Below are 55,850 nucleotides of genomic sequence, written 5' to 3' on the forward strand. Positions count from 1 at the left end.
GCCGCGGCCTCGACCCGCGCTTTATCTTCGCCTGGCCGAACAGCAAGACCGCAGTGATGGGCGGCGCGCAGGCCGGCAAGGTGCTGCGCATCGTCACCGAGGAAAAGCACGCGAAGGAAGGCAAAGAAGCTGACCCGAAGATGCTCGACATGCTCGAGCAAATGACCGCGCAGAAGCTCGACAGCTCGTCCACCGCGCTGTACGGCACCGCCAGCCTGTGGGACGACGGCCTGATCGACCCGCGCGACACGCGCAAGCTGCTCGGCTACCTCCTCGACATCTGTGCCGAGGCCGCAGTGCGGCCTCTGAAGACCAACCGATTCGGCGTGGCACGCCTCTAACCCTCAGCGGAGACCAACAACAATGATCTTCACCCCCGAACACGAAGCGCTGCGCAAGACGGTCCGTGATTTCGTCGCCAAGGAAATCAACCCGCACGTCGACCAATGGGAGAAGGAAGGCCGCTTCCCGATCCACGACATCTTCAAGAAGGCCGGCGACCTCGGTCTGCTGGGCATTTCCAAGCCGGAGAAATTCGGTGGCATGGGCCTCGACTACAGCTACTCGATCGTCGCCGCCGAAGAGTTCGGCACCATCACCTGCGGCGGCATCCCGATGTCGATCGGCGTGCAGACCGACATGTGCACCCCGGCCCTCGCCCGCTTCGGCTCCGATGAGCTGCGCGACGAGTTCCTGCGTCCGGCCATCGCCGGCGACATGGTCGGCTGCATCGGCGTCTCCGAAGTCGGCGCCGGCTCCGACGTCGCCGGGCTGAAGACCACCGCCCGCAAGGACGGCGACGACTACGTGATCAACGGCAGCAAGATGTGGATCACCAACTCGCCGTCGGCCGACTGGATGTGCCTGCTGGCCAACACCTCGGACGACAAGCCGCACGTCAACAAGTCATTGATCATGGTGCCGATGAAGACCCCAGGCATCACCCTCAGCCCGCACCTCGACAAGCTCGGCATGCGCAGCTCGGAGACTGCCCAGGTGTTCTTCGACAACGTCCGTGTGCCGCAGCGCAACCGCATCGGCCACGAAGGCGCCGGCTTCATGATGCAGATGCTGCAGTTCCAGGAAGAGCGCCTGTTCGGCGCGGCCAACATGATCAAGGGCCTGGAGCAGTGCATCGACGTGACCATCGACTACTGCAAGGAGCGCAAGACCTTCGGTAACGCGCTGATCGACAACCAGGTCATCCACTTCCGCCTGGCCGAGCTGCAGACCGAGGTCGAAGCGCTGCGCGCGCTGGTCTACCAGGCCACCGAAATGTACGTGCGCGGCAAGGACGTCACCCGCCTCGCCTCGATGGCCAAGCTCAAGGCCGGCCGCCTTGGCCGCGAAGTCACCGACGCCTGCCTGCAGTACTGGGGCGGCATGGGCTTCATGTGGGACAACCACGTGTCCCGCGCCTACCGCGACACCCGCCTGGTCTCCATCGGCGGCGGCGCGGACGAAATCATGCTCGGCATCATCTGCAAGCTGATGGGCATCCTGCCGGGCAAGAAGAAGGACTGATCAGCCCCGCTGGTTCCCACGCCACGCGTGGGAACGCTCACCACGAACTGTGGGAGCGAATTCATTCGCGATAGAGCCTGACCGCCATCGCGAATGAATTCGCTCCAACAACGAGACACAGGTAGCGACCATGCAACTACCGAATACCGAAAGCCTGCTGCTGAACCTCGAAGGCGGCGTGCTGCACGTCACCCTTAACCGTCCGGACAGCCGCAACGCCATGAGCCTGGCGATGGTCCAGGAACTGCGCGCGGTGCTCGCCGCGGTGACCAGCGAGCAGAGCGTGCGCGCCCTGGTGCTGCGCGGCGCCGCCGGGCACTTCTGCGCCGGTGGCGACATCAAGGACATGGCCGGCGCCCGGACCAAGGGTGTTGACGCCTACCGCGAACTCAACCGCGCCTTCGGCAGTCTGCTGGAAGAGGCGCAGGCCGTGCCGCTGGTGCTGGTCGCCGTGCTGGAAGGCGCGGTGCTCGGCGGCGGCTTCGGCCTGGCCTGTGTCTCCGACATCGCCATCGCCCACAGTGCCGCCAAGTTCGGCATGCCGGAAACCACCCTGGGCATCCTGCCGGCGCAGATCGCCCCGTTCGTGGCCAAGCGCATCGGTCTGACCCAGGCCCGACGCCTGGCCCTGACCGCCGCACGCTTCGACGGCGCGGAAGCCCAGCGCCTCGGCCTGGTGCACTTCTGCGAGGCCGACGACGCTGCTGTCGCGCAGCGCCTGGCGCAGGTACTGGAGCAGGTTCGTCATTGCGCGCCGCAGGCCAACGCGGCGACCAAGGCGCTGTTGCTGGCCACCGAAACCGAACCTCTGGATGCCGTGCTCGACCACGCCGCCGAACTGTTCGCCGTGGCGGTGACCGGCGAGGAAGGCGCCGAGGGCACCATGGCGTTCGTGCAGAAGCGCGCGCCGAAGTGGGCCGAATGAATCAGCCATGCAGCAGTGGATTCCCGCCTACGCGGGAATGACGAGGCACCCGTCATCCCCGCGCAGGCGGGGACCCAGCAGGTAGGTGGATGTCGCCTTGCACATCCACCGTACGCAGAACCCCAGCGGTTTGAACGGCAGGAGTAGAAAAAGCACATGCCCGCATTCAACAAGATCCTCATCGCCAACCGTGGCGAAATTGCCTGCCGGGTGATCCGCACCGCGCACGCGCTGGGCTATCGCAGCGTGGCGGTGTACAGCGCGGCGGACGCCGACGCGCGCCACGTGCAGCTGGCCGACGAGGCGGTGTGCATCGGCCCGGCGCAGGTCAACCAGTCTTACCTGAAGATCGACGCGATCATCGCCGCGGCACAGCAGACCGGCGCCGACGCCATCCACCCCGGCTACGGCTTCCTCTCCGAGAACGCCGAGTTCGCTCGCGCCTGTGAGGCTGCGGGGATCGTGTTCATCGGCCCGACCGTGGAAGCCATTCACCTGATGGGCAGCAAGCGGCTGTCGAAGATCGCCATGCTCGAGGCCGGCGTGCCGTGCATCCCCGGCTACGAAGGCGCCGGCCAGGACGACGAGACGCTGACCCGCGAGGCGCAGCGCATCGGCTACCCACTGATGATCAAAGCCAGCGCCGGCGGCGGCGGACGCGGCATGCGCCTGGTCCACGAAGCCAGCGAACTGGCTGCGCAGCTGCGCACCGCGCGCTCCGAGGCGCAGAACGCCTTCGGCTCCGACGAGCTGATCCTCGAACGCGCGGTGATCCAGCCGCGCCACGTGGAAATCCAGGTGTTCGGCGACCAGCACGGCAACATTGTCTACCTCGGCGAACGCGACTGCTCGGTGCAGCGCCGCCACCAGAAAGTCATCGAAGAAGCGCCCTGCCCGGTGATGACGCCCGAGCTGCGTCAGGCCATGGGTGAAGCGGCGGTGAAAGCCGCGGCGACGGTCAATTACGTTGGCGCCGGCACGGTGGAGTTCCTCCTCGACGCCAGCGGCACCTTCTACTTCCTGGAAATGAACACCCGCCTGCAGGTCGAGCACCCGGTCACCGAGCTGATCACCGGCCAGGACCTGGTGGCCTGGCAGATCCACGTCGCCGAAGGCCAACCGCTGCCGCTCCAGCAGGACGACATTCGCCTGACCGGCCACGCCATCGAAGTGCGCCTGTACGCCGAAGACAGCGCGCGCAACTTCCTGCCGCAGACCGGCGCTGTGCTGCGTTGGGAGCCGGCACTGCTCGACGGCATCCGCATCGACCACGGCCTGGTCGAGGGCCAGGCGGTGACGCCGTTCTACGACCCGATGCTGGCCAAGGTCATCGCCTACGGCGCGACCCGCGACGAGGCGCGGCGCAAGCTGGTACGCGCGGTGGAGGATTGCGTGCTGCTTGGCGTCAACGGCAACCAGCGCTTCCTCGCCAACCTGCTGGCCCATCCGCAGTTCGCCGCCGGCCAGGCGACCACCGCGTTTATCGGCGAACACTTCGCCGACGACCCGAGCCTGAGTCCACAAGCGCCGGCCGCCATCGAACTGGCCGCCGCCGCAGCCCTGCTCTACCAGGCCTCGGCGCTGGCCCGCGCGCACCAGGGTGGGCTGTCCGGCTGGCGCAACGTCGGCAACGCGCCGCTGCACCTGACCCTCCGCCACGGCGAGCAGAAGCACGCCGTCGAGCTGAGCGTGGCGGCCAGCGGCACCCAGCCACGCTTTGCGGCGCAGGTCGGCGAGCAGCGCCTCGACGTGCAGCTGCTGGCCGCCGATGGCCGCTGGGCCACTCTGGTGGTCGACGGCGTGCGTCGCCGCCTCGCCTACCGCCTGGACGGCACCCAGCTGTGGCTGTACGGCCACAACGGCAACCTGGAACTGCATGACGTCACCCACGAGCCGGTCGCCGGCCAGGACGCGGCCAGCTCCGGCACGGTCAAGGCACCGATGGACGGCGCGATCGTCGAGGTGCTGGTCAACGAAGGCGACAAGGTCAGCAAGGGCCAGCTGCTCGTCGTGCTGGAGGCGATGAAGATGGAGCACCCGCTCAAGGCCGGGGTCGACGGCCTGATCCGGCGCATCCAGGTGACCAAGGGCGACCAGGTGAAGAACCGCCAGTTGTTGGTCGAGGTGGAAGCCGAGGTTTGAGGTAGAACCTGGGGTGTAAGGGAGAGTACGCCCCTCACCCCGACCCTCTCCCGTAGGGAGAGGGGGGAAACCTGCCAACTCGCAACACCGTGCTCGCCACCACCACCGAACAGTCCCCTCTCCCTCCGGCAGAGGGCTAGGGTGAGGGAATCCACCCGGAGAACGGATGGCCTTTATCCATCCACTGGACACCGTCACGGTGGATGAAAAGAGCGTCATCCACCCTACGAACAACGCCAAAACACGGAGAACACGCATGTCCCTGCAAGGCAAAACCCTGTTCATCACCGGTGCCAGCCGTGGCATCGGCCGCGAGATCGCCCTGCGCGCCGCGCGCGACGGCGCCAACATCGTCATCGCCGCGAAGAGCGCCGAGCCGCATCCGAAACTGGAAGGCACCATCCACAGCGTGGCGGCGGAGGTCGAGGCCGCCGGCGGCAAGGCGCTGGCCCTACAGGTCGACGTGCGCGACGAGAACGCCGTGCGCGAGGCGATGGCCAAGGCCGCCGAGCACTTCGGCGGGATCGACGCGCTGGTCAACAACGCCGGGGCGATCAAGCTGGTCGGCGTGGAGAAGCTCGAGCCGAAGCGCTTCGACCTGATGTTCCAGATCAACACCCGCGCGGTAATGGTCTGCAGCCAGGCGGCGTTGCCCTACCTCAAGCAGAGCGGCAACGGCCACATTCTCAGCCTGTCGCCACCGCTCAACCTCGCCAGCCGCTGGTTTGCCCAGCATGGCCCGTACACCGTCACCAAGTACGGCATGAGCATGCTCACCCTGGGCATGAGCGACGAGTTCCGGAAGTACGGCATCAGCGTCAACGCGCTGTGGCCGCGCACGGTGATCGCCACCGCGGCGATCGAGTACGAGCTGGGCGGCCGCGACGTGTTCAAGTACGCACGCAAACCGGAAATCATGGCCGACGCGGCCTACGCCATCCTCTCCAGCGAGGGCCGCTCGATCACCGGGCGCCTGCTGATCGACGACGAAATCCTCGCCGAACAGGGTGTGAGTGACTTCGAGCACTACCGCTACGATCCGAATGGCGGCAAGTTGGCCACCGACCTGTTCCTCGACTGAGCTGCAAGCGATCACTCCGTAGCCCGGATGCAATTCGGGGAGCCCGTCTTACTCCCGCCTGGATTGCATCCGGGCTGCGCTCGCCTGTCCCTCTTGAATTCCCGCCTTCGCGGGAATGACGGAGCAAAACAGCAAGCGCCGCAATATCCCGCCATCTCGTCGTCCCTGCGCAGGCGGGGACCCAGTTCGCCGATCTGCCCGATCTAGTACGCGGCAGGGCCATAGGTTCGGAAAGGGGTTATCGTTACATTCGTTACTGGCAAGATCGCCCACAACAACAAGCGCGAGAGCCATGTCCGACGCCGACCTGATCACCACCACCCGTTTCCTCGGCCGCCTGCCGTCCGCCCTCGCCCGCCTGCCGCGGGCCCTGCGTGGGCTGTACTACGCCGGGCTGCGCAATCGCGAAAAGAACCTCTCGCTGGCCTGGGCGCTGGAACGCGCCGCGCAGCGTTACCCGGACAACCCGGCGGTCATCCAGGAGCAGCGGCGCCTCAGCTACGCCGCCTTCAACGCCTGGGCCAACCGCCTGGCGCGTGCCCTGTACGCCAAGGGCGTGCAGCACGGCAGTGTGGTCGCGGTGATGCTCGAGAACCGCCTGGAAATCCTCGCCGTGCTCGCTGCGCTGGCCAAGCTCGGCGCGGCCGGCGCGCTGATTAACACCACCCAGCGCGGCAACGTGCTCACCCACAGCCTGAACCTGGTCAAACCCAGCCATTTCGTGGTCGGCGAAGAACTGCAGGCGGTATTCGACGGCGTCCGCGCCGAGGTCGAGAACGCCCAGCGCCACTGCTACTGGCTGGCCGACGGCGACACCCTGGCCGATGCCGGCACCCCGCCAGCCGGCTGGCAGAACCTTGCCCTGCTCGCGCGCGGGCTGGCCGACGGCAACCTGCCGAGCAGCGCCCAAGTGCGCATGAAGGACGCCTGCTTCCTGATCTACACCTCCGGCACCACCGGGTTGCCCAAGGCGTCGATCCTCAGTCACGGCAAGTGGATCAAGGCCTATGGCGGCTTCGGCCACTCCGGTCTCGGCCTGAACGCCGACGACGTGCTCTACCTGACGCTCCCCTGCTACCACAACAACGCCGTGACCGTGTGCTGGAGCGCCGCGCTGGCCGGTGGCGCGGCCATCGCCCTGCGCCGTAAGTTCTCGGTCAGCGCGTTCTGGAAGGACGTCGCCGAGTACCGCGCCACGTGCTTCGGCTACATCGGCGAACTGTGCCGTTACCTGCTCAATCACCCCGAATGTAGCGAGGAACGCGGCAATACCCTCACCTGCATGATCGGCAATGGCCTGCGCCCGTCGATCTGGAACGACTTCAAGGCGCGCTTCGGCATCGAGCGGGTCATGGAGTTCTACGCCTCCAGCGAGGGCAACATCGGCTTCACCAACGTGTTCAACTTCGACAACACGGTGGGCTTTTCGCCGGCGCCCTACGCCATCGTCCGCTATGACCTGGACGCCGATCGCCCGGTGCGCGATGCGAAGGGTTTCATGGCCAAGGTCAACAAGGGGGAGCCGGGCCTGCTGATCAGCGAGATCACCGACAAGTGGCCGTTCGACGGCTACACCGACCCGAGCAAGAGCGAGGCGGCGATCTTCCGCAACGTGTTCAAGAAGGGTGATGCCTGGTTCAACACCGGCGACCTGATGCGCGACATCGGCTTCAAGCACGCGCAGTTCGTCGACCGCCTCGGCGATACCTTCCGCTGGAAGGGTGAGAACGTCTCTACCACCGAGGTGGAGAACGTCCTGGCCGCCTACCCCGGCGTCGAGGACGCGGTGGTTTACGGGGTGGAGATCGCCGGTACCAACGGCCGCTGCGGAATGGCCGCATTGCGCCTGAGCGAGGGCGCCACGCTCGACTTCAGCGCCCTCGCCGCTCACCTCGATCGCGAGCTGCCGGCCTACGCGGTGCCGCTGTTCGTGCGCCTGCTCGCCCAGGTCGAGACCACCGGGACCTTCAAGTACAAGAAAGCTGATCTGAAGAAGGTTGCCTTCGACCCGCAGGTGGCCGGCGATCCGCTGTTCGTCCGCCTGCCCGGCAGCACGGCGTTCGTCGCCCTCGACGAATCGCTGTACTGGACCATCCAGCGCGGCGACTACGCGTTCTGACCACGACTTCCCTCATGCCGGCCTTGGCCGGCTTTTTTTTGCCTGAGGGAAATGCGAGTCGATGGCGAAGCAGGCTACTGCTTGATCTCGATCTGCAGCTGCGCGCCTTCGACCGTGTCCCAGTAGTCCTGGCCCTGCTGGGCGCGGTCATTGGTGATCAGCTTGCCGCTGAGCTGATAGGGGCTCGGGCCGCTCGGCTTGGGTGCGAACAGCTGCGGCAGCAGCGGTTTGTCGGCATCCGGCAGTGGCTCTTCCGGCTTGAGGTCCTCGACCAGGTCCTTGGGCAGGCGCAGGTCGAGCTTGGCCTTCGGCACCTTGGCCTCCTCGACCTTGGCCGGCGCGGTCTTGATCACCAGCTCGGGCTTCTTCTCGGCAGCCGGCGCCTGGCTCGAAGACGTTACGGCTGGCAGCGCCGGGGCGACGGACACCTCCAGCTTGGGCGGGGTCGGCTTGGCCTTGACCACCGGCGGCGGGGTCTTGCTCTCGGCCGGCTGCACGGCCGGCGGCTTGGGCACCGGCGCACTGGGGGGTGCCTTGGGAATGGGAGGCTCGCTGTCGCCGCACGCGCCCAACAGCGCGAGCGCCAACCCAAGACTCAAACAGCCAATCCGGTTCATGTCGATCATCACCAAAAACAGGTACCGCCTATGCTCGCGCGCCGAGCCAAAGCTGACAAGCCGGTCAAGGCGCGGCGTTCAGCCGCTGCAGCTCAGCGTCGATGTCCAGTTGCGGGAAATCGCGCCGCAGTTGTTCACGCAGCCGCTGTGCCGCATCCGCCTGGCCGCTGCGTTGCAGCTCCTGCAAGCGACGCAGGCTGGCCTGCGGTTCGCTCGCCGCAGCGGCCTTGGCTTTCGCCACACGCTCCGCCGGCAGCGCATCGGCCAATGGTGCCGACTCGGCCTGCTCGCGGGCGAAGGTCGCGGACGCCGACGCGCTGCGCTTGGCCTCCTCGGCGAGCGGCGCGGGCGCTGCCGCCATCTTGGCCGGTGGCGTCGGGGCGCTCATTACCGCCGGTGCAGGAGCATCGTAAGCCACCGGCGCCTGTTCGATGCTGCGCCAGGTCAAGCTCAGGCCAATGCCGAGGCAGGCGAAGCCGGCCAGCGCCAGCGACCAGCGCGGCTGCGCACCGCCGGCAGCCAGCCAGCGTTTCAGGCGTTGCAGGCGCGACAGCGGAGCCGGCGGACAGGCGGCACGTGCCGCGGCGAGGATGCGCGCATCGAGGGCGGCCGAGGGCACGTCCAGGCTGTGGCGACGGTAGTGCTGCTCGAGTTCGGGATCGAGACCCGGCTGGCGGGGCGTGGTCATGCGGATACCTCCTCGGCGGCGGTCGGATCGGCGAGCAGCCGACGCAATTTCTGCACGGCGTAGCGCAACCGGCTCTTCACGGTTTCCGCCGGGGTCTGGGTCAGTTCGGCGATTTCCCCCAGTTCGAGATCGCCATGGGCGCGCAGCAGGAACACTTCGCGCTGCTCGCTGGGCAGGTCGTCCAGCGCCGCTTGCAGGCGCTCGCGATCCTGGCTGAGGCCCAGCGCCTGCTCCGGGGTCGGCGCGCCATCGGCAGCGCCGTGCTGCTGCTCGTCGTACTCGTCGTGCAGCGCCTGATGGCGGCCGGACTTGCGCCAGTGGTCGATCAGCCGATTGCGTGCGATCTGGTACAGCCAGGTCTTGAACTGCACCGCTTCGCGCTGCTCGCTCTGGCTGCGAATCAGGCTCAGCCAGGTGTCCTGGAACACCTCTTCGGCCAGCGCAGGATCGCCGCACAGGCCGCAGAGAAAACGGAACAGGCCGAGGCGATGGCGCGCGTACAGCGCGGCAAAGGCCTCGGCGTCGCCGCGCCGGTAGCGACGCAGTAGCTCGGCGTCGCCCGGCAAGTGGTCGGTGGCGGTGACAGTCACGCTCAATCGGCCCTGGCAGTGGTGGGTGGGGATGGCTGCGCAGTGTGCAGGCTGCTCGCCAGTTCGGCTAGCTGGACGAACTCGCCGCGCAGGCCGAAGCGGTCCTCGCCGCGCGCGCCTCGGGCCAGCGCGACGCTGTCGCGGATCGTGAAGTCGCCGGTGTACTGGCCGCCCTTGAGCTGCTGGGCGAACGCCGCCACCGCGGCGGCGAAGCGCAGGTCCTCGCTGGCTGCGGCGATCGGCGGCACGCTGGCGGCCTCGATCGGCACCTCGAGCAGCCGGCTGCTGCCGCCCTGCGCGCCCTTGTAGCGAATGCGCAGCCAGGCCAGTTCCTCAGGGCGATCGGCGCTGGTCGCCTGTCTCTGGTAGCGCAATGGCTCCAGCCAGCCCTTGGCGCCCACCGGCACGATCTCGTAGAGCGCGGTGACCGTGTGCCCGGCGCCGATCTCGCCGGCATCGACCTTGTCGTTGCTGAAATCCTCACGCTTGAGCTGGCGGTTCTCGTAGCCGAGCAGGCGGTACTCGCTGACCTGGGCCGGGTTGAACTCGACCTGCAGCTTGACGTCCTTGGCCACGGTGGCCAGCGTCGAACTGAGCTGCTCGACCAGCACCTTGCGCGCCTCGCGCAGGTTGTCGATGTAGGCGTAGTTGCCATCGCCGGCGTCAGCCAACTGTTCCATCAGGCGCTCGTTGTAGTTGTCGGTGCCGAACCCCAGGGTGGTCAGCGACACGCCGCTCTGGCGCTTGTCCGCCGCCAGCTGGCGCAGGCTGTCGAAGTCACTGATGCCGACGTTGAAGTCGCCGTCGGTGGCCAGCAGGATGCGGTTGATGCCACCGGCGATGAAGCCCTGCTGCGCCTGCTGGTAGGCCAGCTGGATGCCCGATTCGCCGGCCGTGGAGCCACCGGCCTGGAGCTGTTCGATGGCGGCGCGGATCTTCGCCTTGTCGCGCCCGGAGGTCGGTTCGAGCACCACCCGCGACTCGCCGGCGTAGACCACCAGCGACACCTTGTCCTCGGCGCGCAGCTGGTCGACCAGCAGCTTCAGGGTGCCCTGCACCAGCGGCAGGCCGTCGGGGCGCTCCATCGAGCCGGAGACGTCGACCAGGAACACCAGGTTGGCCGGTGGCAGCTGCGCCAGCGCGCGCTCGGAGGCCTTGATCGCCACGCGCAACAGGCGGGTCTGCGGGTTCCAGGGCGTCACCGCCAGCTCGGTGCCGATACCGAACGGCACGTCGCCCTGCGGCTGCGGGTAGGCATAGGGGAAGTAATTGACCAGTTCCTCCAGACGCACCGCCTCCGCCGGCGGCAGGCGACCGCTGTCGAGGAAGCGCCGCACATTGGCGTAGCCGCCGGTGTCGACGTCGATGCTGAAGGTCGAGACCGGTGCCTCGGCGACTGCGTGCACCGGGTTGTCGGCGAGCTGCTGGTACTGCTCGCGACCGGCGTCGCGATAGTACGGCTGAGTGGCGTCGGCCAGCGGTGCCGGCAGGCCTTGCAGCGCCGGGGCCATGGCGCGCTCGACGCTGTATACGGCACTGGCCTTGGCCGCGACGCGCGGCTCGACGCGCTCCTCCTCCAGCGGCGGCGCCGTCTGGCTCTGCGGCGCTTCGGGCGCCGCGGCGTTGCAGGCGACCAGGCTCAGCAACAGGCTGCCGAGCAACGGGGTACGGACAGGGACGGACAGTGGGCGCATGGCGTCTCTCCTGGGACGAATGATCCATTCGCTCCAGTGGACGCAGGCCGGCATCGAGACGGGTTAAACGCGGCGAAAAAACGCCGGCGGCACGTTACAGCGCCACCGCGTCCTGGCACAGCTGGCCGGCGAGCATGCCGAGGGTCATCAACGCGCGCTCGGCCTCGCGGTTCCACGGCATGCCGCAGTTCAGGCGGATGCAGTGGTTGAACTGCTCGGTGTTACTGAAGATCAGCCCCGGCGCGATGCTGATGCCCTGCTCCAGCGCGCGCATGTGTAGCTCCTTGGTGTTGACCCGCGCCGGCAGGCTGACCCAGAAGATGAAACCACCCTTCGGCCGGGTGATCTGCGTGCCCTCGGGGAAGTACTTCTGCACCGCCAGCTGGAAGGCGGTGAGGTTCTTCCGGTACTCCTGGCGGATGTAGCGCAGGTGGCGGTCGTAGCCGCCGTTCTCCAGGTAGGCCGCCACCGCCATCTGCGTGACGCTGCACGCCGAGTGGGTGCTGAAAGTCTGCAGGCGCTGAATTTCCGCCTGGTACTTGCCGGCGATCACCCAGCCGATGCGCACGCCCGGCGACAGGGTCTTGGAGAAGCTCGAGCAGTACACCACCCGCCCCTCGCGGTCCTGCGACTTGAGCGCCTTGGCCGGGCCTTGCTCGAACATCAGCTCGCCGTAGATATCGTCCTCGATGATCTGGATGTCAAAGTCCTTTGCCAGGCGCAGCAGCTGCTTCTGACGGTCCTCGGGAATGGTGCCGCCGAGCGGGTTGGAGGCGCGCGCGGTGAGTACCAGGGTCTTGATCGGCCACTGGCTGGCGGCCAGCTGGAAGGCCTCCAGGCTGATCCCGGTGGTTGGGTCGCTGGGAATCTCGATGACCTTGAGACCGAGCAGATCGGCAAGCTGCAGCAGGCCGTAATAGGTCGGCGACTCGGCAGCAATTAGGTCACCAGGCTTGGTCAGCACGCGCAGCGACATCTGCAGCGCGTCGACGCAGCCGTGGGTGATCACCACTTCATTGGGATCGACCACCACGCCGGCATCACGCATGCGGATCGCCACTTGGCGGCGCAGCGGCTCGAAGCCGGGGCTGAACATGTAGCTGAACGCCCGCGGGCTGTGAAAGCGGGTGACCTTGGCCAACTGCTGGTGCAGCGCGCGCACCGGCAGGTAATCCACATGCGGTACCGCGGCGCCGAGCGGGAACACCCCTTCGCGACGCGACTCGGTGAGCACCTGGTTGATGATGCTGCTGCGGGTGACCAGGCCGGGACGCTCGACGCGGGCGATGTCCGGCGTCGGCGCGGTCAGCGCGGGGGTCTGGTGCACATAGAAGCCGGACTGCGGCCGCGCGCGGATCAGGCCCTGGTCTTCCAGGTTGGCGTAGGCCTGCAGCACGGTGGCGTGGCTGACGTTGAGCTGCTGGCTCATCTTGCGCACCGACGGCACCCGCTCGCCCGGCTGGTAGACGCCGCGCCGAATGTCTTCCGCGAGTTGCTGGGAAATGCGCTGATAGAGCAACAGATTGGTCATGCCGGACGCTCCCTGATCTTTGGACCGTAACAGTACATAAATTGATGCAAATTGCACCGGTACAGTCATGAGAATAGTCAGCGATACAGCATCCGGCTCGCCAATATCGATTGGCTCTAAATCGGCTGTTTCAGAGAATCCAGCGGCGTAAAGTCGCGGTCCGCGACCGCGACAGTTCAGCGCACGGTGAAGCGCTGCTCGGCCAGCTTGCGGTCGCCCTGGAACACCAGGAAGTGCCACTCGCCCGGCACCATCTCGTAGGGCTCGGTGAACTCGAAGGCCATGATGTCCTGCGGCGCGCCGACCACCAGCTTCTGCAGCACCTCGAACTTGTCCTGGCGCTTGCCGTCCGGGCCGGTCACGCCAGGGGTCAGGTACAGCAGGGTCAGCGGCGTGTCGTCGAGGCGCTTACCGCTCAGGCTGAAGCGCAGGCCGAACTTGGTACCCAGGCGGGCGGGAATTTCGGTGGTGGTGTCGATCTGCTGATGGCTGTTGGTCAGCACCCGCTCGCCGGGCTTGAGGTCTTTCGCTTCGCTGACGAACACGCCGTGCTCCACCGGCCCGTCGACACGGACTTCGGCCTGGGCCAGGTGAGTCAGCAACAGCAGGCTGGCCAACGCAGTGATACGGATGTACGGCATTTCGCGCTCCTTGTTTGGGGATGGCGCGAGGCTATGACCGCTGCGTGACAGTCTGATGACAGGCTTAATTTTTGCCCAACTGTTCCTGCACCTTGCGTGGCAGCACCCCGAGGAAGTTGTCGCGCGCCACCTTTCGCGCGACCTCGGCCGGCAGTGCATCGAGAAACGGGTCGAAGCTGTGCAACTGCTCGCCGACCCCGTCAAAACGGCCGACCACGTCCGAGCCGACCATGAAGCGCTCGGGGAAGCGCTCCACCAGCTTCAGCCACTGCGGCTCAGGCTTGCCCTGCGCGTCGAGCAGGTAGGGATGTACCAGCGTCCAGGACAGGTCGATGTACAGGTTCGGGTACGCCGCGAGCATGCGCTCCAGGGTCGGCAGCAGGAACTCCAGGCGCTGCTGGTGGCGATGGATCTCCATGCTGGTGCCGGCGTGGGCCCAGATGAAGCGCACATGCGGATGGTTGCGCAGCGGCTCCTCGATCTCCTGCAGGTAGAGCGGATTGCGCTCGCGCTTGGAGGTGATGTTGGCGTGCAGCATCACCGGCAGGTCGTACTCGGCGGCCAGGTGGTAGATGCGCGTCATCGCCTCGTTGTTGGCGCGCGGCGTGCTGCCTTCGATCAGCGAGGTGAGATCGTCGTGGCGGGTGAACACTTCGCCGATCCCCTGCCAAAGGCCCGGATCGAGGTCGAGCATGCGGCGGATGTGCGCATCGGAGTTCTTGTCGTTGGGATTGAAGCCGGACAGGAACGGGTGAAGGTAGCGGCGCTGCGCAGCCGGCAGCTGCTTGACCGCCGCGGCGACGAACACGTCCGTGGCGCTGTACCAGTAGGCCGCCGCGTCGTCGCCGGCGTAGTAGCGCGGACGCTTGGGCTCGTCCTCGTGCCACTTCTTGGCCACCGGTATGCCGGAGATCATCACATGATCGACGCGGTTGTCCGCCATCGCCGCCAGCAGCGCCGGCATGCCGGCGCTTTCCTGGAAGAAGTCGACGTAATGCAGGTGCGCGTCGCTGTAGTGGTAGTCGCGGGCGCCGGCATCAGCGGCGAGACAAAGTGCGCCGAGCGCGGTGATCAAGCGGGAAACGGTCACGGGCATCCTCCCTGAAATCGTTGCGGTAGACCGTCGGCCGACGCGCGGGGTTCAGATGCAGCGGTCGATGCAGGTATGCTGGCACTTTAGTCATGGATCGACTGATTTCCATGTTGCGCCTCCTTGCCTACTTCCTTTTGCTGCTGGCCTCGGCCAGCGGCGTCGCCCGTGAGCAGCTGACCTATCCGCTTCATCACGACGGCGTCAATCCGGAAAGCTACGCGGTCGACCTGCTGCGTCTGGCACTGAGCAAGGCCGGGGGCGACTTCGAGCTGCAGCCCTCGCCGCAGCCGATGTCGCCGGGTCGCTCGGTGTACTCGCTGGAGCGCAACGACGGTGATGTGCAGGTGATCTGGACGATGACCACCCGCGAGCGCGAAGCGCAGCTGCTGCCGGTGCGCATCCCCATCTACAAGGGCATGATCGGCTGGCGCATCGCCCTGGTGCGTGCCGACGAGCAGCAGCTGCTCGAGCAGCTGCGCAGCGTCGACGACCTGGCCAAGCTGCGCATCGGCCAGCGCAGCGACTGGCCCGATACGCCGATCCTGCGCGCCAACCACCTCACCGTGGAAACCAGTACCGGCTACCCCGGGCTGTTCCGCATGCTGGTCGCCAAGCGCTTCGATCTGCTGCCGCTGGAAGCCGTGGTGGTTGAGCACGAGCAGCAACGGATGGCCCAGGAGGGACTGGGCATCGCCATCGATGAGCACGTCATCCTCCACTACCCCAGCGCCTTCTACTACTTCACCTCGAAGCAACGCCCCGAGCTGGCCGAGGCGATCCGCCGCGGCCTGGATGCGACCATCGCCGACGGCAGCTTCGAGCGGCTATTCCAGCAGCATTTCGGCGCCACCCTGCGTGCCCTGCACCTCAAGCAGCGGCGCATCATCGAGCTGCAGAATCCATTGCTGCCGCCGCTGCCGCTGGCGCGCAAGGAGCTCTGGTACCAACCCTGAGCGCAGCCGGCGATTGCGGTTATGCTCAGAGCAGCGCCAGTACCGGAGCCCTTCATGTCCAACCTGATCCAGATCCAAGCGCGCCTGGAAGACGTCCAGGGTCAACCCATCCTGCGGCCACTGCCCTCGGCGCGCTGCCGCAGCGTCGGGCCGTTCGTATTCTTCGATCACATGCTCGCCACCGACTATGCCCCCGGGCATGGGGTGAACATTCGCCAGCACCCGCACATCGGCCTGTCCACCCTCACCTACCTGTTCGAAGGCGAGCTGCAGCACAAGGACAGCCTCGGCTCCGACCAGCTGGTTCAGCCCGGCGACGTGAGCTGGATGACCGCCGGACAAGGCGTCGCCCATGTCGAGCGCACCCCGGCCGCGCTGCGCGAACGGGGCTCGCGCCTGCACGGCCTGCAGGTCTGGCTGGGCCTGCCGACCACCGATGAACAGGGCCCGCCCAGCTACAGCCATCACGCCGCGAGCAGCCTGCCGCTCAGCGACGCGCTGGGGGTGCGCATCCGCCTGATCGCCGGCGCGGGTTTCTGCCTGCAGTCGCCGGTACCGGTGCGCTCCGCCACCCTGTACGCCGAGCTGCAGCTGGAAAGCGGTGCAACCCTGGCGATCCCCGCCGAGCATCCCGAGCGTGCGCTGTACGTGCTCGACGGCGATGTGCTGCTCGATGACGACGCGCTGCCTGTGCACAGCCTGACCGTGCTGCCGGTCGGCGAAAGCTACACGCTGACGGCCTCCAGCAGCTGCTGGCTGGTGATGATCGGCGGCGAACCACTCGGCCCACGGCGGATCAACTGGAACTTCGTGGCCAGCGATCCGGCGCTGATCGACCGCGCCCGCGAACGCTGGGCGGCGGGCGACTGGCCGACGGTGCCAGGGGAAAGCGAACGGATCGAGCTGCCGCGCTGATCCGCGCGCCGGTCAGGCGAACACTTCGTCGAACAACGCATACATCGCGGTGAAGGCGCGTTTGGCCACCACCGCGTTGTACTGCATCTTGCCCGGCACGTTGGCATGCGGATCGGTGAACGAATGCACCGCCCCACCGTAGCTGGTGAGCTGCCAGTCGACGCCGGCGGCGCTCATTTCCGCGGCGAAGTCGCTCAACTGTTGACGCGGCACCAGCGGGTCGGCGGCGCCGTCGAGCACCAGCAGCGAACCCTGGATGTTCTGCGCATCGGCCGGATTGGCGGTGTCCAGTGTGCCGTGGAACGACACCGCCGCCTTCAGCGGCGCCCCGTCGCGCGCCAGCTCCAGCGCGCAGTAGCCGCCGAAGCAGAAGCCGAACACGGCGAGGCGCGCGGCATCGAGGCCGACTGGCGCCCCTTCGCTTTGCAGGGTCTGCAGCGCAACCTGCAGGCGCTGACGCAAGCGCGCGTGGTGCGGCTTGATCGCCATCATCGCCGCACCGGCCTGCTCGGCGTTCTGCGGGCGCACCTGCGCGCCGTAAACGTCGGCGATCAGCACGACATAGCCGCGCGCCGCGACCTGGCGCGCCATCTCGATGGCACCGGGGCCGATGCCCATCCAGTTCGGCGCCATCAGCAGCCCCGGCCGTGCGCTCTGCACGCTGCTGTCGTAGACCAGTTGCCCTTCGAAAGCCTCGCCGTCGATGAGGTAGCTCACCCCGCGGTTGACGATCTGAGTCATGCATCCTCCTGAACACCACGTTGTTGATGCGTCTGCGATTTACTGCGCAAACAAAAAAGCCGCCCCCGAGATCGGAAGGCGGCTTTGGGAGAGCTGCAAGCTTAGGCGGAAAGCTCCACCAGCAGCTTGTTCAGCCGCCGGACATAGGCGGCCGGGTCCTTGAGGCTGTTGCCGGCGGCCAGCGCAGCCTGGTCGAAGAGGATGTGCGACAGCTCGCCGAAACGATCCTCGTCGGCCTCGGCATCCAGTTTCTCAATCAGCGGATGCTGCGGGTTGAACTCGAAGATCGGCTTGGCGTCCGGCACCTTCTGGCCGCTGGCCTCGAGGATCTGGCGCATCTGCAGGCCGAGGTCCTGCTCACCGATGGCGAGAATCGCCGGCGAATCGGTCAGGCGGTGCGACACGCGCACTTCGGCGACTTCTTCACCCAGCGCACCTTTCAGGCGCTCGACCAGCCCTTCCTTGGCCTTGGCCACTTCTTCCTGGGCCTTCTTGTCCTCGTCCGAGTCCAGCTTACCGAGGTCGAGGTCGCCGCGCGCCACGTCGACGAACTGCTTGCCGTCGAAGTCGGTCAGGTAGCTCATCAGCCACTCGTCGATGCGGTCGGTAAGCAGCAGCACTTCGATGCCTTTCTTGCGGAAGACTTCCAGGTGCGGGCTGTTCTTGATCTGCGCGAAGGTTTCGCCGGTGAGGTAGTAGATCTTGTCCTGGCTGTCCTTCACGCGGCTCAGGTAGTCGGCCAGCGACACGCTCTGCTCGCCCGACTCGTCGTGGGTCGAAGCGAAGCGCAGCAGGCTGGCGATCTTTTCCTTGTTGGCGAAGTCTTCCGCCGGGCCTTCCTTGAGCACCTGGCCGAAGCTCTTCCAGAAGCCGACGTATTTCTCCGGCTCGTTCTTCGCCAGCTTCTCGAGCATGTCCAGCACGCGCTTGGTCAGCGCGGTCTTCATCGAGTCGATCACCGGGTCCTTCTGCAGGATTTCCCGGGAGACGTTCAGCGACAGGTCATTGGAGTCGACCACGCCCTTGATGAAGCGCAGGTACAGCGGCAGAAACTCGTCGGCCTGGTCCATGATGAACACGCGCTGCACGTAGAGCTTGAGGCCCTTCGGCGCTTCGCGATGGTACAGGTCGAACGGCGCGCGGCCCGGCACGTAGAGCAGCGAGGTGTACTCCAGCTTGCCCTCGACCTTGTTGTGGCTCCAGGCCAGCGGGTTCTCGAAATCGTGGCCGACGTGCTTGTAGAACTCCTGGTACTCCTCGTCCTTCACTTCGGTACGCGGACGGGTCCACAGCGCGCTGGCGCGGTTGACGGTTTCCCACTCGGCTTCGGCCGGCTTGTCGGCCTCTTCGCCGTGCTGCTCCTTCGGCAGTTCGATGGGCAGGGCGATGTGGTCGGAGTACTTCTTGACGATGTTGCGCAGGCGCCAGCCGTCGGCGAACTCTTCTTCACCGCTCTTCAGGTGCAGGACGATGCGCGTGCCGCGCTCGGCCTTGTCGATGGTGGCGACTTCGAAATCGCCCTCGCCTTTCGACGACCAGTGCACGCCTTCGCTGGCCGGGGTACCGGCGCGGCGGCTGTACACGTCGACCTTGTCGGCGACGATGAACGCCGAGTAGAAGCCCACGCCAAACTGGCCGATCAGGTGCGAGTCCTTCTTCTGGTCGCCGGTCAAGTTCTTCATGAAGTCGGCGGTGCCGGATTTGGCGATGGTGCCGAGGTGCGCGATCACGTCCTCGCGGCTCATGCCGATGCCGTTGTCTTCGAGGGTGACGGTCTTGGCGTCCTTGTCGAATGACAGGCGAATCCTCAGCTCGGCGCCGCCTTCCAGCAGCTCAGGGCGCGCCAGCGCTTCGAAACGCAGCTTGTCGGCGGCGTCCGAGGCGTTGGAGATCAGCTCGCGGAGGAAGATTTCCTTGTTCGAGTACAGCGAATGGATCATCAGGTGAAGCAGTTGCTTCACTTCGGTCTGGAAGCCCAGGGTTTCTTTTTGAGTTTCCACACTCATGGTCATCTAACTCCACTTTGATGGCAGGAGCCGCGAATGCGGCGGATGACAAGCAAATGGGGAGCAATGATCAGGATTTCAAGGGCTTGCCTTTACCCAGCGAACCGCCCGTGGCTCAGGGCTCGAGCAGCTCGATGCGACTGATCTCTTCCGGCGCCAGGGCGAAGCTGGCCTCGCCGGCACCACTCATGTTGCGGCGGATGACGATCTGGCCGTCGGTATCGATGCCGTTGAAGCGCCCTTCGGCCTGCGCACCGCGCACGGTTTGCACGCGCATGGTGAGGTTCTGGTAGCGGCTCGGGTTGCTCTGCAGGCGGTCGAGACTGAAGCGCTGGCGGCGATCCAGCGGACGGGCGGCGGTCACCGCGCCACGCGGCGCCTCCGGCGCTACTGCGGACTTGCTCGCGGCGGCAGTGGCCTGACCCAGTGCGGGGAAACTGTCGCCGCTCACGCGCCAGCCGCGCTTGCCCTTCTGCAATAGCACCGGCAGTTGCTGGTCCTTGCCGTTGATCCGCGCGCTGACCTGCAGGTCCACCCGCTCGGCCGGCAGACTCACCGGTGGCAGGCTGTGCAGCTCAACGGCACGGGTGGCGAAGCGGCGCTGCAGGTAGTCGCCAATCACGTATTCGAGGGTATCGCGCGAGTCGAACGTGGTGTCCACCGCGCCGTTTTGATAGCGCAGGCGGTTGCTGAACAGTTCGACCTTGCCACTCAGGGCGGTCTTGTACTGCGGTGGCAGCACCAGATGGAAGTCGCCGACCAGCTTGTTCGGCGCGGCCGGTTCGAGCTTCAGGTGCAGGGTGTAGCCGCGGTTGAGGCGGCGCGCTTCCGGCAGGTCATGGTCCGGCAGCAGCCAGCTGACCAGCACCTCCGGCTGCGGCCCGGCGTCCTGCGGCAGCACATCGACCGTCAGCGCGCCGTTGAGCGACTGCGGCAGGCGGATGCTGATCTCGCGACGGGCGAAGAAATCCTGGCCTTCGCGCAGGCTCAACACCCCGTCGATCAGCTCGCCTTGCTGCGGCGCAAACGGCTGCCCGTTGAGCTCGCCATGCAGGGCGATCTGCAGTTCCGCCGGCTTCTGCACTTCCGGCTTGAGCCAGGCGAGGCTGACAATCGCCTCCAGGCGCTGGCTGTCGTGGCTGGCCAACAGGGTCAGGCCGACCACCAGCGGAATGAAGCCGAACGCGCTGAGCACCACGGCCTTGCGTGCCACGCGCCAATGGCGCAGCGCGTAGACCAGCGTGACCGGCGGCAGCAGGCTACCCATGCCCCACAACAGGCTGGTACCAAAGGCCAACATGACTAGCCAGACCAGGCCGGTCAGAATCAACAGCAGGCCGCCGAGAATCAGCAACGCATCCATGGGGAATCCTTGTACTGGGAAGGCCCGCCAGCGTTGGCGTTCAGCTCAAGGCTCGTCGACCTTGAAGTGCACGCGGGCCGTGGCAATCGGCTCGGTCTGGGTGGTTTGCCAGGCGGTGATCGCCACGTTGGCCACTCGCCGCCCTTGGCGCCACACCTGGCAGTGGGCATAGGTGTCACGATAATGACCGGCGCGCAGGTAATCTATCGAGAAGTCGATGATTTTCGGCAAATGCGGCGTGCCCATGAACATCAACAGGTGCAGCATCGCCGCATGTTCCATGAACCCGGCAATCACCCCGCCGTGGATCGCCGGCAGCATCGGGTTGCCGATGCAATCCTTGTTGGCCGGCAGGCGGAACACCATGTCGTCGCCCAGGCGCAGGCACTCGATGCCGAGCAGCTTGGCGTACGGCACCAGGCTCAGCAGCGAGTCGTAGTCGTTCTTCTCGTGCGCTTCGACCACCAGCTTGGACAGGTTCAGGCTCATTGCGCGCCCGCCTTGCCCGCGCCAGGCTTGCCCATGCGCATGAAGCTGCCGACCACGTGGGCGATCGGTTCGTTGGGATCGTCCTGGTAGGCGTAACCGCGGGTGAAGATCACGTGCGGAGTAACCCGGTAGCACTCGGCGAAACCGTAGACGTCCTTGTTCGGCTGCGCCGGATGCATGTAGTCGATGCGCAGGTCGAGGGTCGGGCACACCTCGAAGTTCGGCAGTACACAGACCGTGGAGATGCCACAGGTGGTGTCCATCAGGGTAGTGATTGCCCCGCCGTGGATCACCCCGGTCTCCGGGTTGCCGATGATCTGCGTGCTGTACGGCAGGCGCAGCGTCAGGCCGCGGCTGTCGGCGTCATGCACGGTCATGCCCAGCAACTGGCAGTGGCGCAGGACGTCGAGAAAGCGCCGGGCGCGTTCGATGATCGCGTTATCGCTCATGAAAAATTCCGGGTAATAGCTCGAAAACGGGGCGAATCATACCGAGAGTCGCCGCATTCGGCATGACTGACCAGCGAGTCGGCGATTTAGCGGGAACTTCCACGGGGTTTAGCCGTTCAAACCTACGACATTTGGAAAGTCACCCATTGGAGAGTGAACCATGCGTAAGCCCCTAACCCTTGCTCTGATCCTGGCCGCCAGCTTGGGTCTCGCAGCCTGCGACAAGGCCTCCGAGGACAAAGCGGAGGATGCCCGTGAACATGCCGAAAACGCGCAGGAACAAATGAACGACGCGGCCAAGGAAAACCAGAAGGCCATCGAGGATGCCAACGAGGCAGCCCAGGAACGCGCCAAGGAAGCCCAGGAAGCTGCTCCGCCGGCCACGCCGTCCCCGGCACCGCAGCAGTAACTTCTGCCGCTGTCAGCAAAAGGCCCGCAATTGCGGGCCTTTTGCATGGTCAGGCGATGATCGTGCGCCACACCGGGCTGAGCATCAGCAGCAGGCAGCACACCAGCCCGACCACCCAGATCAGGCTGCGCTGCCAGGCCCAGTCGGCCCAGTACAGCACCAGGTACAGCACCCGCGACACCACAAACAGCACGGCCAGAACGTCCACCCAGTAACCAAACACCTGGGTGGTATGCGCCATCAGCACACCGGCGGCGAACAGCGGAAAAATCTCGATGCTGTTCATGTGCGCGGCATAGGCCCGCGCGCCGAGGCCTGTGAGCCGCGCCTGTTGCGCACGCGGATGGTGGTTGTCGTAGCCGCGTCCCTCGCGGTTCATGGCGCGCGCCACCGGCACCTTGGCGACGTAAATCAGCAGTGCCGCGATGAAAACACACCAGAATGGAATACTCATTCGCTCATCTCCTTGGGCATTTCCGCTAATGCGGTGGGTGTTTGAACCATGACGTCGAGCACGTCGGAATGGAATTCGCGGCGATATAGCACCAACACGACCCCGGCGGTGACCAGCATGAACAGCCAGGGATTGATGAACCAGGCCAGCACCGCCATTCCGAAGTAGTAGGAACGCAGCCCGAGGTTGAACTGGTTGGCGGCCATCGAGATGACCCGCGCCGCACGCGCCGCAAACGCCTTGCGCTCCGCCTCGCTGACATGCCGCTCACCGATCATCGGCGCCGAACCGATAAGCACCGCGGCGAAGTTGTACTGGCGCATGCACCAGCTGAAGGTGAAGAAGGCGTAGACGAACACCACCGCCAGGCACAGCAGCTTGATTTCGGACATGCCGCGCGTTGCCGCCTGTACCAGCGGCAGGTCGGCGAGCAGCGACACCGCGCGCTCCGAGGCACCGAGCAAGGTGAGGATTCCGGCGAGGATGATCAGCGTGCTGGAGGCGAAGAACGAGGCGTTGCGTTCGAGATTGCCGATCACGCTGGCGTCGGCGATGCGGTTGTCGCGCAGCAGCAGCCGGCGCATCCAGTCTTCACGGTACAGATGCAGAACGCTGGCGAGGCACGCCGTGTCCCTGCCCTTCCACGTCGCGTAACGGGTGTAACCGAGCCAGCAGGCGAGGAACCACAGCACCGCCAGCAGATCGGGCAGGTTGTCGTCGAGCAGCGACATAACATCTCCTTGTATATGCCCAGCGATTATAGCCAGCGGTGCTTTACAGCCGTCCATGAAAAAGCCGCCCGAAGGCGGCTTGTTCTTGCATGTGGCGATCAGGCCAAGGCTTCGCGCCGCGCACCCAGCAGCCGGTCGCACAGCGTCGCTCCAGCGAGGGTCAGCACCGCCGGCAGCAGCCAGGCCAGGCCTTGCTCGGCCAGCGGCAGATGGGCCAGCCAGTACGGCATCCAGTGCGCCAATTCGGCGACCTTGAGCCCGTCGACGATGCCAAACAGCAGCGACACCAGCATCACCGGCGCGATGACGCGGCGCGGTGAATACCACAGGCTCCAGCAGAAGCTCAGCGCGACCAGCACGATGCACGGCGGGTAGATGGCCGTCAGCACCGGCACCGAGACTTGAATCAGCTTGGTCAGGCCGAGGTTGGAGACCAGCAGCGAGAAGCCGGCGAGGATCACCACCAGGCTGCGATACGAGAGCGGCAGCAGGCGGCTGAAGTACTCGGCACAGGCGCAGGTCAGCCCCACCGCGGTGACCAGGCAGGCCAGGGAAATCAGGACCGCGAGGAAGCCGCTGCCCAGCGCGCCGAAGGTGTGCTGCACATAGGCATGCAGCACCGCCGCGCCGTTGCTGGCTTCGCCGGCAATGGCATGGCTGCCGGCACCGAGGCGGAACAGGCTGAGGTAGACCAGCGCCAGACCGACGCCGGCGATCAGCCCGGCGATGATCGCGTAACGGGTGATCAGGCGCGGCGACTCGACGCCACGCGAGCGGATCGCGTTAACGATGACGATGCCGAACACCAGCGCGCCAAGGGTATCCATGGTCAGGTAGCCGTTGACGAAGCCCTGGGAGAACGGCGCTGCCTGGTACACCGGCGTGGCGTCGCCGATTTCGCCCAGCGGCAGCATGAACGCGGCGATGCCCAGCACCAGCAGCGCGACGATCTTCATCGGCGCCAGCACGCGGCCGACGCTGTCCAGCAGGCGCCCGGGGTACAGCGAGACCAGCAGCACGACGAGGAAATACACCAGGCTGTAGAGGAACAGTGCCAGCGGCGTATCACCGACCAGCGGCGCCAGGCCGACCTCGAAGGACACTGTGGCGGTGCGCGGAGTGGCGAACAGCGGACCGACCGACAGGTAGCAGACCACCGCGAGGACCACGCCCGCGGCCTTGCCGATGGGACTGCTCAGTGCATCCATCGCCCCGCCGACCTTGGCCAGCGCGACAATGGTGATGACCGGCAGGCCGACCGCCGTGATCAGGAAGCCCAGCGCCGCGATCCACACGTGCGGGCCAGCCTGCAGACCGACGATCGGCGGGAAGATGATGTTGCCCGCCCCGACGAACAGGGCAAAGGTCATAAAACCAAGCGCCAGGATGTCCCGGCCTTTCAAAACATTCATTTGGGAAAATACCGCATCGTCAAAAGCTGATTACCGGAGGAATTTCCCTAGGGGTCAGGGGAAACGTCGCTCGCCCGTGTGGAGCGAACCGTTGCAGCGCGCCTCGGCCCTTGTGGGGCTTATTCGCGAGATAGTTGCAAGCCTAACGAAATTGGCGCATCGACGGCATTGACGCAGGTCAGGCTGTCGACTCGCGGCAACATTGTGTCGCCTGGATACAAGCTTTCTGACCGTTCGGCCAGAAATGAAAAAGGCCACCCGAGGGTGGCCTCCTTCCCGTCAGCAACGCCTTAGGCGTTCTTGACTTCCCAGCCAGTCAGCTCGGCCAGGGCCTTGCCGATGTCGGCCAGCGAACGCACGGTTTTCACACCAGCGTCCTGCAGGGCGGCGAACTTCTCGTCCGCAGTGCCTTTACCACCAGAGATGATGGCGCCGGCGTGGCCCATGCGCTTACCGGGCGGCGCGGTGACACCAGCGATGTAGGACACCACCGGCTTGGTCACGTTGGCCTTGATGTAGGCAGCTGCTTCTTCCTCAGCGGAACCGCCGATTTCGCCGATCATGACGATCGCTTCGGTCTGCGGGTCTTCCTGGAACAGCTTGAGGATGTCGATGAAGTTGGAGCCCGGGATCGGGTCACCACCAATGCCCACGCAAGTGGACTGGCCGAAGCCGGCGTCGGTGGTCTGCTTCACGGCTTCGTAGGTCAGGGTGCCGGAACGCGACACGATACCTACCTTGCCTGGCAGGTGAATGTGACCCGGCATGATGCCGATCTTGCACTCGCCGGGAGTGATCACGCCCGGGCAGTTCGGGCCGATCAGGCGTACGCCCAGCTCGTCGCACTTGACCTTGGCGTCCAGCATGTCGAGGGTCGGGATACCTTCAGTGATGCAGACGATCAGCTTGATGCCGCCGAAAGCCGCTTCCAGGATCGAGTCCTTGCAGAACGGAGCCGGAACGTAGATCACCGATGCGGTGGCGCCAGTGGCGTCAACGGCTTCCTTGACGGTGTTGAACACCGGCAGGCCGAGGTGAGTAGTGCCGCCCTTGCCCGGGGTCACGCCGCCAACCATCTTGGTGCCGTAGGCCAGGGCCTGTTCGCTGTGGAAAGTACCCTGCGAGCCGGTGAAGCCCTGGCAGATGACTTTGGTGTCTTTATTAATCAGGACGCTCATTACTTACCCTCCGCGGCCTTGACGACCTGCACGGCAGCGTCAGTCAGGCTGGTTGCCGCGATGATGTTCAGACCACTTTCGGCCAGTACCTTGGCGCCCAGTTCGGCATTGTTGCCTTCCAGACGAACTACGACCGGAATCTTCACGCCCACTTCCTTCACGGCACCGATGATGCCTTCGGCGATCATGTCGCAGCGGACGATACCGCCGAAGATGTTCACCAGAACGGCCGCGACGTTGCTGTCGGACAGAATGATCTTGAAGGCTTCGGTCACGCGCTCTTTGGTCGCGCCGCCGCCCACGTCGAGGAAGTTGGCCGGCTTGCCGCCGTGCAGGTTGACGATGTCCATGGTGCCCATGGCCAGGCCAGCACCGTTGACCATGCAACCGATGTTGCCTTCCAGCGCGACGTAGTTCAGTTCCCACTTCTGCGCATGGGCTTCACGAGCGTCGTCCTGCGACGGGTCGTGCATGGCGCGCAGCTTGGGCTGACGGTACATGGCGTTGGCGTCGATGTTGATCTTGGCGTCCAAGCAGTGCAGGTTGCCGTCCTTCTTGATCACCAGCGGGTTCACTTCCAGCAGAGCCAGGTCGTAGTCCTGGAACAGCTTGGCCAGGCCAACGAAGATGTGGGTGAACTGCTTGATCTGGTCGCCCTTCAGGCCCAGCTGGAACGCCAGGTCACGGCCCTGGTACGGCTGAGCGCCGACCAGCGGGTCGATGGTCGCCTTGAGGATCTTCTCAGGGGTTTCGTGCGCAACTTTCTCGATGTCCACGCCACCTTCGGTAGAGGCCATGAACACGATGCGACGGCTGGAACGATCGACCACGGCGCCGAGGTACAGCTCCTTGTCGATGTCGGTGCAGGATTCCACCAGGATCTTGCTGACCGGTTGGCCATTGGCGTCGGTCTGGTAGGTCACCAGATTCTTGCCCAGCCAGTTGGCAGCGAACGCCTTGGCGTCTTCCTTGCTCTTGACCAGCTTCACGCCGCCCGCTTTACCGCGGCCACCGGCGTGGACCTGGGCCTTCACGACCCACTCGCTGCCACCGATTTTTTCGCAGGCTGCTGCCGCATCTTCCGGGGTGTCTACGGCGAAGCCCTTGGACACAGGCAGGCCGTATTCAGCGAACAGCTGCTTACCCTGATATTCGTGGAGATTCATGCTTGTCTACCGTCTTCGTTTAGGTATTGCGCATTTCGGCGCTGCATTGGTAATGCCGCGCCACCTGTGACTGCCGATGCAGTCCGGCGGACGTTCCGCGATCAACCCGAAGGCTCATGACGGGCGGTCCACCGTGGTTCTTTGTGACCTGAAATGCGCCTGACAGGGCCACCACCATCGGGGGGCGATCACTGCCTGGCGATATTTCAGCGCTTCTTGCGATTGGCGATGTGGATGGCGTGGCCATTCACCGCCAGCGCCGCTTCATGCAGCGCTTCGGACAACGTCGGGTGCGAGAACACCATCATGCCGAGGTCTTCGGCACTGGTGCCGAACTCCATGCCGATGGCGCCCTGCTGGACCAGCTCAGCGGCGCTCGGGCCGATGACGTGGACGCCCAGCACGCGGTCGGTCTTGGCATCGGCGATTACCTTGACCAGACCGGTGGTGTCGTTGGCGGCCATGGCACGACCACTGGCAGCAAACGGGAAGGTGCCGACGTTGACTTCAACGCCTTCGCCCTTGAGCTGCTGCTCGGTCTTGCCGACCCATGCGATTTCCGGGTGGGTGTAGATGACCGACGGGATCAGGTCGTAGTTCATCTGCGCCTTATGGCCGGCGATGCGCTCGGCGACCATGATGCCCTCTTCCGAGGCCTTGTGGGCCAGCATCGCGCCACGTACCACGTCACCGATGGCGTAGACGCCCGGCACGCTGGTGCGGCACTGGTCGTCGACGAAGATGAAGCCGCGTTCGTCGAGGTTGACGCCACTGTCGGCGGCCAGCAGATCGGTGGTCACCGGACGACGGCCGACGGCCACGATCAGCTTGTCGAAGACTTCCTTCTGCTCGCCGTTGGCGTCGGTGAAGGTCACAGTCACCTGCTTCTTCTTCACGTCGGAGCCAGTGACGCGCGCGCCCAGGCGAATCTTCAGACCCTGCTTGGTGAGGACTTTGAGGGCTTCCTTGGCGATCTGCTCGTCGGCAGCCGGGAGGAACTTGTCCAGCGCTTCGATCACGGTGACTTCGGCGCCCAGGCGGGCCCACACCGAACCGAGCTCCAGGCCGATCACGCCGGCACCGATCACGCCCAGCTTCTTCGGCACGCTCAGGAATTCCAGGGCGCCGGTGGAGTCGACGATGACGTCCTGATCAACCGGGGCCGGCGGGATTTCCACCGGCTTGGAGCCGGAGGCGATGATCACGTTCTCGGCGTCGAGCACCTGGGTCTTGCCGTCCAGGCCGGTGACTTCGACCTGCTTGTTGGCCAGCACCTTGCCGTGACCTTCGATCATGGTCACACCGTTGGACTTGAACAGCCCAGCGATGCCGCCAGTCAGGTTCTTCACGATCTGCGCCTTGCGGCCGATCATCGCCGGTACGTCGATGGTCACGCCCTTGGCTTCGATACCGTGGACTTTGAAGCCTTCGTGGGCCTCATGGTACTTGTACGAGCTGTCCAGCAACGCCTTGGACGGGATGCAGCCGACGTTCAGGCAGGTACCGCCCAGCGACACCTTGCCGTCCTTGTCCTGGTACTTCTCGATGCAAGCAGTCTTCAGGCCGAGTTGCGCTGCTTTGATGGCGGCTACATAGCCGCCAGGGCCGGCACCGATGACTACCACGTCGAATTTCTGGGTCATAACTGATTCCTTCTCGAATAGAGCGAACGGCCCCTTGTGAGGGCCGCCGAGGGAGAGGCTGGCTTTTAGATGTCCAGCAGCAGACGAGCCGGGTCTTCCAGCAGGTCTTTCATGGTAACGAGGAAGGTCACGGCTTCCTTACCATCGATCAGGCGGTGGTCGTAGGACAGCGCCAGATACATCATCGGCAGAATTACCACTTGGCCGTTCACGGCCATCGGGCGTTCCTGGATCTTGTGCATGCCAAGGATGGCGGTTTGCGGCGGGTTGACGATCGGAGTCGACAGCAGCGAACCGAACACACCACCGTTGGAGATGGTGAAGGTGCCGCCAGTCATGTCTTCGAGGGTCAGCTTGCCTTCTTTGGCTTTCTTGCCGAAAGCGCCAATACCGCCTTCGATTTCCGCCAGGGTCATGAACTCGGCATTACGCAGGACCGGCACCACCAGGCCACGGTCGCTGGACACGGCAACGCCGATGTCCTGGTAGCCGTGGTAGACAATGTCATTGCCGTCGATCGAGGCGTTGACGCCCGGCTGGCGCTTCAGCGCTTCCACGGCAGCCTTGACGAAGAACGACATGAAGCCCAGGCGCACGCCGTTGTGGGTCTTCTCGAACAGGTCCTTGTACTTGTTGCGCAGGTCCATGATCGGCTTCATGTTGACTTCGTTGAACGTGGTCAACATGGCCATGGAGGATTGCGCTTCGACCAGACGCTCGGCGACCTTGGCGCGCAGGCGGGTCATCGGCACGCGCTTCTCGACGCGGTCGCCCGCGGCGAACACCGGCGCCTCGGCAGCCGGAGCAGCCGGCTTGGCGGCCGGAGCCGGAGCGGATTTCTTGGCTTCAACCGCAGCCAGCACGTCTTCCTTGGTAACGCGACCACCTTTGCCGGTACCGGCAATGCTGTTCGGGTTGAGGCCGTGCTCTTCGGCCAGCTTGCGTGCTGCCGGGGCGAGGATGGCGTCTTCGTTGGAAGCCGCGGCCGGCGCAGCAGCCTGGGCCGCCGGAGCAGCGGCCGGCGCGGCAGCCGGGGCAGCAGCAACGCCACCGGCGGTCAGCTTGCCGAGCAGCTCGCCGCTCAGCACGGTGTCGCCTTCGTTCTTGACGATTTCGGCGAGCACGCCGTCAGCTTCAGCGAGAACCTCCATCACCACTTTGTCGGTTTCGATGTCGACGATCAGTTCGTCGCGCTTGACGGCCTCGCCCGGCTTCTTGTGCCAGGTCGCAACGGTGCCGTCTGCAACCGATTCGGGGAAAGTCGGAGCTTTGATCTCGATAGCCATTATCAGGATTCCTTAAATTCGGGTTCTTCTTCGAGAAAGGCCACCCGGGGGCGCTGCGAGGATGGTGACGCCAGGGCGATCCAGCGGCCCGCCTTCAGAGGCGGGCCACTTCATTCAACCTGACTGATCTTCGTACGCGGCCCGGAGGTCTCCTTTCAGATCGAAGGCGTTAAACAGTAAAGGCGTCTTGCAGCAGCTTTTCCTGCTGCTCCGCGTGCATCGATGCGTAACCGCACGCCGGAGCTGCAGAGGCCTCGCGGCCGGCATACTCGAGGAACAAGCCCTTCCTGTGTGCGATAGCGACGCGACGCATGTGGTGCTGGCTGCAATACCAGGCGCCCTGGTTCATCGGCTCCTCTTGGCACCAAACGATGTGCTTGAGGTTCTTGTACGGTGCCAGCGCTTCGGCCAGGTCGTCTTCCGGGAACGGATAGAGCTGTTCGAGACGCACAATGGCGATGTCCTCACGAGCCTCGGCACGGCGTTTGGCCAGCAGGTCGTAGTAGACCTTGCCACTGCACAGCACGACGCGCTCGACCTTCTTCGGATCGATCGGATCGATCTCGCCGATGACGGTCTGGAACGAGCCTTCGGCCAGATCTTCCAGGCTGGAGATTGCCAGCGGATGGCGCAGCAGCGACTTCGGCGTCAGCACCACCAGTGGCTTGCGCAGCGGGCGGATAACCTGGCGGCGCAGCAGGTGGTAGATCTGCGCTGGGGTGGTCGGTACGCAGACCTGCATGTTGTGCTCGGCGCACAGTTGCAGGAAGCGCTCCAGACGCGCCGAGCTGTGCTCAGGCCCCTGCCCTTCATAGCCATGCGGCAGCAGCATGGTCAGGCCGCACAGGCGACCCCACTTGTGCTCGCCGCTGGAAATGAACTGGTCGAACACCACCTGGGCACCGTTGGCGAAGTCGCCGAACTGGGCTTCCCAGATCACCAGCGCGTTAGGCGTGGTGGTGGCGTAGCCGTACTCGAAGGCCAGTACCGCTTCTTCGGAGAGGAAGGAGTCGTACAGGTCGAACTTCGGCTGATCGGCATAGAGGTTCTGCAGCGGCAGGTAGGTGCTAGCGTCCTTCTGGTTGTGCAGCGCCGCATGGCGGTGCGAGAAGGTGCCGCGACCAACGTCCTGACCGGTGATGCGCACCGGGTGACCTTCTTTCAGCAGCGTGGCGTAGGCCAGGTTCTCGGCGTAGCCCCAATTGATCGGCATGCCGCCGGCAGTCATTTTCTGCCGGTCCTCGAGGACCTTGGCGACCTGACGCTGGAGGACCAGGCCTTCCGGGACTTCCAGCAGCTTGCCGGCTAGTTCCTGGAGAGTCTTCAGATCGAAGCGAGTGTCGTGACGCGCGTTCCAGGTGTGGCCCAGGTACGGACGCCAATCGACGAACAGCTCCTTGTTCGGCTCCTTGACCAGGCTCTTGACCACGTGCTGACCGTTGTCCAGCGCGGTGCGGTACTCGTCGATCTTGCCCTGCACATCACCCGTGGTTTGCACACCATGCTGCACCAGCTGCTCAGCATACAGTTCACGAGTGGTTCGCTGCTTGGCGATCTGCTGGTACATCAGCGGCTGGGTGCCGCTCGGCTCGTCGGCCTCGTTGTGGCCGCGACGGCGGTAGCAGACCAGGTCGATGACCACGTCACGCTTGAACTGCATGCGGTAGTCGACCGCCAGCTGAGTGACGAACAGCACCGCTTCCGGGTCGTCGCCATTCACGTGGAAGATTGGCGCCTGGATCATCTTCGCCACGTCGGTGCAGTACTCGGTGGAACGCGAGTCTTCCGGGCGGCTGGTAGTGAAACCGACCTGGTTGTTGATCACCAGGTGGATGGTGCCGCCCGTCTTGTAGCCACGGGTCTGCGACATCTGGAAGGTTTCCATGACCACGCCCTGACCGGCGAATGCCGCGTCACCGTGGATGGAAATCGGCAGCACCTTGTCACCGGAGGCGTCTTTGCGGCGGTCCTGACGGGCACGCACCGACCCTTCGACCACTGGCGAAACGATCTCCAGGTGTGACGGGTTGAACGCCAGCGCCAGGTGCACTTCGCCACCCGAGGTCATGACGTTGGAGGAGAAACCTTGGTGGTACTTCACGTCACCCGAGCTGAGGCCTTCGACCTTCTTGCCTTCGAACTCGTCGAACAGGTCGCGCGGGTTCTTGCCGAAGGTGTTGACCAGCACGTTCAGACGGCCGCGGTGGGCCATGCCGATGACGATTTCCTTGGTGCCGTACGAGCCCGAACGCTGGATGATTTCATCGAGCAGCGGAATCAGGCTTTCGCCGCCTTCCAGACCGAAGCGTTTGGTGCCTGGGTATTTAGTGCCGAGGTACTTTTCCAAGCCTTCGGCAGCGGTCAGGCGCTCGAGCAGGTGGCTCTGCGCTTCCGCGGAATAGGCCGGACGCCCGCGCACACTTTCCAGACGCTGCTGGAACCACTTGCGCTGCTCGGAATCGACGATGTGGGTGAATTCGGCACCGATGGTGCGACAGTATGTCTCTTGCAGGGCCTGATGAATCTCCCGCAGAGTGGCTTCCTCTTTGCCGATGTAAAGCTCACCGGTGCGGAAGGTCGTATCGAGGTCGGCGTTGGTCAGCCCGTAGTGGTTGATCGACAGATCAGCCGGCGCGGGGCGCTTCCAGAGACCGAGGGGATCGAGGTGAGAGGCCTGATGGCCGCGCATGCGATACGCCTGAATCAGGCGCAGAACTTCGACCTGCTTCTTCTCGTGCTCGGTGCTGACGCTACCGGCGGAAACCGGCTGGGCACGACGCTGGTTTTTGGCCAGCAGGACGAAATGATCGCGAATAGTGGAGTGGGAAACATCACTCGCCGCGCTGCCATCGGCAGGCAGCTTCTGGAAGTAAGTCCGCCACTCTTCTGGCACGGCGTTCGGATCGTGCAGGTAGAGCTCGTAAAGCTCTTCCACATATGCAGCGTTGCCACCGGATAGGTGGGCGCTATTCCACATGCGCTGCATCACGCTTTCTTGCATGCTTGGTCACCCTCGGTAAGGGGACACCACCGGCGTGGAAACCGCATCGGCTTTACTAGTCCTTGGCCAGCGACTCGGGTAAAGCCACTTTGGATCCCGCAGATAGTCCGGGCACCAGCCCGGATGCCCCTGCTGGTATTCGATTTTCAATAAGAGCCGCTGCTTTGTGAGCTGCGGCTCGTCGAACCGCGGCACCGGAAAATCCGAAGCCGCGGGTTACCACTTCTACATCAGTCGATCAGGTACCGCTTTGCAGCAACATGTTGCGTACATGGCCGATTGCCTTGGTCGGATTGAGACCTTTCGGGCAAACGTTCACGCAGTTCATGATGCCGCGGCAGCGGAACACGCTGAACGGGTCGTCCAGGGAAGCCAGACGCTCCTGGGTCTTGGTGTCGCGGCTGTCGGCCAGGAAACGGTAGGCCTGCAGTAGCGCAGCGGGACCGAGGAACTTGTCAGGGTTCCACCAGAAGGACGGGCACGAGGTCGAGCAGCAAGCGCACAGGATGCACTCGTACAGACCGTCGAGCTTCTCGCGCTCTTCCGGCGACTGCAGACGCTCGATGGCCGGAGCCGGCGTGTCGTTCTGCAGATACGGCTGCACCTTCTCGTACTGCTTGTAGAAGATGCTCATGTCGACGACCAGGTCACGAATGACCGGCAGACCCGGCAGCGGGCGAATCACCAGCTTGTTGCCTTTCACCACGGTGGAGATCGGGGTGATGCAGGCGAGGCCGTTCTTGCCGCTGATGTTCATGCCGTCGGAACCGCACACGCCTTCACGGCAGGAGCGACGATAGGAGAAGCCTTCGTCCTGCTCTTTGATCAGGGCCAGCACGTCCAGCACCATCAGGTCCTTGCCGTCGATGTCGACGTTGAAGTCCTGCATGAACGGCGCTGCGTCTTTCTCCGGGTTGTAGCGATAAACGCTGACTTGCAAAGTTTTGGCTAGCGACATATCGGCCACCCTTAATAAGTACGAACTTTGGGTTCAAACGCCGGAACGGTCTTCGGCGCGAAGTTGACGGCACGCTTGGCGACGCGCTTCTCACCCGGGAAGTACAGGGAGTGGCACAGCCAGTTGACGTCATCGCGATCTTCGAAGTCTTCACGGGCATGCGCGCCACGGGACTCGGTACGAGTGTCCGCTGCGATCGCAGTAGCCTCAGCCACTTCGAGAAGGTTTTGCAGTTCCAGCGCTTCGATACGCGCGGTGTTGAAAGCATGGCTCTTGTCGGCGATCTTCACGGTCGCAATGCGCTCGCGCAGATCGGCCAGCTGAGCAATACCCTTCTTCATGTATTCGCCGGTGCGGAACACGCCGAAATAGTTCTGCATGCAGGCTTGCAGCTCTTTACGCAGCGGCGCTACGTCTTCGCCGGTGCTGCGCTCGTTGACACCGGACAGACGCTTGAGCGACTGCTCGATGTCGGTCTCGCTGGCGCCGCGAACCTCGATGCCTTCCTTGAGTGCTTTCTCCAGGTGCAGGCCAGCCGCACGGCCGAAGACCACCAGGTCGAGCAGCGAGTTGCCGCCCAGACGGTTGGCACCGTGTACGGACACGCAAGCCACTTCACCGACGGCGAACAGCCCTTCGATGATCTTGTCGTTGCCGTTGGCGTCCTGGGTGATCGCCTGACCATGAATGTTGGTGGCTACGCCGCCCATCATGTAGTGGCAGGTCGGGATAACCGGAACCGGAGCGACCACCGGATCGACGTGGGCGAAGGTCTTGGACAGTTCGCAAATGCCAGGCAGGCGGCTGTGCAGCACTTCTTCACCGAGGTGATCGAGCTTCAGCAGCACGTGATCGCCATCCGGACCACAACCGTTACCGGCGATGACTTCCTTGACCATCGAGCGCGCAACCACGTCGCGGCCAGCCAGGTCTTTGGCGTTCGGCGCATAGCGTTCCATGAAACGCTCGCCGTGCTTGTTGATCAGGTAGCCACCTTCACCGCGGCAACCTTCGGTGACCAGTACACCAGCGCCGGCGATACCGGTCGGGTGGAACTGCCACATTTCGATGTCTTGCACCGGCACGCCGGCGCGCAGCGCCATGCCCACGCCGTCACCGGTGTTGATCAGGGCGTTGGTGGTCGACGAGTAGATGCGACCCGCACCGCCAGTGGCCAGCACAACGGCCTTGGAACGGATGTACACGGTTTCGCCGGTTTCGATGCAGATGGCGATGATGCCAACGATCGAGCCGTCCTGGTTCTTCACCAGGTCAACGGCGTACCACTCGTTGAGGAACGAGGTGCCAGCCTTCAGGTTGGCTTGGTACAGGGTGTGCAGCAGGGCGTGACCGGTACGGTCGGCCGCGGCGCAGGTACGGGCTGCCTGAGTCGGATTATCCGGCCCCTTGGACTGACCGCCGAACGGACGCTGATAGATGCGACCTTGCTCGGTACGGGAGAACGGCAGGCCCATGTGCTCGAGCTCGAACACCGCCTCCGGGCCGACGGAGCACATGTACTCGATCGCGTCCTGGTCGCCGATGTAGTCGGAACCCTTGACGGTGTCGTACATGTGCCAGCGCCAATCGTCGTTCGGGTCGGCCGAAGCGATGGCGCAGGTGATGCCGCCCTGTGCGGACACAGTGTGCGAGCGGGTCGGGAAGACCTTGGTGACTACTGCAGTCTTGTGACCACCTTGAGCCAGCTGCAGCGCAGCGCGCATGCCGGCACCGCCACCACCGACGATGATGGCGTCATAGGAAAGAGTACGAATGCTAGACATGAATCAGATACCCCAGAGAATCTGCACGCCCCAGACGAAGAACGCGAACATCGCAATGCCGCAGACCGCCTGGAACAGGAAACGCACGCCAGTCGCCCACTTGCCCAGCGCCATCGGCGTCAGGTAGTCGGTGGAGATGGTCCACATGCCAACCCAGGCATGGGCACCCAAGGCCACCAGAGCCAGCAGACTGAAGACACGCATCCAGCCGTGGGAGAACAGTGCATGCCACTCGGCGAAGCCGAGACCCGGGTGCACCACCAGGTATCCAATGAGGAAAATGAAATAAGCGGCGAGAACAACTGCCGAAACGCGCTGGGCCATCCAGTCATACAGCCCGGAGCGCGACAGGTTCGTGACGTTAGTTACCATACCCAAACCCCCGCCAGAACGATCAGCACCACGGAAACGGCGATGACGATTTTCGAGCCCAGCTTGCCGCCTTCCAGCGTCTCACCAATGCCCATATCCATGATCAGATGGCGAACACCGGCCACCAAGTGATACAGCAGCGCGGACAGGAGGCCCCAGGTCACCAGCTTGGCTAGCGGACTGGTCAAACACGCTTTCACCTGCTCGAAGCCTTCCTCGGAGCTCAGGGACTTATCGAGTGCAAACAGCAGCACGGCGATGCCCAAGAAGAGGATGACACCGGAAATACGGTGCAGGATGGACGTGTAAGCAGTGACTGGGAGTTTGATCGTCCTTAAGTCGAGGTTTACAGGTCTTTGGCTATTCACGGCTTTTTTTCACACTGAAGGGCCCCTAACAAACAGGGCAAAGTTGTCGGGAAGTGCACTGGTCAGGTACTCACTACCCAGGGAGTGACAACCTCCAGAATACAGGCCCTAAAGCCCCTGGCGGTCGGCCGGAGAGTATAGACAGTTAGGATACTAATGACAATGCGATGGCCATTACCCAAAGGTCGATTGCGCACCCTATATAAAAGGCGTAAATAGCCCGCTATCCGCACCGAAAAACCCTCGCAAACCCCTCTCCCGCCTAGGTTTTCGCAAATTGACTTTCAGATTTATCTCTCTATAGTGTTGCGGGCCCTGCGTGGGGGGCAGTCTGGTGATTTCAAGCATTAATAGGAGGCCACACATGGCTGACAAAAAAGCGCAGTTGATCATCGAGGGCGCTGCCCCCGTCGAACTGCCTGTCCTGAGCGGCACCGTTGGTCCCGATGTCATCGATGTGCGGGGACTGACCGCCACGGGCCGTTTCACGTTTGATCCTGGCTTTATGTCGACCGCCTCTTGCGAGTCGAAAATCACCTATATCGATGGTGACAATGGCATCCTGCTGCACCGCGGCTATCCGATCGAGCAACTGGCCGAGAAGTCCGACTACTTGGAAACCTGCTACCTGCTGCTGAACGGCGAACTGCCGAACGCAGAGGAAAAGGCCAAGTTCGTCGGCATCATCAAGAACCACACCATGGTTCACGAGCAGCTGAAGACCTTCTTCAACGGCTTCCGCCGCGATGCCCACCCGATGGCCGTGATGTGCGGCGTGGTTGGCGCCCTGTCGGCCTTCTACCACGACTCCCTCGACATCAATAATCCGAAGCATCGCGAAGTGTCGGCCATGCGCCTGATCGCCAAGATGCCGACCATCGCTGCGATGACCTACAAGTACTCCATGGGCCAGCCCATGATGTACCCGCGCAACGACCTGTCCTACGCAGAAAACTTCCTGCACATGATGTTCAACACCCCGTGCGAGATCAAACCGATCAGCCCGGTGTTGGCCAAGGCCATGGACCGCATCTTCGTCCTGCACGCCGACCATGAGCAGAACGCGTCGACCTCCACCGTCCGCCTAGCCGGCTCGTCAGGTGCAAACCCGTTCGCCTGTATCGCCGCCGGCATTGCCGCGCTGTGGGGCCCGGCACACGGTGGCGCGAACGAAGCGGTGCTGAGCATGCTGGACGAGATCGGCAGCGTGGAGAACATCGACAAGTTCATCGCCAAGGCGAAGGACAAGAACGATCCGTTCAAGCTGATGGGCTTCGGCCACCGCGTGTACAAGAACTTCGACCCGCGCGCCAAGGTCATGAAGCAGACCTGCGACGAAGTACTGGCAGAGCTGGGCATCAACGATCCGCAGCTGGAACTGGCGATGAAGCTCGACGAGATCGCGCGCAACGATCCTTACTTCAAGGAGCGCAATCTGTACCCGAACGTCGACTTCTACTCGGGCATCATCCTCAAGGCGATCGGCATTCCGACCAGCATGTTCACGGTGATCTTCGCCCTGGCGCGCACAGTCGGCTGGATCTCGCACTGGAAGGAAATGCTCTCCGGTCCGTACAAGATTGGCCGTCCGCGCCAGCTGTACACTGGCTACGACAAGCGCGACTTCACTCCGCTGGATCAGCGCAAGTAAGCGTCACGCTGACAGAAAGGCCGCCGCAAGGCGGCCTTTTTCATTTCTGCGCCAGCGTCATACCGTCACGAGCACGTCGCACTGCGACTCCTGCAGCACATAGCGAGTGGTGCTGCCCAGCAGCAGGTCCTCCAGCTGACTTTCGCCATGCTTGCCGACCACGATCAGGTCGCACATCTGCTCCTGTTCCTGCTCGATGACGCACCGTGAGGCATCACCGCGCACCACCAGCAGACGGACCCTATCCATCGGCAACTGCGCCTGCTCGCACAACCCCTGCAGCCTGGCCAACGCGTCCTGGCGCGCCGCCGCGCGGTAGCCCTCGATCACTTCATCCTGGATGCCACCGAAGCGCAGCTTTCTCTCGAATGGCACGTCGAAAGCGTGCAACAGGACCACTTCGGCATCCGGCGCCAGCGCCCTGGCCGTTCGCAGCGACGGCAGCGACGAAACTGAGAAATCCACTGGCACCAGCAGCGTGCGATAAGGTGTGCGCGCCGGCTGCTTGACCACCAGGATCGAGCGGCGACTCTTGCCGACCATGCGCTCGGCCGTCGAACCCAGCAGCCGATGGCGCAGGTAGCTTTCACCGCGCCCCGCGACGACCAGCACATCAGTGCCGCGCTGCTCGCTTTGTGCCTCGATCTCGCTCAACACCGACCCGCACGTGACGTGGAGCCCTGCCGAAACGCCGACCGCGCCGTGAACCGACTCGGCCAGGCGCGACAGCTCGCGCAACGCCTCTTGTTTCATCTGCTCGGAAAGCCCCATCGGCATGCCGCCCGCCAGCTGCTTCAGGCGCTCCAGCAAGGCCCGCTCGATGACGTGCAGCAGATCGAGTCGACCGCCGCACTCGGCCGCCTGCAACGCGGCGCGACGGACCGCCTGACGCGCAGGCACCGACAGGTCGGTGGCGGCCAGTAGTCGAATCGGATTGGCCATCGCTTCACCCCTCCCAGATGACGACGACGCGGCGCATTGCACCTCGTCTGCTGGGGCCATCCTAGAGCGTCGGCGGCAAGCTGCTCATGAGCCAGGTCAAGACCCAGTCGGTTACCCAAAACGACGATGCCCGCGTATTGCGACGCGGGCATCGATGCTCAAACAGATACGACAGACGTAGCTCAACGGCCCTTTTCGGCCTTCTCGCGCAGGTCGTGCAGGGTATTGAACGGCGCGTCGACCACGAAACTGTTGGCCAGCCAAGACGGAATGCTGCCACCCGGTTCGGTCTGCACCTGATAGACCACCTCGGTCACGCCCGGCCCTTTCGGCGTCATCTTCCACTCACCAACCAGCTTCGGCACACGGATCTGGCCATTTTCCTCGGGGACCAGTTTCGGCTCGGCCTGCAGGTGACGGACGATACTGCCGTCGGCGGCCTTGTCGGTCTTCACGTGCAACACCAGATCGCGCCCGGTCACCGGCCAGGGCATCTCGATCTTCGAGTAGGTCCAGGCCTCGTCGCCGTTGCCTTTGAGCAGCCTCATCTCGGCACAGGCATGGATCCAGGCACAGGACCCCTGCACGTCCTCCTGCAGTGCGTTGATCGCCTGGACATCGGCCTTGATGTCGACCACCCCTCGGTAGGCCTTGTACTTCGAGCCCGGCACGCTGCTCAGGTAGACCTTGATGCCCTGCTCGTCCTTGGCCAGCTGCCAATCCTCGGCCTGCACCGCGCCCGCCAGGAGCAGGCTCATCCCGCATGCCAGGGCCATCCGCTGCATCATGTTCATTCTCTGTGGTACTCCTGATGTTCCCACGTATGGGAGAAAACTGCCCCAGTCACGCCGCCGTCGCTTCTTCCAGCCAACCGAGCAGCTGGATGGCCTCCTCGCGACTGTCGCCACAGACCATCGGATCGGCTTGGAAGGCAGCGCAGACGTCGGGCCGTTCGGGCTTGCCGAACAGCTGACAAAGATTTTCGACATTCAGATGCGGGCAGCGTTCGCCGGCGGCCTTGCCCTGCGGCAGGCCGGGAATCGGCGAACTGATGGAGGGCGCGATGCAGCAGGCACCGCAGCCAGCACGGCAAATCATGGCGACACACCTCGGTTTTCAATCGGGCAATTTTACGCGGTGAGCGTGGCCGGCGTCAGCACCCCGCAACGGCACCCGTACAGCCCGCCCCGCCTGGCATTCGCCACGGCTCCTGCTTAAGCTGCGGGCTGCCTAAATTCGCGGAATTCTCGATATGCCGATCTGGATGCAGACCGCTGCCCTGCTGACCTTCTCCAACCTGTTCATGACCTTCGCCTGGTACGGTCACCTGAAGACCATGAACAGCAAACCCTGGCTCATCGCTGCGCTGGTGAGCTGGGGCATCGCCCTGTTCGAGTACCTGATCATGGTGCCGGCCAACCGCATCGGCTACACCGAGCTGTCGGTCGGCCAGCTGAAGATCATGCAGGAGGTCATCACGCTCGCGGTGTTCGTGCCGTTCAGCGTGCTGTTCATGCAGCAGCCGCTGAAACTCGACTACCTGTGGGCCGGCGTGTGCCTGCTCGGCGCGGTGTACTTCATCTTCCGCGCCTGAGCGCGCCAGGCCTGGCGATCAATGTGGCGGCTTGAGCCGCGCGATCAGGCTGGAAGTGTCCCAGCGGCCGCCACCCATGGCCTGGATGTCGGCGTAGTACTGGTCGACCAACGCGGTGACCGGCAGTTGCGCGCCATTGCGCTGGGCTTCGGCGAGGATGATCGCCAGATCCTTGCGCATCCAGTCGACCGCAAAGCCGAAGTCGAACTTGCCCTCCAGCATGGTCTGATGGCGGTGCTCCAGCTGCCAGGATTGCGCGGCACCATGGCTGATCACCTGCATCGCCGCCTGCGCATCGAGGCCTGCCGCCTGGGCGAAATTCAGCGCCTCGGCAAGCGCCTGGATCAGTCCGCCAACGCAGATCTGGTTGACCATCTTGGTCAGCTGGCCGCTACCGACCGGGCCGAGTAGCTTGACCATCTTTGCGTAGCTCTCGATCACTGGCGCGGCGCGCTGGTAGAACGCCGGTTCGCCACCGACCATCACCGACAGCATGCCCGCCTCCGCACCGGCCTGACCGCCAGACACCGGCGCATCGAGAAAGCCCAGCTCGCTTTCGGCGGCGAGCACCGCCAGTTCGCGCGCCACTTCCGCGGACGCGGTGGTGTGATCGACCAGAATGCTGCCGGGCGCCATGCCCTTGAACGCACCATCTTCACCGAGCAGCACGCTCCGCAGGTCCTCGTCGTTGCCGACGCAGGTCATCACCAGTTCCGCGCCGAGCGCCGCCTCGCGCGGGGTCGCGGCGGACTCGCCGGCAAACTCATCGCACCACAGTTCGGCTTTCGCGGGAGTGCGGTTGTACACGCACACTTCGTGGCCTTCGCACGCCAGGTGCCCAGCCATGTGGAATCCCATGGTGCCGAGCCCGATAAATGCTACTTTCGCCATCGCCGTTCTCCTTCTTGTGCGTATTGCCGACAGCCTAGCATGCGGTTTGCCGAGCTCGGGCTGGCCTTCCATACTGGCCAGAGTCGTTGCGCACGAGCGGCGGCCTTCCCCCTCGGCGCTCGCGATTGGGCTATCCCCGGCAAGGAGAGGTTATGGGACATTGGCTGGTAATCGACCTGGAGGCGACCACCGAGGAAGGCGGTTGGCCGGTCGCGGAAATGGAAGTCATCGAAATCGGCGCCAGCCTGGTGAGCAGCGACGGCCGCGAGCTGGATCACTTCCAGCGCTTCGTGCATCCGCAGCGCCGCCCCTGCCTGACCCAGTTCTGCCGCGAGCTGACCCATATCAGCCAGGCCAACGTCGACAGCGCCGCGCCGTTCGCCACGGTGTGGGCACAGTTCGAGCGCTGGCTCGCCGCCCATCACCCGCGTCTGTCCGGCTGGAGCAGCTGGGGTGACTACGATCGCCGCCAGCTTGAGCAGGAATGGCGCCAGCATGGTCTCGACAGCCAGTTGGCGCGGGTGCCGCACCTCAACCTCAAGCAACGCTTCGCCGAGGCGCGCCAGCTGCCGCGCCCGGTCGGCCTGCACACCGCACTGCAGCTCGCCGGCTTCCACTTTCAAGGACAGCAGCACCGGGCCCTGGAAGACGCCCGCAATACCGCGCGGCTGCTGCCACTGGTGCTGGCCTGAGGAGCCCGCCGTCGCACGATTTCCGCACGGCCGGCACGCCAAAGCGGGTGACGCCTTTCCTGGGCTTGGGCATACTGTCCCGCCCTTTTTAGCCCCTTCCGAGGATTCCCGCATGTTCAAGGTCAACGAATACTTCGACGGTACCGTCAAATCCATCGCCTTCGGCATGGCCGCCGGCCCGGCCACCGTCGGCGTGATGGCTGCTGGCGAGTACGAGTTCGGCACCAGCCAGCTGGAAGTGATGCACGTCATCGCCGGCGCCCTGACCGTCAAACTGCCGGACAGCGACAGCTGGCAGACCTTTGAAGCGGGCAGCAACTTCACCGTGCCGGCCAACAGCAAATTCCAACTGAAGGTCGCCACCGATACCGCCTATCTTTGCGAATACCGCTGAGTCGGCAAGGCCCAATGAAACCGGCCTGATGGCCGGTTTTTTTATTCCTGTCGTTCGAGATTTCCCCGATGTTCCGCTTGCGCACTTCCACCGTCCTGCTGCCGATCACCCTGCTGCTGGTCGCCATGGCTTCGATCCAGGGCGGCGCGGCCCTGGCCAAGGGCCTGTTCCCAGTGGTCGGCGCCGAGGGCACCACGGCGCTGCGCCTGGGACTGGCAACCCTGATCCTCGCAGTGATCATGCGCCCCTGGCGGGCGCGTCTGACCCTGCAGTCCAGCCGTTCGCTGCTGGCCTACGGTGCAGCGCTGGGCAGCATGAACCTGCTGTTCTACATGTCGCTGCAGACCGTGCCACTGGGCATCGCCGTGGCCCTGGAGTTCACCGGGCCACTGGGCCTGGCGCTGCTCTCGTCGCGCCGCGCGCTGGACTTCGTGTGGATCGGCCTGGCCGCGATGGGTTTGTGGCTGCTGCTGCCCACCGATCAGAGCAATGCACCGCTCGATCCGCTGGGGATGGCCTACGCCCTGGGCGCCGGGTTGGCCTGGGCGTTGTACATCGTGTTTGGCCAGAAGGCCGGTGCCGAACACGGCGGCCACACCGTGGCACTTGGCACCCTTGTGGCGGCGCTGTTGGTGTTCCCGGTCGGCCTGGTGCACGCCGGCACGGCGCTGTTCTCCTGGGAGATCCTGCCGCTGGCGCTGGGCGTCGCAGTGCTCTCCTCGGCGCTGCCGTACAACCTGGAAATGGTCGCCCTGACCCGCTTGCCGGCGCGCACCTTCAGCACGCTGATGAGCATCGAGCCGGCAATTGCCGCGCTGTCCGGCCTGCTGTTCCTGCATGAGCGCCTGAGCCCGGAACAGTGGATCGCCATCGGCGCGATCATCCTCGCCTCCACCGGCGCGGCGGCGACGGTGAAGACCAAGGCCAAGGTGCCGCCAGAGGTCTAAGCGCTACTCGGCGGCGCCGAACTGCAGCTCGGCCAGACGCCGGTACAGCGGATTGCCGGCCACCAGTTGCGCATGGGTACCGATCGCCACCAGCCGGCCGTGATCGAGCACGGCAATGCGGTCGGCGTTCTGCACCGTAGCCAGCCGGTGGGCGATCACCAACGTGGTGCGTCCTGCCATCAGCGCTGGCAGCGCCTGCTGGATCAGGTGCTCGCTCTGCGCATCCAGCGCACTGGTGGCCTCATCGAGCAACAGCACCGGCGCGTCCACCAGCAGCGCGCGGGCGATTGCCAACCGCTGGCGCTGACCGCCGGACAGGCCCTGCCCCCCCTCGCCCAGGTGCGATTGATAACCGGCCGGCATCTGCAGGATGAACTCGTGGGCATGCGCCGCGCGCGCCGCCGCCTCGACTTCGGCCGACGTCGCTGTGGGCCGGCCATAGCGAATGTTGTCCTCGACGCTGCCGAAGAACAGCGCCGGGTTCTGCGATACCAGTGCGAAGCAGCGCCGCAGGTCGCGCGGGTCGAGGCGTTCGATCGGCTGACCATCGAGCAGGATGCGTCCGGCCAAGGGATCGAAGAAGCGCAGCAGCAGATCGAACAGGGTCGACTTGCCGGCGCCCGAGGGTCCGACCAGCGCCAGGGTCTCGCCGGCTTCGACGGTGAGACTCAACTCATCGATCACCAAGCGCTCCGGCCGCGTCGGGTAGGCGAACTGCACGCCATCCAGCTCCAGGCGCCCGCTGACCTGCGCGGGTAAGCGCAGCAGGTCCACAGGTGGCGCAATGATCTCGTTGCGCGCCTGCAACAGCTCGGCGATCCGCTCGGCGGCACCGGCCGCGCGCTGCAGCTCGCCGATCACCTCGCTCAAGGTGCCGAACGCCATACCGACGATCAGGCTGTAGAACACGAACGCCGCCAGCTCGCCGCCGGTGATGCGCCCGGCGATCACATCCATGCCACCGACCCAGAGCATCACCGCCACTGCGCCGAGCACCAGCACGATCACCACGGTAATCAGCCAGGCACGCTGGGCGATGCGCTTGCGCGCGGTCTCGAACGCGCTTTCCACCGTACCGGCGAAGCGCTGCTTGTCCTGCGCCTGGTGGTTGTAGGCCTGCACCGTCTTGATCTGTCCGAGCGCCTCGCCGACGTAACTGCCGACGTCCGCCACGCGATCCTGGCTCTGTCGCGACAGGCTGCGCACACGGCGGCCGAAGATCAGGATCGGCGCGATCACCAGCGGCAGCGCGGCGATGACGATGGCCGACAGCTTGGGGTTGGTGACGAACAGCAGGATCACCCCGCCCACCAGCATCAGCGCGTTGCGCAGCGCCATCGACAGCGACGAGCCGATCACCGTCTGCAGCAGCGTGGTGTCGGCGGTCAACCGCGACTGGATTTCCGAGGCGCGGTTGCTTTCGTAGAAGCCCGGGTGCAGCTCGATCAGGTGGTCGAATACACGTTTGCGGATGTCCGCGACGAAGCGCTCGCCCAGCCAGGACACTAGGTAAAAGCGGCTGAAGGTTCCGACCGCAAGGGCCAGCACCAGCAGCATGAACAGCGCTATGGAGTGCTCCAACGCCTCCGTCGACTGGGTCGCCAGCCCCCGATCAACCAACAGTTTGATGCCCTGACCGATCGACAGGGTGATCGCCGCGGTGAACAGCAGCGCCACCAGCGCGCCGAGTACTTGCCAGCGATAGGGCGCGACGAAGCGGCGCGCCATGCTCAGGGCCGTGCGTTGACGCAGGGAAAACCAGGACAGCATGGGCAGGAATCTCGATCAGGGCTTGGGCCGATAGGCCTCGGGAAATTGCGGCAGGTCGTCGCCAATGGTCCACCAGTTGGCCTTCGACGCCACGTAGAAGTGCGCCACCGGCCGCGTCGCCAGCTCACCCTCCAGGCTGCCGGCACGGATGCGCAGCACCCCCGGGGTCTTGGCGTTGCGGCTGTACAGCGGCGAGCCGCAATGGCTGCAGAACACCCGCTGCTTGCCCGGCGACGACTCGAACGCGCGAAGTAACTCGCCACCCTGCAACAGCTGGAAATCCGCCTCGGGCACCGGAATGTTGGTGGCGAACGGCGCCCCCTGTGCCTGCCGGCACTGGCTGCAATGGCAGACCTGAATCGGTGCCAGATCGCCACTGACCTGGTAACGCACACCGCCGCACAGGCAACTTCCGTGATGCATGGTTTTCCCCTGATTCCGCTTCTACAGGTGCCCGACCGGGTACAACAGCTCTTCCTTATACCCGGCCCACACCCGCAGCGCATCGGGGAAGGCGGCGTCGAGCGCGGGATCGCCGCTGTCGACCAGCAGGGGGCGACCGTCGAGGGTGCGCAGCTTGCGTTTGGTGGCGACCACCCGCAGGTGGTCAAGGCCGATGGCACGCAGCACGCGCGGGCTGATCTGCTGATTGCCGCGACCGATTACATGCCCCTGGCCGCCGATGGCGGTGACCAGCAAGCGTGCCGGATGGCCATCGACCAGTTCAAACAGCTGAGTTTCGGTGACGTCGCGGCCGATCAGCCGCCCATCCTCGATGACGTCGACGCCCAGCAGCGTGGTCTCCAGGCCGAGATTGGCGGCCAGGCCATGCAGCGTCGAGCCGGGACCGAAGACGTAGCGCACACCGGCCTCCCAGCTATCCTCCAGCCAGGCGGCGAGGTCGGCGAGCACTAGTTCCTCAGACTCCACCCCGGCCTGTTTGACCTGCTGCACGAAGCCCCCCTCCTCCGGCACGGTCAGCTCGCCGTACCAACGCGCGGCGACCCGCCCTTCACGCAGCGCGGCCTCGTCGAGGTCGCGCACTTCGCCGCTGGCCAGGCGCACCAGGCCGCCCTCGATCAGTTGTCGGGTCAGCTCGCCGGCCGCGCGCGGACTGATCGCATAGACCCCGGAGTGGATCTTCACCCCGGCTGGAATGCCCAGCACCGGTTGGCCCTCGCGTGCTGCGGCGCAGACGTCGCGGGCCGTGCCGTCGCCGCCGGCGAAGAGAATCAGTGCTACGCCAGCCTCCTGCAGAAGCTCCACCGCGCGGCGGGTGTCGGCGGCACTGGTTGCCGCGCCCGGCAGATCGCCGATCAGGCGGTGGCTGAAGCCCATTTCGCTGAGCAGATCGCCGCCCATGGGGCCGGGCAAGGTGAGGAACTCGAGGCGCCCGACCAACGGCCGCAGGTGCTCCAGGGCAATGCGCGTGCGCTGCGCTGCGCGGGGTTCGGCACCGCGCGCCAGGGCCTCGGCAGCCATGCCGTCGCTGCCCTTGAGTGCCGCCGGTCCGCCCAGCCCGGCCACGGGATTGATGATCAGGCCCAGATGAAATAGCGTCATGCCTACCTCGTTTGAACTCTTGCCCGCCCGGGGCAGTCAGCACTAGATAAGATTCCGGACCCGCCAGTGGCCGGACACCTTGGGTGATACCACCCCTTTTACTCGTGACGCGCTACGTCACCCTGCCTCCCTTGAAAACGGTCGACCGTGCCGTTTCGGGGTTTCGTTGTCACTCAGCATTCATCTGGATTACCTAGACTGAATGTGCAACTGGATGAGGATGGAGACAGGCCATGAATACACAGAACGGCACTTCCGCACCACGTGACACCGCGCCAAAACCGCAGCAGCCGGTCGGCGGCGCAATCATCGACGCTTCGGGGCGGGAAATCCCGATCACCGAGCAGATGATCCAGCAGGCCTGCCGGGAAATGGACAAGACGTGCATGGGTGCGCCGAAGAAGGCCTGAGCCTCAGTCCACTCCGTTGCGCGGCGCCCCGCCGGCTGCCGGCGCATGATGAACAGGTTGCAAAGCGCTTTCCAGCGCAGCCGGTAGCTCCTGCCGGTTGCGCTGCGCTTACTCTCGATGTAATTGCCGACCGGTGCCCTCCCTGAGTGAAAGACTGACCGTCACTATTCGCTGCCAGCAGTCACGCCCACTCGCACCAACGACCCAGCCAGCCGCTAGACCAGCGTCGCGCCCAGCGCGCGGACCAGTTGCGCCAGTGGCGGCGCCTCGCCGCTGAGGCGCACGCGCAGGCCATCGATCTCGCGACGCACCGGATAGCCCTTGCGCAGGGCGTCGAAGGCAGCTCGCCGCGCCGCGGCGTCGCCGTCCAGCGAGCGGCAGAAATCGGCGTCATCGCGACGCGGGTCGTAGACCGCCCGGCACAGGGTGGCCAGCGCCCAGTCCAACGGGGTCTGGGCATCCAGCGCCAGCTCTTCCAGCCAGGCCGCCGGCATCAACTCATTAAGGCCGACCTCAGCGGGCTGGCCGAGGTGCGCGCACAACGCCTGATAGATCTGCGCGGTGCCGCGCAGCTTGCCGTCCAGGCTGTAGCCGGCGATGTGCGGCGTGGCGATCGCGCACAGCGCGGCCAGCTGCGGATCGACCTGCGGCTCGCCCTCCCACACATCGAGTACCGCCTCCACGTCGTCGCGCTCTTCGAGCAGCGCGCGCAGCGCGGCGTTGTCGACCACCGCGCCGCGGCTGGCGTTGATCAGCCAGGCACCCGGCCGAAGCTGGGCCAGACGCTCGGCGTTGAACAGGTGCCGGGTGCTGGCGTCCAGTGGGGTGTGCAGGCTGATGGTGTCGCACTCGGCGAGGATTTCCTCCAGCGCGACGAAGTCGCCGCCTTCGGCCGCCTGGCGTGGTGGATCGCAGACCCGCACGTTCCAGCCAAGGCCGCGCAGCACCTCGACCAGACGCCCGCCAACCTGGCCAGCGCCGACCACGCCGTAACGCCGTGTGGCCAGCTCGACGCCCTGCGCCTCGGCCAGCGCCAGCAGGCTGCCGAGCACGTAGTCGACCACCCCGCGCGCGTTGCAGCCCGGCGCGCTGGACCAGGCGATGCCGGCCTCGCGGAAGTAGTCGAGATCGAGGTGGTCGGTGCCGATGGTGCAGGTGCCGACGAAGCGCACCGCGCTGCCCTGCAGCAACTGGCGGTTGACCTGGGTCACCGAGCGCACCAGCAGCACCTCGGTATCGGCCAGCGCCGCGTGGTCGATGGCGCGCCCCGGCAGGCGGCGAATCGCGCCGAAGCCACCAAAGAAGGCATCGACCAGGGGAATGTTTTCGTCGGCAAGTATGCGCATCGCAGCCTCCAGGGATCAGGCCGTCATTCTAGGGCAGGCCTGGGGCGCGCGTCAGATTGCGCGTTGCACTCGCCAGGCGGGCCGCCATCCGCCAGCAAGGCGCAACACATGCGGGCTTTTCTGACCGTTGTGTCAGGTCTAGACTAATGGCTCCCCTGCAAGTCCTGCCGCCCGGCAGCACGAGTGCCCGGAACGCACTGCCGTCATAGTGCCACTCGCATCTGGATGGACCCGTGTCTCTTTCCCTCTCCCGCTCCGCCCGTATCCGGCGTGAGCTGCGCGCGCTATTGAGCCTCGCCGCGCCGATCATGATCGCCCAGCTGTCGCACTCGGCGATGGGCTTCGTCGACGCCGTCATGGCCGGCCGCGTCAGCCCGCGCGACCTCGCCGCAGTCGCCCTGGGCAATTCGATCTGGATCCCGGTGTTCCTGCTGATGACCGGCATCCTGCTCGCCACCACCCCAAAGGTCGCGCAACGCTTCGGCGCGGGCAAACACGAGGAAATCGGCCCGCTGGTGCGCCAGGCCCTATGGCTGGCCCTGGCGGTCGGCCTGGGCGCGGCGGCGCTGCTGGCGTTCGGCGCCGAGCCGGTGTTGCAGCTTATGGGCGTGGAAGCCGACCTGGTGGCACCGAGCATGGGCTACCTGCATGGCATCGCCATGGGCCTGCCGGCCGTGGCGCTGTACCACGTGCTGCGCTGCTTCAGCGACGGCCTCGGGCGCACCCGGCCGAGCATGCTGATCGGCATCGGCGGCTTGCTGCTGAACATTCCGCTCAACTACGTGCTGATCTACGGCCACCTCGGCTTCCCGGCGCTCGGCGGCGTCGGCTGCGGCTGGGCCAGCGGCACGGTGATGTGGTTCATGCTGCTGGTCATGCTCGCCTGGGTCAGCTGGGCGCCGGTGTACCAGCCGAGCCGCTTGTTCGGCCGCTTCGACTGGCCGCGCCGCGAACCAATCCAGCGCCTGCTCAGCGTCGGCCTGCCGATCGGCATCGCGGTGTTCGCCGAGTCGAGCATCTTCGCGGTGATTGCCCTGCTGATCGGTGGGCTCGGCGCCACGGTCGTTGCCGGCCACCAGATCGCGCTGAACTTCAGTTCGCTGGTGTTCATGATTCCCTATGCCCTGGGCATGGCCATCACCGTGCGCGTCGGCCAGGCGCTCGGCCGCCGCGAACCGCACGCGGCACGCTTCGCCGCGCTGGTCGGAGTGGCCACGGCGCTCGGCTACGCCTGCCTGTCGGCCAGCCTGATGCTGTTGCTGCGCGAAGAGATCGCGGCGATCTACACGCCCGATCCGCAGGTGATCGGAGTGGCGGCGATGCTGATCGTCTACGCGGCGCTGTTCCAGTTCTCCGACGCCATCCAGGTCAGCGCGGTCGGCGCGCTGCGCGGCTATCAGGACACCCGCATCACCATGCTGCTGACCCTGTTCGCCTACTGGGGCATCGGCCTGCCGGTGGGTTACGCGCTGGGCCTGAGCGACTGGCTGGGTGCGCCGAGCGGGCCGAGCGGCCTGTGGCAAGGGCTGATCGCCGGCCTGACGGTGGCGGCGGTGATGCTGTCGCTGCGCCTACTGCTCAGCGCCAAGCGGCAGATCCGCCTGTACCCGCAGGGCGGCTGACGCGCGCGATGAAGGCCGAGGCGCGCATCACGCCTCGGTTTTCTTGCGAATCCAGTACAGGTAGGTGCCGGCTTCTTCCTGCTGATCGAGCAGTTCATGGCCGAGGAACATGCAGAACTTGGGGATATCGCGGCGCGTCGATGGGTCGGTGGCGATCACCTTGAGCAGGCCGCCAGCGGCCAGGTCGCGCACCTTGTTGTGCAGCATCATCACCGGCTCGGGGCAATTGAGGCCGCTGGCATCGAGCACGGCGTCGACCGGTAGGTTGTCGGACTGGGACATCTGGGTACTCCGAAATTTGCCCGCTATTGTCGCGCAAAGCTGACCCCGAGGTCACGTCGGGAAGTGCTCGACCAGCGCTTCGCAGGCCTCATCGGCGCGCCGCTCCGCCTCAAGCATGGCCTGCTGCCAGAGCGGTGTCAGCTCGCGGAGATCGACATGCCGCTCTGCCTGGACCAGCCATTGCAGCAGGTCGTGCCATTCGCCGAGCGCCGATTGCGCCGCCTTCAGCAGCGCCTGTTCGCGCTTGCCCAGGGTGGAAAGCTGTGGATAGGCCTCGTCGCCATAGCGCACGCGCTTGATCAGCAGACGCAGGCGATGCCGATCATGGGCAGGATCGGCCAGCGCCTCGCCGAGCTTGCGCGCCTGCTTGCGCAGCAACTTGCTGACCTCCCGGCGAGCGCCCTGCAGTTCGCCATCGCGTTGGGTCTGCCGGCACAGCTCTGGCCAGCGGTCGAGCATCTGCAGCAGCAGGTTCAGCTCCGCGCCCCCCAACAGTTGCTGATAGCCAGTCTGCAACGCGTGTCCACGCGGTGGCAGCAGATCGGCCTGCTCCAGGCGCAACAACTCGGCACACAGCACTTCGGCATCGCGCAACGGCCCGCTGCGACCGCCGAACGCCGAGGCGGCCTGCTCCAGGGAATCCATCATCGGCCGCCCGCGCAACGGGCGTAGCAGGCTGCGCAGCTTGCGCACGGCGATGCGCATGTCGTGCAGCGCCTCGCCATCGGTGCGCGCCGCGAGACGCTCGCGCGCCGCGTGCAGCGCCACTTCGAGGGTCAGGACCTGGGCCACCAAATCATCGACGAACGCAGTCATGAACGTGCTCCCAAATGAACCCGCAGAGCCTAGCCCATCGCCGGGATCAGCGGCTCAACCGCCAGGGTAAGGCGCGGCGCAAGCGTTGCAAATGGCCGCGTAGTTCCGCGGCAGTTGCCGGCTGACCGGCATAGCGCTGCGCCTCGAAGGCCTGGGCGAAGGCGCGGATCGCTTCGGCCTGGGCCGGCAGCGTCAGGCTGGCGCGCTCGGCGAAGGCGCGGGCGCCCTCGCCGGCACCACGCCGCAGGCCGTGGCGGGCCAGCAGTGCCTCGAAGCGCTGGAACTGGCGCTGCTGCAAATCACGCGTGCGCCGCCACGGCTTGAACAGCCACAGCGCCAGGCCGCCGAGCAGCAAGCCGCCGCCACCGACCAGCGCCAACGCCAGGTCGCGCGCGTCGATGCGTCCGAACCAGCCCTGCAGCAACTGCAGCTGCTGCTCGCCCTGGTAGCCCAGCACCCAGCGCTGCCAGTCGTAATTGAGCTCATCCCAGGCCAGCCGCAGGCGATTCAGCCAGCCGATCTGCCGGTAGCGCAGCAGCGACATCGGCGAGTCTTCGAGGAAGCTCTGTTCGTTGGCCAGCGCCTCCTCCAGGCCCTGCTCGATGCGTTCCGGGGCGACCTGGAAAGTCGGATCGACGCTGCGCCAGCCAACGCCCTGGCTCCAGTACTCGACCCAGGCGTGGGCGTCGAACTGGCGCACCTGCAGGTAGCGCCCCGCCGCATTCCATTCGCCGCCCTGGTAGCCGGCGACCACCCGCGCGGGGATGCCCGCGGCACGCAGCACGAAGACCATGGCCCCCGCGTAGTGCGCGCAGAAGCCACTGCGCGTATCGAACAGGAAGCCGTCCACACTGTCGGCGCCGAGCGTCGGCGGGCGCAGCGTGTAGCGATACGGCTCGCGGTTGAAATGCACCAGCAGCGCCTGCACCAACGCGTCCGGTTGTGGGTAGCGCTCGCGCAGTTGCGCGGCCCAGGCGCGGCTGCGCGGATCGCCCTGCGCCGGCAGTTGCAGGGCACGACGCAGCACACCCGGCGGCGCCTGCGGATCACGGAGCGCCTGCGGCCAGGAGGTGGCGCGGTAGCGCAGCACCTGATGCACCGGGCGCACGCGTTGCAGGCGGAAGTCGCTGAGCAGGCGCGTGGCCGGGAGGTCGGTCTGCGCCACGTCGAGACTGAACAACCAACGCTGCGCGGTGGGCTGCATGATCACGTCGTAGGCCACCGAAGGCCCGCGCGTCGCCCATGCCGAGGCCGGCAGATACTCCACGGCCGGGTTCTGCGACCAGCGCCGGCCATCGAAGCGCTCCAGGGTCAGCGCCCGCCAGTACAGCTCGCTGCGCGGCGGCGGCGCGCCATCGAAGCTGACTCGGAAAGCCAGTTCGGCGGAGCGACTGAGTTCGGCGATATCGCCCGGGGTCATGCTCTCGGCCAGACCGGTGACGCCGCGATCGTTCGGCAGCGGCAGCGACCACAGCGGGCCGAGGCGCGGGAAGAACACGAACAGCAGGAGCATCACCGGCAGCGCCTGCAGCAGCAGCCCGGAGGCCAGCTTCAGGGTCGGCCACGGGCGGCTGGCGAAGCCGCTCTGCTGCAGGCCGATCAGCGCGGCGAGCAAGGCCAGCACCGGCAGCAGGCTGAACAGCGCGGCGAGCAGGCCGTCGTCGAACAGGTAGGAGGTCACCACGGCGAAGAAGCCGAGCAGGATCAGCACCAGCGCATCGCGCCGGGTCTGCATTTCCACCAGCTTCAAGATGAACGCGGCGATCAGCAGCACCACGCCGGCATCCAGGCCGATCAGGCTGCCGCGCGAGAGGAACACCCCGCCGGCGGCGGCGAGCATCAGGCCGAGCTTGGCCCAGCCGCCGGGAAAGCGCGCGCGCATGCGGAAAATCTGGATGCGCCAGGCCGCGCAGCCGAGCCACAGGCCGATGATCCACAGCGGCAGATGGCCGAGGTGCGGAATGATCACCAGCGCCTGGGCAATCAGCAGCCAGGTCAAGCCGACGCGCGGAATCGGCTGCCGGGTGCTCACGGCTGCTCTCCATACAGCGCCAGGGCACGCAGACAGGCTTCGCGGTGGCTGTCGCCGATCGCCGGTTCGAGCTGCACGCCGGGCAGGCGCAGGGCGAACGGCTGCAAGCGTTCGGAGAGCTGCAGCACCCAGTAGCAGAGCAGCGACAGGCGGCTCTCCGGATCACCGTCGAGGGCGTCGAAATCCAGCCACAGGTCGCGGCCGCTCAGGGCGGCGAAGTCCTTGACCAGCAGGCCCTGACCGCGCGAATAGGCCTTCCAGTGCAGACGCCGCTTGGAGTCGCCGGGCTGGTAGCTCTTCAGGCCCTGGAAGTCGTCGACGCCCAGTCCCGCGCGCCGCGCGCCTTCGTCCTCCGGATCGTCGTCGCTGCCCGCCGCCAGCGGAAGTTGGCCCTCCAGCGGACGCGGATAGACCAACAGTGCCTGCTGCAGGTCGGCAAAGCTCCAGGCCACCAGCAGGCCGAGCGGGAAGCGGCTCTCGACGCGCAGGCGCCCCGGGCGCAACCAGCCACGCCGCAGCGCCAGCTGATCCAGCTCGCACTCGGTGGCGCCCTGCTCCGGCACGTCCTGGGTGCGCAGCGGCTGCGGCGGCCAGCCGAGGGCGATGGCCTGGTGCGCGCGCTCGACACCCTCGAGGCGCACGCGGAAACGCGCCTGCTCGCCGACGAACACCGCCTGGCCACCGGCTGCGCTCAGCGTCAGCCCGGCGAGGTTGCGGTAGGTATGCAGGATGGCGACGACGAACAGCGAGGCAAGCAGGAAGGTCAGCCCGTAGGCCAGGCTGTTCTGGTAGTTGATGGCGACCAGCAGCATCAGCGCCAGGGCGAGGAAGAACGCCGCGCCGACCTGGGTGGGGATGATGAAGATGCGCCGCTGGGTCAGGCGGATCTGCGCCGCCGGCGGCAGGCGCTGTGCCTGCCACAGCGCCCAGCGCTTGCGCACGGTGGCGATCAAAGCGCCGGCACCTCACGCAGCAGCCATTGCACTAGGGCGCCGCCACCGTGACCGCTGGGGTCGGCGCGGTCGCGCAGGCGGTGACCGGCCACCGAGGGCAGCACCGCCTGCACGTCCTCGGGGATCACGTAGTCGCGCCCGGCGAGGAACGCCCAGGCACGTGCCGCCGCGAGCAGCGCCAGGCTGGCGCGTGGCGACAGGCCCCAGGCGAACTGCGGCTGGCTGCGCGTGGCCTCGACCAGACGCAGCACGTAGTCGACCAGCGCATCGCTGGCGCGTACCTGCGGCACCAGGGCCTGCAGTTCCGCCAGTTGCTCGTGGCTGAGGATCGGCTCCAGGCGTGGCAAAAGCTCGCGCCGCGCCTCGCCGAGCAGCAGCGCCTTCTCCGCCGCCTTGGCCGGGTAGCCGAGCGACAGGCGCATGAGGAAGCGGTCGAGCTGCGACTCCGGCAATGCAAAGGTGCCGCCCTGGCTGACCGGGTTCTGCGTGGCGATCACGAAGAAGGGTTCGGGCAGCGGCCGGGTGGCACCCTCGATGGTCACCTGGCCCTCCTCCATCGCCTCGAGCAGCGCACTCTGGCTCTTCGGCGTGGCGCGGTTGATCTCGTCGGCCAGCACCAGCTCGGCGAAGATCGGCCCGGGATGGAAGACGAACTGCCCGCTGTCCTTGTCGAACACCGAGGTGCCGAGGATGTCGCCGGGCAACAGGTCGGAGGTGAACTGGATGCGCTGAAAGCTCAGCCCCAGCACCTTGGCCAGGGCATGACTGAGGGTGGTCTTGCCCATCCCCGGCAGGTCTTCGATCAGCAGGTGACCGTGGGCCAGCAGGCAGGTCATGGCCAGGCGCACCTGGGCTTCCTTGCCGAGCAATACCTGATTGACCGCGTCCAAACAGGCATCCAGTTTCGTGCGCATGCATCGCTCCTTGGTTCGACTGAGGTCCGATGCTACCGAGCCCGCCGGCATCGGCATAGCGCCGGCAACCTTTGGTGACGAAGACTGTCGGAGCGCACTCATTTGCGACGCCGGCGCGACCCGGATCGCGAATGAATTCGCGCCTACAAGGACGATGTGCTCAGGGGCGGACCATCGAGAAGCGGTCGCGGGTGGTGCAGTAGTTGCTGCCGCCGAGGCGCCCGACCAGGTCGAGCTGCGCGGGATCGACATGCCGAGCACCCTCGAGCAGCACGCCGTCATCGATGTGCGCCAGCAGCACACGGGCGAAGATCAGGTGGCAGTTGGGCGTGGCCCGCGGATAGGGCTGCACCTCGTCGACCACGCACTCGAAAGCCACCGCCGCCCCGGCCACACGCGGGACCTGCACGCGTTCGCCAGGCAGGCTGGCGATGCCGCAGTGTTCGAACTCGCTGAGGCCGTGCGGCAGCACCTGCGCCGAGGCGTTCATCGCTTCGGCATGGCTGGCGGAGACCAGCTGGATGATCAGCTCACCGGTCTCGCGCACGTTGCGCAGAGTGTCCTTGAAGCTGCCGTCATCGCGGGTGGAGACGTTGACCATCAGAGTCGGCGGCTCGTCGCTGATCACTTGGAAGAAACTGAACGGCGCCAGGTTGCTGGTGCCGTTCGCCGCGCGGGTGGACACCCAGGCGATCGGTCGGGGCGTCA

General features: G+C 65.4%; 54 protein-coding genes (2 of these 54 running past the window's edge). 16 read left to right on the forward strand and 38 right to left on the reverse strand.

Annotated features, from left to right (window positions below):
- The 6 genes from atuC to JQX08_RS15490 form a co-directional block, all read left to right on the forward strand.
- Positions 1-341 carry the 3' end of a geranyl-CoA carboxylase subunit beta gene (gene atuC, locus JQX08_RS15465; RefSeq protein ID WP_205349288.1) on the forward strand. Its footprint begins 1,276 nt before the window's first position, so only the last 341 of its 1,617 coding nucleotides appear in the window; its start codon lies beyond the left edge, outside the window; it ends in the stop codon at positions 339-341.
- 22 nt (positions 342-363) lie between these two features.
- Positions 364-1,524, forward strand: coding sequence for a citronellyl-CoA dehydrogenase (atuD, locus tag JQX08_RS15470; protein ID WP_205349289.1), 1,161 nt, complete (start codon positions 364-366; stop codon positions 1,522-1,524).
- Between the two features lie 130 nt (positions 1,525-1,654).
- A complete protein-coding gene (locus JQX08_RS15475; RefSeq protein ID WP_205349290.1) occupies positions 1,655-2,449 on the forward strand; it encodes an enoyl-CoA hydratase/isomerase family protein in 795 nt (264 codons plus the stop codon).
- A gap of 156 nt (positions 2,450-2,605) precedes the next feature.
- Positions 2,606-4,591 carry a geranyl-CoA carboxylase subunit apha gene (gene atuF, locus JQX08_RS15480; RefSeq protein ID WP_205349291.1) on the forward strand — a complete coding sequence of 662 codons (1,986 nt, stop codon included), beginning with the start codon at positions 2,606-2,608 and terminating at the stop codon, positions 4,589-4,591.
- A gap of 256 nt (positions 4,592-4,847) precedes the next feature.
- A complete protein-coding gene (locus JQX08_RS15485; RefSeq protein ID WP_205349292.1) occupies positions 4,848-5,672 on the forward strand; it encodes an SDR family oxidoreductase in 825 nt (274 codons plus the stop codon).
- 292 nt (positions 5,673-5,964) lie between these two features.
- A complete protein-coding gene (locus JQX08_RS15490) occupies positions 5,965-7,791 on the forward strand; it encodes a long-chain-acyl-CoA synthetase (protein WP_205349293.1) in 1,827 nt (608 codons plus the stop codon).
- 74 nt (positions 7,792-7,865) lie between these two features.
- On the opposite strand, the gene JQX08_RS15495 is transcribed toward JQX08_RS15490, so the two are convergent.
- The 7 genes from JQX08_RS15495 to JQX08_RS15525 form a co-directional block, all read right to left on the reverse strand.
- Positions 7,866-8,306: a hypothetical protein gene (locus tag JQX08_RS15495; RefSeq protein ID WP_205349294.1), complete on the reverse strand. Its 441-nt coding sequence runs from the start codon at positions 8,304-8,306 to the stop codon at positions 7,866-7,868.
- A gap of 166 nt (positions 8,307-8,472) precedes the next feature.
- Positions 8,473-9,096, reverse strand: a complete 624-nt coding sequence (locus JQX08_RS15500) for a hypothetical protein (protein ID WP_205349295.1) — start codon at positions 9,094-9,096, stop codon at positions 8,473-8,475.
- Positions 9,093-9,686, reverse strand: coding sequence for an RNA polymerase sigma factor (locus JQX08_RS15505; RefSeq protein WP_205349296.1), 594 nt, complete (start codon positions 9,684-9,686; stop codon positions 9,093-9,095). The genes JQX08_RS15500 and JQX08_RS15505 overlap by 4 nt, the downstream gene beginning before the upstream one ends.
- Before the next feature lie 2 nt (positions 9,687-9,688).
- Complete coding sequence (locus tag JQX08_RS15510; protein ID WP_205349297.1) at positions 9,689-11,380, reverse strand: vWA domain-containing protein; 1,692 nt, start codon at positions 11,378-11,380, stop codon at positions 9,689-9,691.
- 94 nt (positions 11,381-11,474) lie between these two features.
- Entirely contained in the window at positions 11,475-12,911 is a 1,437-nt protein-coding gene (locus tag JQX08_RS15515; RefSeq protein WP_205349298.1) for an aminotransferase-like domain-containing protein, read from the reverse strand.
- A 176-nt stretch (positions 12,912-13,087) separates the two neighbouring features.
- The gene (locus JQX08_RS15520; RefSeq protein WP_205349299.1) at positions 13,088-13,552 is read right to left on the reverse strand and encodes a DUF3859 domain-containing protein; all 465 of its coding nucleotides are present in this window, start codon (positions 13,550-13,552) and stop codon (positions 13,088-13,090) included.
- A 64-nt stretch (positions 13,553-13,616) separates the two neighbouring features.
- A complete protein-coding gene (locus JQX08_RS15525; protein WP_205349300.1) occupies positions 13,617-14,648 on the reverse strand; it encodes an amidohydrolase family protein in 1,032 nt (343 codons plus the stop codon).
- Between the two features lie 104 nt (positions 14,649-14,752).
- On the opposite strand from JQX08_RS15525, the gene JQX08_RS15530 reads away from it, so the two are divergent.
- Positions 14,753-15,598 carry a substrate-binding periplasmic protein gene (locus JQX08_RS15530; RefSeq protein ID WP_205349301.1) on the forward strand — a complete coding sequence of 282 codons (846 nt, stop codon included), beginning with the start codon at positions 14,753-14,755 and terminating at the stop codon, positions 15,596-15,598.
- A 54-nt stretch (positions 15,599-15,652) separates the two neighbouring features.
- Positions 15,653-16,513: a pirin family protein gene (locus JQX08_RS15535; protein WP_205349302.1), complete on the forward strand. Its 861-nt coding sequence runs from the start codon at positions 15,653-15,655 to the stop codon at positions 16,511-16,513.
- A 12-nt stretch (positions 16,514-16,525) separates the two neighbouring features.
- On the opposite strand, the gene JQX08_RS15540 is transcribed toward JQX08_RS15535, so the two are convergent.
- From JQX08_RS15540 to JQX08_RS15560, 5 genes are all read right to left on the reverse strand, one after another.
- On the reverse strand, positions 16,526-17,254 hold the full coding sequence (locus tag JQX08_RS15540) for a dienelactone hydrolase family protein (RefSeq protein WP_205349303.1): 729 nt from the start codon (positions 17,252-17,254) through the stop codon (positions 16,526-16,528).
- Between the two features lie 101 nt (positions 17,255-17,355).
- Positions 17,356-19,260 (reverse strand): molecular chaperone HtpG, encoded by a 1,905-nt coding sequence (gene htpG / locus JQX08_RS15545; protein ID WP_205349304.1) that lies wholly within the window; start codon positions 19,258-19,260, stop codon positions 17,356-17,358.
- A gap of 115 nt (positions 19,261-19,375) precedes the next feature.
- A complete protein-coding gene (locus JQX08_RS15550) occupies positions 19,376-20,623 on the reverse strand; it encodes an MFS transporter (protein WP_205349305.1) in 1,248 nt (415 codons plus the stop codon).
- 45 nt (positions 20,624-20,668) lie between these two features.
- Positions 20,669-21,112: a PaaI family thioesterase gene (locus tag JQX08_RS15555; RefSeq protein ID WP_205349306.1), complete on the reverse strand. Its 444-nt coding sequence runs from the start codon at positions 21,110-21,112 to the stop codon at positions 20,669-20,671.
- Positions 21,109-21,561, reverse strand: a complete 453-nt coding sequence (locus JQX08_RS15560) for a PaaI family thioesterase (protein WP_205349307.1) — start codon at positions 21,559-21,561, stop codon at positions 21,109-21,111. Before JQX08_RS15560 ends, JQX08_RS15555 begins: the two co-directional genes overlap by 4 nt.
- A gap of 160 nt (positions 21,562-21,721) precedes the next feature.
- Here JQX08_RS15560 and JQX08_RS15565 point away from each other — a divergent pair, with 160 nt between their 5' ends.
- Positions 21,722-21,970 carry a hypothetical protein gene (locus tag JQX08_RS15565; protein ID WP_205349308.1) on the forward strand — a complete coding sequence of 83 codons (249 nt, stop codon included), beginning with the start codon at positions 21,722-21,724 and terminating at the stop codon, positions 21,968-21,970.
- Between the two features lie 49 nt (positions 21,971-22,019).
- On the opposite strand, the gene JQX08_RS15570 is transcribed toward JQX08_RS15565, so the two are convergent.
- The 12 genes from JQX08_RS15570 to sdhC form a co-directional block, all read right to left on the reverse strand.
- Positions 22,020-22,424 carry an MAPEG family protein gene (locus tag JQX08_RS15570; protein WP_205349309.1) on the reverse strand — a complete coding sequence of 135 codons (405 nt, stop codon included), beginning with the start codon at positions 22,422-22,424 and terminating at the stop codon, positions 22,020-22,022.
- Positions 22,421-23,155, reverse strand: coding sequence for a DUF599 domain-containing protein (locus tag JQX08_RS15575; RefSeq protein ID WP_205349310.1), 735 nt, complete (start codon positions 23,153-23,155; stop codon positions 22,421-22,423). Before JQX08_RS15575 ends, JQX08_RS15570 begins: the two co-directional genes overlap by 4 nt.
- 98 nt (positions 23,156-23,253) lie before the next feature.
- The gene (gene brnQ / locus JQX08_RS15580) at positions 23,254-24,567 is read right to left on the reverse strand and encodes a branched-chain amino acid transport system II carrier protein (RefSeq protein WP_205349311.1); all 1,314 of its coding nucleotides are present in this window, start codon (positions 24,565-24,567) and stop codon (positions 23,254-23,256) included.
- 290 nt (positions 24,568-24,857) lie between these two features.
- On the reverse strand, positions 24,858-25,745 hold the full coding sequence (sucD, locus tag JQX08_RS15585) for a succinate--CoA ligase subunit alpha (protein WP_205349312.1): 888 nt from the start codon (positions 25,743-25,745) through the stop codon (positions 24,858-24,860).
- Entirely contained in the window at positions 25,745-26,911 is a 1,167-nt protein-coding gene (gene sucC, locus JQX08_RS15590; RefSeq protein WP_205349313.1) for an ADP-forming succinate--CoA ligase subunit beta, read from the reverse strand. The genes sucD and sucC overlap by 1 nt, the downstream gene beginning before the upstream one ends.
- A gap of 206 nt (positions 26,912-27,117) precedes the next feature.
- The gene (gene lpdA / locus JQX08_RS15595) at positions 27,118-28,554 is read right to left on the reverse strand and encodes a dihydrolipoyl dehydrogenase (protein WP_205349314.1); all 1,437 of its coding nucleotides are present in this window, start codon (positions 28,552-28,554) and stop codon (positions 27,118-27,120) included.
- Between the two features lie 65 nt (positions 28,555-28,619).
- Positions 28,620-29,840: a 2-oxoglutarate dehydrogenase complex dihydrolipoyllysine-residue succinyltransferase gene (gene odhB / locus JQX08_RS15600; protein ID WP_205349315.1), complete on the reverse strand. Its 1,221-nt coding sequence runs from the start codon at positions 29,838-29,840 to the stop codon at positions 28,620-28,622.
- Between the two features lie 169 nt (positions 29,841-30,009).
- On the reverse strand, positions 30,010-32,841 hold the full coding sequence (locus JQX08_RS15605) for a 2-oxoglutarate dehydrogenase E1 component (RefSeq protein ID WP_205349316.1): 2,832 nt from the start codon (positions 32,839-32,841) through the stop codon (positions 30,010-30,012).
- A gap of 238 nt (positions 32,842-33,079) precedes the next feature.
- Complete coding sequence (locus JQX08_RS15610) at positions 33,080-33,799, reverse strand: succinate dehydrogenase iron-sulfur subunit (RefSeq protein WP_205349317.1); 720 nt, start codon at positions 33,797-33,799, stop codon at positions 33,080-33,082.
- 11 nt (positions 33,800-33,810) lie between these two features.
- The gene (sdhA, locus tag JQX08_RS15615) at positions 33,811-35,583 is read right to left on the reverse strand and encodes a succinate dehydrogenase flavoprotein subunit (protein WP_205349318.1); all 1,773 of its coding nucleotides are present in this window, start codon (positions 35,581-35,583) and stop codon (positions 33,811-33,813) included.
- A 3-nt stretch (positions 35,584-35,586) separates the two neighbouring features.
- Entirely contained in the window at positions 35,587-35,955 is a 369-nt protein-coding gene (gene sdhD, locus JQX08_RS15620; protein WP_205349319.1) for a succinate dehydrogenase, hydrophobic membrane anchor protein, read from the reverse strand.
- Positions 35,949-36,323 carry a succinate dehydrogenase, cytochrome b556 subunit gene (sdhC, locus tag JQX08_RS15625; protein WP_205349320.1) on the reverse strand — a complete coding sequence of 125 codons (375 nt, stop codon included), beginning with the start codon at positions 36,321-36,323 and terminating at the stop codon, positions 35,949-35,951. The genes sdhD and sdhC overlap by 7 nt, the downstream gene beginning before the upstream one ends.
- Positions 36,324-36,687: 364 nt before the next feature.
- Here sdhC and gltA point away from each other — a divergent pair, with 364 nt between their 5' ends.
- Complete coding sequence (gene gltA, locus JQX08_RS15630) at positions 36,688-37,974, forward strand: citrate synthase (protein ID WP_205349321.1); 1,287 nt, start codon at positions 36,688-36,690, stop codon at positions 37,972-37,974.
- Between the two features lie 57 nt (positions 37,975-38,031).
- Here the strand turns inward: gltA and JQX08_RS15635 are convergent, their stop codons facing one another.
- From JQX08_RS15635 to JQX08_RS15645, 3 genes are all read right to left on the reverse strand, one after another.
- Positions 38,032-38,916, reverse strand: coding sequence for a universal stress protein (locus JQX08_RS15635; protein ID WP_205349322.1), 885 nt, complete (start codon positions 38,914-38,916; stop codon positions 38,032-38,034).
- Positions 38,917-39,098: 182 nt separating this feature from the next.
- Positions 39,099-39,710 (reverse strand): START domain-containing protein, encoded by a 612-nt coding sequence (locus JQX08_RS15640; RefSeq protein ID WP_205349323.1) that lies wholly within the window; start codon positions 39,708-39,710, stop codon positions 39,099-39,101.
- A 49-nt stretch (positions 39,711-39,759) separates the two neighbouring features.
- Positions 39,760-40,014, reverse strand: coding sequence for a YkgJ family cysteine cluster protein (locus tag JQX08_RS15645; RefSeq protein ID WP_205349324.1), 255 nt, complete (start codon positions 40,012-40,014; stop codon positions 39,760-39,762).
- 154 nt (positions 40,015-40,168) lie between these two features.
- Here JQX08_RS15645 and JQX08_RS15650 point away from each other — a divergent pair, with 154 nt between their 5' ends.
- Positions 40,169-40,510 carry a DMT family protein gene (locus tag JQX08_RS15650; protein ID WP_205349325.1) on the forward strand — a complete coding sequence of 114 codons (342 nt, stop codon included), beginning with the start codon at positions 40,169-40,171 and terminating at the stop codon, positions 40,508-40,510.
- Between the two features lie 18 nt (positions 40,511-40,528).
- On the opposite strand, the gene JQX08_RS15655 is transcribed toward JQX08_RS15650, so the two are convergent.
- Positions 40,529-41,401: an NAD(P)-dependent oxidoreductase gene (locus tag JQX08_RS15655; RefSeq protein WP_205349326.1), complete on the reverse strand. Its 873-nt coding sequence runs from the start codon at positions 41,399-41,401 to the stop codon at positions 40,529-40,531.
- A 152-nt stretch (positions 41,402-41,553) separates the two neighbouring features.
- Here JQX08_RS15655 and JQX08_RS15660 point away from each other — a divergent pair, with 152 nt between their 5' ends.
- From JQX08_RS15660 to rhtA, 3 genes are all read left to right on the forward strand, one after another.
- Positions 41,554-42,093, forward strand: coding sequence for a 3'-5' exonuclease (locus JQX08_RS15660; protein WP_205349327.1), 540 nt, complete (start codon positions 41,554-41,556; stop codon positions 42,091-42,093).
- Positions 42,094-42,205: 112 nt separating this feature from the next.
- Positions 42,206-42,487 carry a pyrimidine/purine nucleoside phosphorylase gene (gene ppnP / locus JQX08_RS15665; RefSeq protein ID WP_205349328.1) on the forward strand — a complete coding sequence of 94 codons (282 nt, stop codon included), beginning with the start codon at positions 42,206-42,208 and terminating at the stop codon, positions 42,485-42,487.
- Positions 42,488-42,555: 68 nt separating this feature from the next.
- Complete coding sequence (rhtA, locus tag JQX08_RS15670; protein WP_205349329.1) at positions 42,556-43,434, forward strand: threonine/homoserine exporter RhtA; 879 nt, start codon at positions 42,556-42,558, stop codon at positions 43,432-43,434.
- Positions 43,435-43,437: 3 nt separating this feature from the next.
- On the opposite strand, the gene JQX08_RS15675 is transcribed toward rhtA, so the two are convergent.
- The 3 genes from JQX08_RS15675 to JQX08_RS15685 are packed head-to-tail and all read right to left on the reverse strand — an operon-like array spanning position 43,438 to position 46,767.
- Positions 43,438-45,204: an ABC transporter transmembrane domain-containing protein gene (locus JQX08_RS15675; RefSeq protein WP_205349330.1), complete on the reverse strand. Its 1,767-nt coding sequence runs from the start codon at positions 45,202-45,204 to the stop codon at positions 43,438-43,440.
- A 15-nt stretch (positions 45,205-45,219) separates the two neighbouring features.
- Positions 45,220-45,627, reverse strand: coding sequence for a GFA family protein (locus JQX08_RS15680; protein WP_205349331.1), 408 nt, complete (start codon positions 45,625-45,627; stop codon positions 45,220-45,222).
- A gap of 21 nt (positions 45,628-45,648) precedes the next feature.
- Positions 45,649-46,767 (reverse strand): ATP-NAD kinase family protein, encoded by a 1,119-nt coding sequence (locus JQX08_RS15685; protein ID WP_205349332.1) that lies wholly within the window; start codon positions 46,765-46,767, stop codon positions 45,649-45,651.
- A 233-nt stretch (positions 46,768-47,000) separates the two neighbouring features.
- Between JQX08_RS15685 and JQX08_RS15690 the strand changes: the two genes are divergently transcribed.
- On the forward strand, positions 47,001-47,177 hold the full coding sequence (locus tag JQX08_RS15690; RefSeq protein ID WP_205349333.1) for a PA1571 family protein: 177 nt from the start codon (positions 47,001-47,003) through the stop codon (positions 47,175-47,177).
- A gap of 215 nt (positions 47,178-47,392) precedes the next feature.
- Here the strand turns inward: JQX08_RS15690 and pdxB are convergent, their stop codons facing one another.
- Positions 47,393-48,523, reverse strand: a complete 1,131-nt coding sequence (pdxB, locus tag JQX08_RS15695; protein WP_205349334.1) for a 4-phosphoerythronate dehydrogenase PdxB — start codon at positions 48,521-48,523, stop codon at positions 47,393-47,395.
- Between the two features lie 233 nt (positions 48,524-48,756).
- Here pdxB and JQX08_RS15700 point away from each other — a divergent pair, with 233 nt between their 5' ends.
- Complete coding sequence (locus JQX08_RS15700; RefSeq protein WP_346727600.1) at positions 48,757-50,145, forward strand: MATE family efflux transporter; 1,389 nt, start codon at positions 48,757-48,759, stop codon at positions 50,143-50,145.
- Between the two features lie 27 nt (positions 50,146-50,172).
- Here JQX08_RS15700 and tusA read toward each other — a convergent pair whose 3' ends face one another.
- The 6 genes from tusA to JQX08_RS15730 form a co-directional block, all read right to left on the reverse strand.
- Positions 50,173-50,427: a sulfurtransferase TusA gene (tusA, locus tag JQX08_RS15705; protein ID WP_205349335.1), complete on the reverse strand. Its 255-nt coding sequence runs from the start codon at positions 50,425-50,427 to the stop codon at positions 50,173-50,175.
- Positions 50,428-50,478: 51 nt separating this feature from the next.
- Positions 50,479-51,243, reverse strand: a complete 765-nt coding sequence (locus JQX08_RS15710; protein ID WP_205349336.1) for a CHAD domain-containing protein — start codon at positions 51,241-51,243, stop codon at positions 50,479-50,481.
- 46 nt (positions 51,244-51,289) lie between these two features.
- Entirely contained in the window at positions 51,290-53,275 is a 1,986-nt protein-coding gene (locus tag JQX08_RS15715) for a transglutaminaseTgpA domain-containing protein (protein WP_205349337.1), read from the reverse strand.
- On the reverse strand, positions 53,272-54,228 hold the full coding sequence (locus JQX08_RS15720; RefSeq protein WP_205349338.1) for a DUF58 domain-containing protein: 957 nt from the start codon (positions 54,226-54,228) through the stop codon (positions 53,272-53,274). Before JQX08_RS15720 ends, JQX08_RS15715 begins: the two co-directional genes overlap by 4 nt.
- Positions 54,225-55,142, reverse strand: a complete 918-nt coding sequence (locus tag JQX08_RS15725; protein WP_205349339.1) for an AAA family ATPase — start codon at positions 55,140-55,142, stop codon at positions 54,225-54,227. The genes JQX08_RS15720 and JQX08_RS15725 overlap by 4 nt, the downstream gene beginning before the upstream one ends.
- A 160-nt stretch (positions 55,143-55,302) precedes the next feature.
- Positions 55,303-55,850: the 3' portion of a flavin reductase family protein gene (locus tag JQX08_RS15730; protein WP_205349340.1), read on the reverse strand. Its footprint extends 61 nt past the window's final position; 548 of the gene's 609 nt are visible here — the last part of the coding sequence; the start codon falls outside the window, past its right edge; it ends in the stop codon at positions 55,303-55,305.

Source organism: Zestomonas insulae (genome assembly GCF_016901015.1).
Classification (GTDB): domain Bacteria; phylum Pseudomonadota; class Gammaproteobacteria; order Pseudomonadales; family Pseudomonadaceae; genus Aquipseudomonas; species Aquipseudomonas insulae.

Coding starts and splice junctions, on each gene's coding strand:
- atuD (WP_205349289.1), top strand. CDS start 364: ATGATCTTCACCCCCGAACACGAAGCGCTGCGCAAGACGGTCCGTGAT.
- JQX08_RS15475 (WP_205349290.1), top strand. CDS start 1,655: ATGCAACTACCGAATACCGAAAGCCTGCTGCTGAACCTCGAAGGCGGC.
- atuF (WP_205349291.1), top strand. CDS start 2,606: ATGCCCGCATTCAACAAGATCCTCATCGCCAACCGTGGCGAAATTGCC.
- JQX08_RS15485 (WP_205349292.1), top strand. CDS start 4,848: ATGTCCCTGCAAGGCAAAACCCTGTTCATCACCGGTGCCAGCCGTGGC.
- JQX08_RS15490 (WP_205349293.1), top strand. CDS start 5,965: ATGTCCGACGCCGACCTGATCACCACCACCCGTTTCCTCGGCCGCCTG.
- JQX08_RS15500 (WP_205349295.1), bottom strand. CDS start 9,096: ATGACCACGCCCCGCCAGCCGGGTCTCGATCCCGAACTCGAGCAGCAC.
- JQX08_RS15510 (WP_205349297.1), bottom strand. CDS start 11,380: ATGCGCCCACTGTCCGTCCCTGTCCGTACCCCGTTGCTCGGCAGCCTG.
- JQX08_RS15515 (WP_205349298.1), bottom strand. CDS start 12,911: ATGACCAATCTGTTGCTCTATCAGCGCATTTCCCAGCAACTCGCGGAA.
- JQX08_RS15520 (WP_205349299.1), bottom strand. CDS start 13,552: ATGCCGTACATCCGTATCACTGCGTTGGCCAGCCTGCTGTTGCTGACT.
- JQX08_RS15525 (WP_205349300.1), bottom strand. CDS start 14,648: ATGCCCGTGACCGTTTCCCGCTTGATCACCGCGCTCGGCGCACTTTGT.
- JQX08_RS15530 (WP_205349301.1), top strand. CDS start 14,753: ATGTTGCGCCTCCTTGCCTACTTCCTTTTGCTGCTGGCCTCGGCCAGC.
- JQX08_RS15535 (WP_205349302.1), top strand. CDS start 15,653: ATGTCCAACCTGATCCAGATCCAAGCGCGCCTGGAAGACGTCCAGGGT.
- JQX08_RS15540 (WP_205349303.1), bottom strand. CDS start 17,254: ATGACTCAGATCGTCAACCGCGGGGTGAGCTACCTCATCGACGGCGAG.
- htpG (WP_205349304.1), bottom strand. CDS start 19,260: ATGAGTGTGGAAACTCAAAAAGAAACCCTGGGCTTCCAGACCGAAGTG.
- JQX08_RS15550 (WP_205349305.1), bottom strand. CDS start 20,623: ATGGATGCGTTGCTGATTCTCGGCGGCCTGCTGTTGATTCTGACCGGC.
- JQX08_RS15555 (WP_205349306.1), bottom strand. CDS start 21,112: ATGAGCCTGAACCTGTCCAAGCTGGTGGTCGAAGCGCACGAGAAGAAC.
- JQX08_RS15560 (WP_205349307.1), bottom strand. CDS start 21,561: ATGAGCGATAACGCGATCATCGAACGCGCCCGGCGCTTTCTCGACGTC.
- JQX08_RS15565 (WP_205349308.1), top strand. CDS start 21,722: ATGCGTAAGCCCCTAACCCTTGCTCTGATCCTGGCCGCCAGCTTGGGT.
- JQX08_RS15570 (WP_205349309.1), bottom strand. CDS start 22,424: ATGAGTATTCCATTCTGGTGTGTTTTCATCGCGGCACTGCTGATTTAC.
- JQX08_RS15575 (WP_205349310.1), bottom strand. CDS start 23,155: ATGTCGCTGCTCGACGACAACCTGCCCGATCTGCTGGCGGTGCTGTGG.
- brnQ (WP_205349311.1), bottom strand. CDS start 24,567: ATGAATGTTTTGAAAGGCCGGGACATCCTGGCGCTTGGTTTTATGACC.
- sucD (WP_205349312.1), bottom strand. CDS start 25,745: ATGAGCGTCCTGATTAATAAAGACACCAAAGTCATCTGCCAGGGCTTC.
- sucC (WP_205349313.1), bottom strand. CDS start 26,911: ATGAATCTCCACGAATATCAGGGTAAGCAGCTGTTCGCTGAATACGGC.
- lpdA (WP_205349314.1), bottom strand. CDS start 28,554: ATGACCCAGAAATTCGACGTGGTAGTCATCGGTGCCGGCCCTGGCGGC.
- odhB (WP_205349315.1), bottom strand. CDS start 29,840: ATGGCTATCGAGATCAAAGCTCCGACTTTCCCCGAATCGGTTGCAGAC.
- JQX08_RS15605 (WP_205349316.1), bottom strand. CDS start 32,841: ATGCAAGAAAGCGTGATGCAGCGCATGTGGAATAGCGCCCACCTATCC.
- JQX08_RS15610 (WP_205349317.1), bottom strand. CDS start 33,799: ATGTCGCTAGCCAAAACTTTGCAAGTCAGCGTTTATCGCTACAACCCG.
- sdhA (WP_205349318.1), bottom strand. CDS start 35,583: ATGTCTAGCATTCGTACTCTTTCCTATGACGCCATCATCGTCGGTGGT.
- sdhD (WP_205349319.1), bottom strand. CDS start 35,955: ATGGTAACTAACGTCACGAACCTGTCGCGCTCCGGGCTGTATGACTGG.
- gltA (WP_205349321.1), top strand. CDS start 36,688: ATGGCTGACAAAAAAGCGCAGTTGATCATCGAGGGCGCTGCCCCCGTC.
- JQX08_RS15635 (WP_205349322.1), bottom strand. CDS start 38,916: ATGGCCAATCCGATTCGACTACTGGCCGCCACCGACCTGTCGGTGCCT.
- JQX08_RS15640 (WP_205349323.1), bottom strand. CDS start 39,710: ATGAACATGATGCAGCGGATGGCCCTGGCATGCGGGATGAGCCTGCTC.
- JQX08_RS15645 (WP_205349324.1), bottom strand. CDS start 40,014: ATGATTTGCCGTGCTGGCTGCGGTGCCTGCTGCATCGCGCCCTCCATC.
- JQX08_RS15650 (WP_205349325.1), top strand. CDS start 40,169: ATGCCGATCTGGATGCAGACCGCTGCCCTGCTGACCTTCTCCAACCTG.
- JQX08_RS15655 (WP_205349326.1), bottom strand. CDS start 41,401: ATGGCGAAAGTAGCATTTATCGGGCTCGGCACCATGGGATTCCACATG.
- JQX08_RS15660 (WP_205349327.1), top strand. CDS start 41,554: ATGGGACATTGGCTGGTAATCGACCTGGAGGCGACCACCGAGGAAGGC.
- ppnP (WP_205349328.1), top strand. CDS start 42,206: ATGTTCAAGGTCAACGAATACTTCGACGGTACCGTCAAATCCATCGCC.
- rhtA (WP_205349329.1), top strand. CDS start 42,556: ATGTTCCGCTTGCGCACTTCCACCGTCCTGCTGCCGATCACCCTGCTG.
- JQX08_RS15675 (WP_205349330.1), bottom strand. CDS start 45,204: ATGCTGTCCTGGTTTTCCCTGCGTCAACGCACGGCCCTGAGCATGGCG.
- JQX08_RS15680 (WP_205349331.1), bottom strand. CDS start 45,627: ATGCATCACGGAAGTTGCCTGTGCGGCGGTGTGCGTTACCAGGTCAGT.
- JQX08_RS15685 (WP_205349332.1), bottom strand. CDS start 46,767: ATGACGCTATTTCATCTGGGCCTGATCATCAATCCCGTGGCCGGGCTG.
- JQX08_RS15690 (WP_205349333.1), top strand. CDS start 47,001: ATGAATACACAGAACGGCACTTCCGCACCACGTGACACCGCGCCAAAA.
- pdxB (WP_205349334.1), bottom strand. CDS start 48,523: ATGCGCATACTTGCCGACGAAAACATTCCCCTGGTCGATGCCTTCTTT.
- tusA (WP_205349335.1), bottom strand. CDS start 50,427: ATGTCCCAGTCCGACAACCTACCGGTCGACGCCGTGCTCGATGCCAGC.
- JQX08_RS15710 (WP_205349336.1), bottom strand. CDS start 51,243: ATGACTGCGTTCGTCGATGATTTGGTGGCCCAGGTCCTGACCCTCGAA.
- JQX08_RS15725 (WP_205349339.1), bottom strand. CDS start 55,142: ATGCGCACGAAACTGGATGCCTGTTTGGACGCGGTCAATCAGGTATTG.